The 41,744-nt window shown below is 67.6% G+C and carries 40 protein-coding genes and 3 tRNA genes; 15 read left to right on the forward strand and 28 right to left on the reverse strand.

Translation table 11 applies throughout. The features are described from left to right. Window positions 1-127 precede the first annotated feature (127 nt). Window positions 128-334: a hypothetical protein gene (locus tag D3A59_RS19355; RefSeq protein ID WP_119156972.1), complete on the reverse strand. Its 207-nt coding sequence runs from the start codon at window positions 332-334 to the stop codon at window positions 128-130. 418 nt (window positions 335-752) lie between these two features. On the opposite strand from D3A59_RS19355, the gene D3A59_RS19360 reads away from it, so the two are divergent. Both D3A59_RS19360 and D3A59_RS25860 read left to right on the forward strand, forming a co-directional pair. Further along, a complete protein-coding gene (locus D3A59_RS19360; RefSeq protein ID WP_170162367.1) occupies window positions 753-2,000 on the forward strand; it encodes a tyrosine-type recombinase/integrase in 1,248 nt (415 codons plus the stop codon). A 1,116-nt stretch (window positions 2,001-3,116) separates the two neighbouring features. Further along, window positions 3,117-3,674, forward strand: a complete 558-nt coding sequence (locus D3A59_RS25860) for a hypothetical protein (protein ID WP_119156976.1) — start codon at window positions 3,117-3,119, stop codon at window positions 3,672-3,674. A gap of 117 nt (window positions 3,675-3,791) precedes the next feature. On the opposite strand, the gene D3A59_RS19380 is transcribed toward D3A59_RS25860, so the two are convergent. Further along, window positions 3,792-4,376 carry a recombinase family protein gene (locus D3A59_RS19380; protein WP_119156977.1) on the reverse strand — a complete coding sequence of 195 codons (585 nt, stop codon included), beginning with the start codon at window positions 4,374-4,376 and terminating at the stop codon, window positions 3,792-3,794. A gap of 163 nt (window positions 4,377-4,539) precedes the next feature. Between D3A59_RS19380 and D3A59_RS19385 the strand changes: the two genes are divergently transcribed. Continuing rightward, window positions 4,540-5,547 carry a hypothetical protein gene (locus tag D3A59_RS19385; protein ID WP_119156978.1) on the forward strand — a complete coding sequence of 336 codons (1,008 nt, stop codon included), beginning with the start codon at window positions 4,540-4,542 and terminating at the stop codon, window positions 5,545-5,547. Window positions 5,548-5,693: 146 nt separating this feature from the next. On the opposite strand, the gene D3A59_RS19390 is transcribed toward D3A59_RS19385, so the two are convergent. The 6 genes from D3A59_RS19390 to D3A59_RS19415 form a co-directional block, all read right to left on the reverse strand. Further along, window positions 5,694-6,608, reverse strand: a complete 915-nt coding sequence (locus D3A59_RS19390; protein WP_119156979.1) for a hypothetical protein — start codon at window positions 6,606-6,608, stop codon at window positions 5,694-5,696. A 170-nt stretch (window positions 6,609-6,778) separates the two neighbouring features. Continuing rightward, a tRNA-Ser gene (locus tag D3A59_RS19395) sits at window positions 6,779-6,869 on the reverse strand. Window positions 6,870-6,993: 124 nt separating this feature from the next. Next, a complete protein-coding gene (locus D3A59_RS19400) occupies window positions 6,994-8,100 on the reverse strand; it encodes a branched-chain amino acid ABC transporter substrate-binding protein (RefSeq protein ID WP_419187266.1) in 1,107 nt (368 codons plus the stop codon). A gap of 144 nt (window positions 8,101-8,244) precedes the next feature. Then, on the reverse strand, window positions 8,245-8,565 hold the full coding sequence (locus D3A59_RS19405; RefSeq protein WP_119156981.1) for a hypothetical protein: 321 nt from the start codon (window positions 8,563-8,565) through the stop codon (window positions 8,245-8,247). Continuing rightward, window positions 8,562-8,987 carry a DNA polymerase III subunit chi gene (locus tag D3A59_RS19410; RefSeq protein ID WP_119156982.1) on the reverse strand — a complete coding sequence of 142 codons (426 nt, stop codon included), beginning with the start codon at window positions 8,985-8,987 and terminating at the stop codon, window positions 8,562-8,564. The genes D3A59_RS19405 and D3A59_RS19410 overlap by 4 nt, the downstream gene beginning before the upstream one ends. Before the next feature lie 43 nt (window positions 8,988-9,030). Beyond that, window positions 9,031-10,491: a leucyl aminopeptidase gene (locus D3A59_RS19415; protein WP_119157007.1), complete on the reverse strand. Its 1,461-nt coding sequence runs from the start codon at window positions 10,489-10,491 to the stop codon at window positions 9,031-9,033. Between the two features lie 26 nt (window positions 10,492-10,517). Here D3A59_RS19415 and lptF point away from each other — a divergent pair, with 26 nt between their 5' ends. The 5 genes from lptF (at window position 10,518) to D3A59_RS19440 (ending at window position 15,308) form a co-directional block, all read left to right on the forward strand. Continuing rightward, window positions 10,518-11,609, forward strand: a complete 1,092-nt coding sequence (gene lptF / locus D3A59_RS19420) for an LPS export ABC transporter permease LptF (protein ID WP_119156983.1) — start codon at window positions 10,518-10,520, stop codon at window positions 11,607-11,609. Beyond that, on the forward strand, window positions 11,606-12,709 hold the full coding sequence (gene lptG / locus D3A59_RS19425; RefSeq protein WP_119156984.1) for an LPS export ABC transporter permease LptG: 1,104 nt from the start codon (window positions 11,606-11,608) through the stop codon (window positions 12,707-12,709). Before lptF ends, lptG begins: the two co-directional genes overlap by 4 nt. A 15-nt stretch (window positions 12,710-12,724) precedes the next feature. Then, window positions 12,725-13,096 carry a sirohydrochlorin chelatase gene (locus D3A59_RS19430; protein WP_119156985.1) on the forward strand — a complete coding sequence of 124 codons (372 nt, stop codon included), beginning with the start codon at window positions 12,725-12,727 and terminating at the stop codon, window positions 13,094-13,096. Window positions 13,097-13,168: 72 nt separating this feature from the next. Then, the gene (locus D3A59_RS19435; RefSeq protein WP_119156986.1) at window positions 13,169-14,113 is read left to right on the forward strand and encodes a CysB family HTH-type transcriptional regulator; all 945 of its coding nucleotides are present in this window, start codon (window positions 13,169-13,171) and stop codon (window positions 14,111-14,113) included. After that, the gene (locus D3A59_RS19440) at window positions 14,103-15,308 is read left to right on the forward strand and encodes a pyridoxal phosphate-dependent aminotransferase (RefSeq protein WP_119156987.1); all 1,206 of its coding nucleotides are present in this window, start codon (window positions 14,103-14,105) and stop codon (window positions 15,306-15,308) included. Before D3A59_RS19435 ends, D3A59_RS19440 begins: the two co-directional genes overlap by 11 nt. Window positions 15,309-15,348: 40 nt before the next feature. Here the strand turns inward: D3A59_RS19440 and D3A59_RS19445 are convergent, their stop codons facing one another. Both D3A59_RS19445 and D3A59_RS19450 read right to left on the reverse strand, forming a co-directional pair. Beyond that, window positions 15,349-17,268 carry a hypothetical protein gene (locus D3A59_RS19445; RefSeq protein ID WP_119156988.1) on the reverse strand — a complete coding sequence of 640 codons (1,920 nt, stop codon included), beginning with the start codon at window positions 17,266-17,268 and terminating at the stop codon, window positions 15,349-15,351. 167 nt (window positions 17,269-17,435) lie between these two features. Continuing rightward, complete coding sequence (locus tag D3A59_RS19450) at window positions 17,436-18,194, reverse strand: hypothetical protein (protein WP_119156989.1); 759 nt, start codon at window positions 18,192-18,194, stop codon at window positions 17,436-17,438. Between the two features lie 53 nt (window positions 18,195-18,247). Between D3A59_RS19450 and D3A59_RS19455 the strand changes: the two genes are divergently transcribed. After that, the gene (locus D3A59_RS19455) at window positions 18,248-18,940 is read left to right on the forward strand and encodes a glutathione S-transferase N-terminal domain-containing protein (RefSeq protein WP_119156990.1); all 693 of its coding nucleotides are present in this window, start codon (window positions 18,248-18,250) and stop codon (window positions 18,938-18,940) included. A gap of 22 nt (window positions 18,941-18,962) precedes the next feature. On the opposite strand, the gene D3A59_RS19460 is transcribed toward D3A59_RS19455, so the two are convergent. After that, entirely contained in the window at window positions 18,963-19,775 is an 813-nt protein-coding gene (locus D3A59_RS19460; RefSeq protein WP_119156991.1) for a metallophosphoesterase family protein, read from the reverse strand. Next, window positions 19,772-20,761 carry a diacylglycerol/lipid kinase family protein gene (locus D3A59_RS19465; protein ID WP_119156992.1) on the reverse strand — a complete coding sequence of 330 codons (990 nt, stop codon included), beginning with the start codon at window positions 20,759-20,761 and terminating at the stop codon, window positions 19,772-19,774. Before D3A59_RS19465 ends, D3A59_RS19460 begins: the two co-directional genes overlap by 4 nt. Window positions 20,762-20,943: 182 nt before the next feature. Here D3A59_RS19465 and D3A59_RS19470 point away from each other — a divergent pair. After that, window positions 20,944-21,020, forward strand: a tRNA-Pro gene (locus tag D3A59_RS19470). A 211-nt stretch (window positions 21,021-21,231) separates the two neighbouring features. Here the strand turns inward: D3A59_RS19470 and D3A59_RS25510 are convergent. Next, on the reverse strand, window positions 21,232-21,510 hold the full coding sequence (locus tag D3A59_RS25510) for a hypothetical protein (protein WP_157991596.1): 279 nt from the start codon (window positions 21,508-21,510) through the stop codon (window positions 21,232-21,234). Window positions 21,511-21,642: 132 nt separating this feature from the next. Further along, complete coding sequence (locus D3A59_RS19475) at window positions 21,643-21,990, reverse strand: hypothetical protein (RefSeq protein WP_157991597.1); 348 nt, start codon at window positions 21,988-21,990, stop codon at window positions 21,643-21,645. Window positions 21,991-22,215: 225 nt separating this feature from the next. Here D3A59_RS19475 and D3A59_RS19480 point away from each other — a divergent pair, with 225 nt between their 5' ends. After that, the gene (locus D3A59_RS19480; protein ID WP_119156994.1) at window positions 22,216-22,500 is read left to right on the forward strand and encodes a hypothetical protein; all 285 of its coding nucleotides are present in this window, start codon (window positions 22,216-22,218) and stop codon (window positions 22,498-22,500) included. Between the two features lie 286 nt (window positions 22,501-22,786). Here the strand turns inward: D3A59_RS19480 and D3A59_RS19485 are convergent, their stop codons facing one another. The 14 genes from D3A59_RS19485 to surE all read right to left on the reverse strand — a co-directional run bounded on the left by D3A59_RS19485 (window position 22,787) and on the right by surE (window position 37,631). Then, window positions 22,787-24,523, reverse strand: coding sequence for a diguanylate cyclase (locus D3A59_RS19485; RefSeq protein WP_205665231.1), 1,737 nt, complete (start codon window positions 24,521-24,523; stop codon window positions 22,787-22,789). 273 nt (window positions 24,524-24,796) lie between these two features. Next, window positions 24,797-24,873: transfer RNA gene (locus tag D3A59_RS19490), tRNA-Pro, on the reverse strand. A 31-nt stretch (window positions 24,874-24,904) separates the two neighbouring features. Continuing rightward, entirely contained in the window at window positions 24,905-25,411 is a 507-nt protein-coding gene (locus D3A59_RS19495) for a MerR family transcriptional regulator (protein WP_119156995.1), read from the reverse strand. Window positions 25,412-25,444: 33 nt separating this feature from the next. Further along, window positions 25,445-25,786: an integration host factor subunit alpha gene (locus D3A59_RS19500; protein WP_119157009.1), complete on the reverse strand. Its 342-nt coding sequence runs from the start codon at window positions 25,784-25,786 to the stop codon at window positions 25,445-25,447. Window positions 25,787-25,812: 26 nt separating this feature from the next. Further along, window positions 25,813-28,233, reverse strand: coding sequence for a phenylalanine--tRNA ligase subunit beta (gene pheT / locus D3A59_RS19505; RefSeq protein ID WP_119156996.1), 2,421 nt, complete (start codon window positions 28,231-28,233; stop codon window positions 25,813-25,815). 25 nt (window positions 28,234-28,258) lie between these two features. Continuing rightward, on the reverse strand, window positions 28,259-29,296 hold the full coding sequence (gene pheS / locus D3A59_RS19510; RefSeq protein WP_119156997.1) for a phenylalanine--tRNA ligase subunit alpha: 1,038 nt from the start codon (window positions 29,294-29,296) through the stop codon (window positions 28,259-28,261). Between the two features lie 164 nt (window positions 29,297-29,460). Continuing rightward, window positions 29,461-29,817: a 50S ribosomal protein L20 gene (rplT, locus tag D3A59_RS19515; protein ID WP_119156998.1), complete on the reverse strand. Its 357-nt coding sequence runs from the start codon at window positions 29,815-29,817 to the stop codon at window positions 29,461-29,463. 25 nt (window positions 29,818-29,842) lie between these two features. Then, window positions 29,843-30,046, reverse strand: a complete 204-nt coding sequence (gene rpmI / locus D3A59_RS19520) for a 50S ribosomal protein L35 (RefSeq protein WP_119156999.1) — start codon at window positions 30,044-30,046, stop codon at window positions 29,843-29,845. Between the two features lie 149 nt (window positions 30,047-30,195). Beyond that, complete coding sequence (gene infC, locus D3A59_RS19525; RefSeq protein ID WP_240636134.1) at window positions 30,196-30,693, reverse strand: translation initiation factor IF-3; 498 nt, start codon at window positions 30,691-30,693, stop codon at window positions 30,196-30,198. 140 nt (window positions 30,694-30,833) lie between these two features. After that, window positions 30,834-32,753: a threonine--tRNA ligase gene (thrS, locus tag D3A59_RS19530; RefSeq protein ID WP_119157001.1), complete on the reverse strand. Its 1,920-nt coding sequence runs from the start codon at window positions 32,751-32,753 to the stop codon at window positions 30,834-30,836. Window positions 32,754-33,106: 353 nt separating this feature from the next. Next, a complete protein-coding gene (aceA, locus tag D3A59_RS19535) occupies window positions 33,107-34,396 on the reverse strand; it encodes an isocitrate lyase (protein ID WP_119157010.1) in 1,290 nt (429 codons plus the stop codon). Between the two features lie 635 nt (window positions 34,397-35,031). Then, on the reverse strand, window positions 35,032-35,940 hold the full coding sequence (locus tag D3A59_RS19540) for a peptidoglycan DD-metalloendopeptidase family protein (protein ID WP_119157002.1): 909 nt from the start codon (window positions 35,938-35,940) through the stop codon (window positions 35,032-35,034). 39 nt (window positions 35,941-35,979) lie between these two features. After that, the gene (locus D3A59_RS19545; RefSeq protein WP_240636133.1) at window positions 35,980-36,876 is read right to left on the reverse strand and encodes a protein-L-isoaspartate(D-aspartate) O-methyltransferase; all 897 of its coding nucleotides are present in this window, start codon (window positions 36,874-36,876) and stop codon (window positions 35,980-35,982) included. Next, window positions 36,873-37,631, reverse strand: a complete 759-nt coding sequence (gene surE, locus D3A59_RS19550) for a 5'/3'-nucleotidase SurE (protein WP_119157012.1) — start codon at window positions 37,629-37,631, stop codon at window positions 36,873-36,875. The genes D3A59_RS19545 and surE overlap by 4 nt, the downstream gene beginning before the upstream one ends. Window positions 37,632-37,795: 164 nt before the next feature. Between surE and D3A59_RS19555 the strand changes: the two genes are divergently transcribed. From D3A59_RS19555 to minE, 4 genes are all read left to right on the forward strand, one after another. Next, window positions 37,796-38,530: a LuxR C-terminal-related transcriptional regulator gene (locus tag D3A59_RS19555; protein WP_119157003.1), complete on the forward strand. Its 735-nt coding sequence runs from the start codon at window positions 37,796-37,798 to the stop codon at window positions 38,528-38,530. A 910-nt stretch (window positions 38,531-39,440) separates the two neighbouring features. Further along, window positions 39,441-40,205 (forward strand): septum site-determining protein MinC, encoded by a 765-nt coding sequence (minC, locus tag D3A59_RS19560; RefSeq protein WP_119157004.1) that lies wholly within the window; start codon window positions 39,441-39,443, stop codon window positions 40,203-40,205. A gap of 45 nt (window positions 40,206-40,250) precedes the next feature. After that, window positions 40,251-41,072, forward strand: coding sequence for a septum site-determining protein MinD (minD, locus tag D3A59_RS19565; protein ID WP_119157005.1), 822 nt, complete (start codon window positions 40,251-40,253; stop codon window positions 41,070-41,072). Next, window positions 41,072-41,356, forward strand: a complete 285-nt coding sequence (gene minE / locus D3A59_RS19570; RefSeq protein WP_119157006.1) for a cell division topological specificity factor MinE — start codon at window positions 41,072-41,074, stop codon at window positions 41,354-41,356. The genes minD and minE overlap by 1 nt, the downstream gene beginning before the upstream one ends. The last annotated feature ends 388 nt before the right edge of the window (window positions 41,357-41,744 follow it).

Below are 41,744 nucleotides of genomic sequence, written 5' to 3' on the forward strand. Positions count from 1 at the left end.
TAACTCCGTCCGGGGTCAGGGGAATCTCGCTCTCAATCTATTTGCGCAACAAAGCCAGGTTGAGCAGCCGATGCATGGCATCACGCCACACCAAGAGTTGCGCAAAAGCGCCTACCGCCCTTCGCACTCAGTCGGAACCCTGGTTGGCAGCGTCATCTGGATCTTGCAACTGCGGGATTCCCGCCATGCCCGACTCCATCTCGGCCTCTAGTTCATCGAGTTCCTCGAACAGCGCGTCAAGCACTTGAGCCACCTCCCCGAGGCGGGCAGCCTGCTCGTCAATCCGCTTGCGAAGTTGCGCCACCGCCTGATCGTATTCTTGCTTGCTCTTCATCCTGCCATCTTCCCCTGAATTGCCTTGGAGGAACTGACACAAGTGCAATTTTTGCCGCAGTAAGCCACAGGAACCCCATCGACGAGGGGGGACGGGCCGCCAACAGCTCCCGCGCGGCTCCCTCGAGCCTGCGGCGATAGCTCTGACTCATTGCTCCACCGACATGGCACGCAGCCTTCGCGCACCTGCCCGCTCGAAAGGCGCCGTTACTAACAGAACGAAGCCATCCCCCTGCCCTCCCCGCACGAAGGATGCCCAAAGAAAAAAGCCCAAGCAGATCAACTACTTGGGCTTTGTTCTGGCGGAGAGAGCGGGACACTCCGCCAAAGCATCATTTTTCCCCATGACGCTGGGGCAGAAGAGGGTCAACGTGGGGGAAAGGCGTGGGGTAAACTGCCTCGCTCAACCCGGAGCCCCCATGCCCCACATCGAGAAGTGCCGGAACCTCTGGTACGCCACACTGAAGGTCCCCGCGGCGCTACGCAACAAGGTCGGCAAGACGAAGTTCAAGCAGTCCCTCGGCACTGCGGACAAGCGCCGTGCGCAGGCTCTTGCCGCCCCGCTCGTGGCCCTCTGGAAGGCCAAGCTGCGGCAGGTAGCGGGCGAGGAGGATGCCGTACAGCGCGAGGCGCTGCGCTGGCGTGAGGCCATCGCAGAAGTGAAGGCCGCTGGCGATACTGAGGCCGTCCAGTTGATTCAGTCGCTGATGGCCGCCGAGGCAGAGAACATCGAGGAGCAGCGGGGCGCGCACGAGGCGGAGCGGTTCGCTGGCGTTGCCTCGGGCCACAAGACCCCCACCGGCCTGCACTTCCAGGAGTGGAAGGCGTCCATCACCCACTTGGAGCAGAAGACCCAGGACCAGTACGTCAAGGACGTACGGCACTTGGTAGACCAGTTCGCCGCCTTGGAGGACATCACGCCACAAGCAGGGCGGAGGTGGATGGAGCAGCTACAGCAGAGCGGGACCTCCCCCTCGTCACTGAAGCGCATGCTCTCCTGCTGGCGCAGCTACTGGCGCTACCTAGGAACCATTGATGCGGTCCCGCCCAATAGCTTCCCCTTCAGCAGAGACAACATCCGCGAGGCCCGCAGGGTCCCCAATGACTCCTGGAGCCCCTTTGCACCGGCGGATGTTCCGAGGCTGTGGCAGGCGGCCAAGGAGAAGAGAGACGGCCCGCTAGCTGATCTGATCATGCTGGGTGCGTACACGGGTGCGCGCATCGAAGAGTTGTGCAGCTTAGAACTGGCTAACGTAGGCCCCCAGTCCTTCCGCATCAAGGACGCGAAGACGTCAGCCGGCTGGCGCGAAGTCCCGATCCACAGCAAGCTGAGGCCACTGATGAAGCGGCTCAGGGAGGAGTCGAGGGACGGCTACCTGCTGACCGGGCTCACCTTTAACAAGTACGGCGACCGCTCCAATGCCATCAGCAAGCGGTTCGGGCGCCTGAAGAGTGGGCTGGGGTTCGGGGAGAACCACGTCTTCCACTCACTACGGAAGACGCTGATCACCCTGCTGGAGGACGCGGGGGTCTCAGAAAACCTTGCGGCGGACATCGTGGGGCACGAGAAGCCCCGCATTACCTACGGGCTGTACTCCGGCGGGGCGTCCCTTGCCACCAAGGCCGAAGCCATCGAGCGCGTCCGGTACGAGGGCCTCGGGCCCTAAGGCCCCCCGGATGTTCACCGCAAAAATCCGAACGGGTATCGGATAAGCACTCCGGCCCGCTTCCCCCCCGTGGGGGTACCCCTTCTGGAGCGGCCAGCAGGCGGCCGTAGCGTCCCGCTGAAGCAACCCTTGCGGGAGAGGGAAGACAGGAGGCAAGGCGAAGGCTCAAAGCGTAGCACGGCCTCCGCTATGGGAGCTTCCCGCGATGCATGCAGATGGGGGGACTGGGCACACTGGCAGCGCTGTAAGCAACACGCAACCAAGCGCAACCAGACCATGCAAACCATTGCCGCCCGTAGCTCCGCCGCCTTCGCTTCCCTGCTGACCCAGACCGCCGCCCTTGCGGTCTCCTGCCTGCGTCCTCTGGTGCGGCACAAGCTGACCGAGGAGGAGTGCGAGGCTGCCGGACTGCCCCTCGGCAGCACCGTCCCCGCCGTCCATGTGCTCCGCGTTGTGGGCTCACCGTGGTGGCGCCTGGGGGCCTGGGCAGACAGGACCGACCCGACCGGGGGCAGCCTACACCTCCGCCTCCTGGGCTGGGAGGGGGAGGTCTACTACTGGCGGCGGGCGGCCAACACCTAAACCCTTCCTCTCGCACAAGGCGGAGTACCGCCCCAAACCTCGGACGGCCGGCAAGGCCCCGGGGGACCTCCCCACCCCTCAACAAGGACCTCCCATGAGGATGATTGCGCGCACGCCCTGCCACCCCAAGCAGCTCCAGCACACCCCAACCGGGGAGCTGCGGGCCTCCATCATGCCGACGACGCTGCGAGACCTCCGGCTCCTCTGGGAGCACCACAACCAGACCGCAGCGGAGGCAGGGACTGGCCTGGAGGCGGCCACGTTCGATGACTTCATGCGCCTGCTGATAGGAGCCTTCCTACAAGCAAGCACCGACACGAGCCGCAGCGCACTTCCACGCGGTCAAATCGCTCCGTAAGCCATTGATTTATAAGGAACTCTCTCCTCGGCAGCCTCCATTCTGTGGTCTAAACCCTCCCCATAGCCCCCACCCTCCCTCCCCCTCCTTCACTCCTTAAGGTAAACCTCAAGGTGACCTCAAGGCAGCCTCATGGGGCCTCTTAGGGAGAGGACAGACCAAGACCACCACGGACCATGATTCCCAGTCCCACCCCCTCCCCCTTCGAGCTGTACGCCAACCTCCCCCAAGACCGAAGGGTCGCAAGGGCAGCAGGGCTCAAGCACTACTTCCCCGCCCTTCGCTGCCTGCAGGGGCACATGTGTCTACGCCGGGTGCATGACGCAAAGTGCCTCCGTTGCCTGGAGGTCGAGCAGCAGGCGAAGAAGGCAGCACAGCAGAAGGAGCTGGACCGCGCTACCGCCAAGGAGCGGGCCATGCAGGCCAAAGAGCGGGCCGCCAAGGAGCAGGCAGCCGAGGAGGCACGGGAGGCACGGGAGGCCAAGGAGGCCGCCAGGAGAGCCGCCAGGAGAGCCGCCAGGGAGGAGCGAGAGCGGGAGCGGAAGAAGGCGAAGGCCGCAGCCACCCGAGCAGCGAACAAGGTCGCCAGGGCGGCAGCCGCAGCCGGGGAGGTCTCCAGCGCCAGCAGCGCCGCTCCTCCTGCTGTCCTCGCCGAGCCGGCGGTCGAGCTGCTGCCCCTGCTGCCACCGCTCTGGGGCGGGGATGCCGGGGACGATGCCGCTCCGTGGGAGTGAGAGCGAGCGCATAAGACAGGCCGCAGCACACGCGAGAGACCGGCGCCAGCCTGGCCCCTCCCCGGCCTCCTGCGGGTCACCACGGGGCCGCCAAGGGCCTCTCAGGGCCCTCTTCCCTCAGGCAGGGACGCTGGCGCAGTACCGCTTGACAGTGGCCGGAGACAGCCGCCAGTGCTCGGCGGTCTCGACGATGGTTGCCCCCTTCTCCCGGCGCCACGCGGCGACCTCCGCCGGGTCTGCCTCCTTCGGCCTGCCCATGCTCGCCTTCCCCCGGTGGGTCCTCCCGGTCTCTGCTAACGAGGCCCGCGCCTTGTCCCGCCCGGCGGCAGTGCGCTCCACGATCCGGGCTCGCTCCATGTCCGCCACCTGGGCCAGGACCGCGAGGATGAGTTCCCCGACCCCCTGCGCGATACGCCCCAAGCCGTGAACTTCGACAGCCACGCCGCGCTGCAGCAGGGCCCGCACGGTCGCTTGCACGTCGAGCGCATCGCGCCCCAGGCGGTCCACCGCGTAGACGTGGAGGGTGTCCCCCTTGCGGATGAACTGGAGCAGGGAGGCGAAGCCGGGCCGCTGGGCCGCCGGGATGATGCCGCTGACCCCCTCGTCCTTGAACTCGTGATCGAAGCTGCCCCCCATGGCGTGGCGCTGGGACTCGATGGTCTGGTCGGTCGTGGAGCAGCGGTAGTAGGCGATGCGGGTCATGGTCTGCGTCCCGGGAGAGGCTCAAAAGGTATGGCTCATATCATGCCTTAGCTCACAACACCCCGCAAGTACCTTTTGCGCCATCACAGGCCCCGCTTCTGGCCATGGCTCATAACTTAGAAGTTCTGACCCCCACTTTTCACCCAACCCCAACGAGTACCCCATGACCATCCGCGTTCAACACATCCCTGAGAGCATCTCCTCCCAAGCGGAGCCGCAGCCGGCAGACCTCGGCCAAGGCAGCGCCCGAGTCCACGCCGGCCCCATCCGCTACGGCCAGGACGCCGGGCACGCCGAACCAGTACAGGCGGGCGTGGCACGTCATCAGGTCAGCTTCGATGGCACCTCCGGCGGCTCCATCCTCGCCACGCGGCAGAAGCATGGCCCGCATGAGACAGTCGAGCTGATCCCCGGCGACCCCAGCAGTCGCACCCTCCTTCGCGTGGCTGTCCGGGAAGGCCTCCTCAAGGAGACCGCGCCGGGAATCTACGCGGACGCCCTCACCTCCACTGGCCAGCAGCGCACTCTGGAGACCGTGCAGGCCGAGCAGCAGCAGGCCGCACACGAGCAGCGGCAGGCCCTGGAGGAGCAGCAGGTGGCCGACAGCGCTGGCATCTTCAACCCACAGGAGGACGCCGCATGGCAGGCCGACATGGAGAGCATCCCCGAGCACGCCTTCCGCTCGACCATGGCAGGCGTGGTCAATGCGGTCACCCTTGGCACCGACTTCAGCGGAGCAGTGGATGCGCTGGTCCGTGATGCGGCTATGGAGCCCGCGCAAGCCACCGAAGTGGTCGAGAACGCCTACTGGGCGCAGGAGCAGATCGTGGCCCGCGCCCTCGCCAAGGTCGGCATCAGCGAGGACATGAAGGAGGCCGCCTATACGGACTTCCAGCAGAACCCGGGCAAGCTGCAGAACGCCCTGCACTACCTGCTGCACGGCCGTGACGTTAGCCACCTCCAGCAGATGGGACGGGACTGGCTGGACCGCACGCAGCGGCAGGCCGCCAGCAAGGGCCCGGAACGCCCCACAGCGAGCCCAGCGAGTGGACTGGAGGGCACCCTACAGGCCGCCGGTTTCGAGACCTCCACGAGCCCGCAGGGCGTGCTGCTGATCAAGACGGGCCCTAGCGGGAAGTGGGTCCCGGCTGCCGATGTGCTGAGGGCGTGAGCCTGGAGGCCCCCGAGAGGATCAGGGGCCTCCAGGGGCTGCGTCTTCTCACAGGTGGCGTTTGCGCGCACCTGTTTTTTTGCGGGCAGACGAACCTAAGGCGGAGCCCCGCCCCGTTTCGCTCCGCCACCCCAGGGGGCCGACGATCAGTTCTTTGGCAGCGCGTTCAGGTACACGCGGAACTGCTCTACCTCGTCAGTATTGAGCCCCACCGCCTCAATGAACGGGGTCAGGTTCGCCTGGGTTAGCAGCAGTCGCCCCCTATTGATAGACGCCCCCGCCCGCTCCAAGACGGAGTCCACCTCCCCTACCCACTTCGACCACCTGCGGAGGTCTTCGTAGCTCAGAGCATCAATGCTCAACTGATCCAACTCCTTCAGTTGCTCCTCCAGTGTGATCACCAGAAGTTGAAGGAGGTTGTTCTCCGGGTAGAGGGCCTCTAGGCCCACCACCTCTGCCACCGGCACCTCGATGACATGGGGGCGCGGGAGACGGCGGCCCTGCGCCTGCTCGATCTGCTCCACCTCATGAGGTGTTGCTTCACGTACTGCATGAAGGACAGTCTGCCGCGTCTTTACCATTTCCATGATGCGGCGGACCACCTTGGCCGGCACGCCCTTGCCTCCCTCTATTAGAGGTAGGCTTGTCTTGTAGACCCAATTACCTCCCCGGTCCTGTACACGCATCTCCGTGACTTGGTCTGCGACCTCCTCCAGCCGCATGTAGAACCCCCACAGCTTCTCGCGGTTCTGCTTCTCGGTGAGGTCCCGGTCGAACTTGTTGGACAGCGTCTCGAAGTCCACGCCGAAGTACGTCTTCCCGCAGTCCTTGCCAATGTTGGTTTCCCGGCCGTCCTTGGTGACCACGATATAGCCACGGCCGTGCGGCTTTTGGCAGTTAGACAGCCCGCAGGGAACCCAGTCGCGGAAGGCATACCGGCCAATGATGGTCTGGAGTTCATGCGCTTGAGGGTCCAAGCTGCTTGTGAAGCCGGCGCGGCTGGTGATGTCCTCCCAGCTCTCCACGGTGATGATCTCTTTGGTGTTCGACAGGACGATCAAGCGGGGGCCTCCTCAAGGTCAGGCAGGTAGTTGCGAAGCGGCAACGAAAAAGGGCCCGGAGGGGTTAACCTCAGGGCCCTTTTGCGTGGGGGAAACACGTGGGGGAAACTTGCTTCCCCCCTGATCGCTAAGTCCTTGTTTTGCAAGGCTTTTTTTAGTTCTCAGTGTAGTGGCGGAGAGAGCGGGATTCGAACCCGCGGTGGGCTGTTAACCCACACACGCTTTCCAGGCGTGCGACTTAAACCACTCATCCATCTCTCCAGGATTCGGGTCTCGCGCTAGCGAAGTTCGCCATTGTAGCAAGTTTTTGGAAGAAAAAAGCCCGCCTTGCGGCGGGCTCGTGCGGCGATGCTTCGCGGAGCGTCGCTCGTGATGTCGGAGTCGCTCAGCGGACCACGGCGATCTGCTCGCGCTTGCCACCCTTGAAGGTGAACAGCGTCAGCGCGCCGTTCTTGATGTCGCCCTTCTCGTCGAAGCCGATCGCGCCGGTCACGCCCTTGTAGCCGTCGGTCTTCGCCAGCACCGGAAGGTACTTGGCAGGCTCCGTCGAGCCGGCCTTCTGCATCGCGGCGACCATCACGTTGACGGCGTCGTAGACGTAGGGCGCGTAGAGCTGCACGTCGGTGTTGAACTTCTTCTTGAAGGCGACACGGAAGTCCTCCATCGCCTTCTTCTCGGCCCCCTCGACCCCGCCGGCCTCGGCGCAGACGACCTGGCCGTCGGCCAGCGTGCCGGAGGCGAGCTTGGGCAGCTCGCCCGTGCAGATGCCGTCGCCGCCCATGAACTTGACGTTGAGGCCGAGCTGCTTCATCTGGCGCAGCATCGGGCCGGCCACCGCGTCCATGCCGCCATAGAAGACCACGTCCGGCTTCTTGGCCTTGATGGAGGTCAGGATGGCGGTGAAGTCCGTCGCCTTGTCGTTGGTGAACTCGCGTGCGACGATCTTGCCGCCGGAGGCCTTCACGCCCTTCTCGAATTCGTCGGCCACGCCCTGCCCGTAGGCGGTGCGGTCGTCGATCACCGCGATGCTCTTGCCCTTGAGCTCGTTGACGGCGTAGCGGCCGAGCGTGCCGCCGAGATGCACGTCGTCAGCCACGACGCGGAAGGCGGTCTTGAAGCCCTGGCGGGTGTACTTGGGGTTGGTCGCCGACGGCGAGATCTGCGGGACGCCCGCGTCGCTGTAGATCTTGGAGGCCGGGATCGTGGTGCCGGAGTTCAGGTGCCCGACCACGCCCACGACCTTGGAGTCGATCAGCTTCTGCGCCGCCGCGGTGCCCTGCTTCGGATCGCCCGCGTCATCCTCGGCCAGCAGTTCGAACCGGACCTTCTTGCCGCCGATCGTCACGCCCTTGGCATTGAGTTCGTCGATCGCCATGCGGGCGCCCATCTCGTTGTCCTTGCCGAGGTGCGCGATCGCACCGCTGGTCGGACCCACGTGCCCGATGCGCACCACCTCCTGTGCCATGACCGCACCGCCCATCGACAGCGCCATGGCTCCCACGATCAGATTCACTTTGTAGTTCATGAACTTACTCCAGTTTGGGAAACGTTGAGGGGACCTTTATTGCTCAACCCCCGAACGATACTGCAAAGATCCGCTCCCGGGCTTCATGGTCAGCCCGGGGCTGCGCGCCGGTCAGCGCGCGCGGGAGCGCGACAACTCCTGCACCACGGCGCGCGACAGGATCTCGCCGAGCATCGAGGCCAGGTCGTCTCGGGCCTCACGGATCATCTGGTCGGTGGCGCGCGCGATCGCGGGCGCGAGGATCTCCCGCAGCCGCGTCTCGAGCATCAGGTCGACCTGGAGTTCGAGTTCGCGCATCACGCGGCTGATCAGCTCGCCCTCCGTGATCGCGAGACCGCCCGGGCCTGCGTCCGGCGTCGGTTCGGCCGGGGACTCGACGATCTCGGTCAGGACCGGCAGCGGGTGGGGGGGCAGCGCGCGCGGCAGGCTCATGGAGCGACCTCGTGTTTCTTGATGGTGTAGCCGCGCTCGGCGTAGTGCTTCCATCGCTGGCGGCCCGCCTGGCGTTCCTGCGGGTCGCGCGAGACGAGCTCGATCAGGCGCTCGAAACGCTCGAAGCCCGCCGGGACCTCGGCACCGAGGTTGACCAGCACGTTCGTCGGCGGCAGCCCCTCGGTGGAGGGTGCCAGCCAGATCGCGGTGTGCGCGGCGAGCGGGCCGCTCGCCTGCCGCACGTGCGCATGCGGCACGAACTCGCGCGGCTCGAAAGTCCACAGCGCACGGTCGAGTTCGCGCAGCAGCGGCTCGGGCCCGAGCGCCGCCACGCGCGCGCCGGCACGCCAGGCCTTGCGCAGCAGCCGGCAGGCGTAGTCGAGCCGGTCGGGCATGTTGAAGTGGAAGGTGATCTCGGTCATGCCGCCGCCCTGGGGGCCACTCGACGAGGCTGGCCCGCCACTCTCAACGCGCCCGGCCGAGCACGAAATGCGTCAGCAGCGGCACCGGGCGGCCGGTCGCGCCCTTGGCCGCGCCGGATTTCCAGGCGGTGCCGGCGATGTCGAGGTGCGCCCAGCGGTACTTGCCGGTGAACTTGCGCAGGAACATCGCCGCGGTGACCGCGCCGCCGGCGCGCCCGCCGACGTTGCCCATGTCGGCGAAGTTGCTCTTGAGCGCCTCGTCGTACTCCTCGTCGAGCGGCATGCGCCAGCAGGGGTCGAGCGCCGCCTGCCCGGACAGCTCCAGCGCCTGCGCGAGCTCGTCATCGGCGGTGAAGAGGCCGCTGCGGTGGTGGCCGAGCGCGATCACGCAGGCGCCGGTGAGCGTGGCGATGTCGATCACGACCGCCGGCTTGAAGCGCTCGACGTAGGTCAGCGCGTCGCACAGGATCAGCCGCCCTTCCGCATCGGTGTTGAGGATCTCGATGGTCTGGCCGGACATGCTCGTGACCACGTCGCCGGGCTTGACCGCGCGGCCGTCGGGCATGTTCTCGCAGGCCGGGATCACGCCGACGACGTTGACCTTCGGCTTGAGGCGGCCGATCGCGGCGAAGGTGCCGAGCACGCTCGCCGCGCCGCCCATGTCGAACTTCATCTCGTCCATCTCGGCGGCGGGCTTGATCGAGATGCCGCCGGTGTCGAAGGTGATGCCCTTGCCGACCAGCACCACCGGCGCCTCGCCGCGGCCCGCGCCCTCGTGCTTCATCACGATGAAGCGCAGCGGCTCCTCGCTGCCCTGCGCGACGGCGAGGAAGGCGCCCATGCCGAGCTTCTCGACCGCGCGGCGATCGAGCACCTCGACCTTGAAGCCGTGCTGCTGGCCGAGCTCGCGCGCCTGCTCCGCGAGGAAGCTCGGCGTGCAGTGGTTGCCGGGACGGTTGGCGCATTCGCGCGCGACGCGCACGCCTTCGGCGATCGCGCTGCCGCGCGCGAGTGCGGCGTCGAGCGCGCGCGCCTCGGTCTTCGCGCACAGCAGGCTCACGCGCTGCGGCTCCCAGGCCGGCTGGGCGCTCGGCTTGGTGTGACGGTAGACGTAGGCGGCATCCGAGAAGGCGGCGACCAGCGCCTCGGCGTGCTCGGCGGTCAGCCCGGTGTCGCCGGCCAGCAGCACGCCGAGCTGCTTCGCGGGGCCGTTCTTCAGCAGGCCGATGGCGGACGCGAGCGCGTTGCGCAGCGCCTTCGCGCCGGCGTCGGCGGCGGTCGCGAGCACGACGCGGCGCACCTTCAGGCCGGGCGGCCGGTGGATGTAGAGCGTGCGCCCGGGCTTGAGCTGGAGGTCGCCGGCCGCGAGGGCGTCGGCGACCAGCTCGTTCAGCGGCGACTCGAGCGACTGCGCGTCGGCATCGACCGGCAGCACGACGACGAGCGTGTCGCCGGAAAGCTTGGCAAGTCCGCCGGCTCCGGCGGTCTGGGAACGGAAGTCCATAATGTCGGGGCCCTTGTGATCCATTGATGTTATTCGATTCCTCCCTCCGACGAGAGCTGGCCCGCAGCTTCGGCGCGACCCTCGCGATCCTGCTGACCATCGTGATGACGATGATGCTGATCCGCATGCTCGGGCAGGCGGCGAGCGGCGCGGTCGCGCCCCAGCATGTCGTGCTGCTGATGGGCTTCACAGTGCTCGGGCACCTGCCGACGCTGCTGAGCCTGTCGCTGTTCGTCGCCGTCGTCAGCACGCTGTCGCGCATGTACCGCGACAGCGAGATGACGATCTGGTTCGCCAGCGGCCTGGCGCTGCGGCGCTTCGTGCGCCCGGTGGCGCGACTGGCATGGCCGGTGGTGCTGGGCGTGGGGCTGCTGTCGCTGTTCGCCTGGCCGTGGAGCCACCGCTACATCGCCGAGCTGCGGCAGCTCTACGAGCAGCGCTCCGATCTGTCGCGCGTCGCGCCGGGCCAGTTCCAGAGCTCGCGCGACGGCCGGCGCGTCTTCTTTATCGAGCGCAACACCGATGACGGCAGCACCGGCCGCAACGTCTTCATCCTCACGAGCGAGGGCGAGCGCGAGTCGGTGACCTCGGCGCGCTCGGGCCGGCTGGAGACGGTGGGAGACGACCGGGTGCTGGTGCTCGACAAGGGCCAGCGCGTGGACCTCGACCTCGCCAGCGGCGAGCGCCGCATCGCGCGCTTCGAGACCTACCGCATCGTGGTCGGCGAGCACACGCAGGCCGGCGCGGACAACCGGCCGCCGCGCGCGCGCAGCACGCCGGAGCTGCTGCGCGAGCCGACGCCGCGCCATCTCGGCGAGCTGGTGTGGCGGCTCGGCGCGCCGCTGACGGCGATCAACCTGATGGTGCTCGGGCTCGGCCTCGCGGCGACGAATCCGCGGCGCGGCAGCAGCTGGAACCTGATCCTCGCGCTGCTGACCTTCGTCGTCTACTTCAACCTGCTCAACCTGAGCCAGGCCTGGGTGGCGAGCGAGCGGCTCGGCCCGCTCACCGCGCTCGCGCTCGTGCACGGCGGCATGGCCCTGCTGGCCTGGGGACTGCTGTGGTGGCGCGACGGCGACCTGCGGCTGCGGCGCGGCGCACGGGGAGCGGCGGCATGAGGACGGTGCGGCGCCTGCTCTACGGCGACATCCTGTCGGCGGTGGCCTTCACGGCCGTTGCCTTCCTCGCGCTGTTCTTCTTCATCGACTTCGTCGAGGAGCTCGAGGACCTGGGCCGCAACGGCTACGAGCTGCACGAGGCGCTGCTGCACAGCCTGCTGCAGATGCCGGGGCACCTGTACGAGCTCGCGCCGATCGCGGTGCTGATCGGCACGATCTTCTCGATGGCGCGCCTGGCGCAATCCTCCGAGTTCACGATCCTGCGCACCAGCGGCCTCGGGCCGCTGCGCGCGCTCGGGTTGCTCACGGTGCTCGGCGTGATGTTCGGCCTGCTCACCTTCGCCGTCGGCGACTACGTCGCGCCGCTGGCCGAGCAGCAGGCGGTGCTGCTGAAGTCGCAGCAGGGCCAGGGCGGGGGCGCTGGCGCATGGCTCAAGGACCGGCGCGTCACCGCGGAAGGCGAGCGCAGCTACTCGATCCACGTCGGCAGTGCCTCGGTGGACGGCGACCTGCGCCAGGTGCGCATCTTCGAGTTCGACACCGACGGCCGCCTGGTGCGCCGCATCGGCGCCGAGCGTGGGCAGGTCATCGACGGCGAGGGCTGGCGGCTGGAGAACGTGCGCATCAGCCGCTGGCACGGCGACGATGGCCGCGACGCGCCACGGCTCGCCGACCTGAGGCAGCCCGAACTCGAGTGGCCGAACGCGATCGGGCGCGGGGTGCTGGCTGCCGCGGTGCTGCGGCCGAAGGACATGTCGACCGTCGAGCTGTGGCGCTACACCGGCCATCTTGCCGACAACGAGCAGGCTGGCCAGCGCTACGAGATCCAGTTCTGGCGCAAGGCGCTCTACCCGCTCGCCTGCCTCGTGATGATGGCGCTCGCCCTGCCCTTCGCCTACCTGCGCGCGCGCTCCGGCGGCGTGAGCCTGAAGGTATTCGGCGGCATCATGCTCGGCATCAGCTTCGTGCTGCTCAACAACGTCGCCGCGCACATCGGCCTGCTGCAGAACTGGACCCCGTGGCTGGTCGCCGCGGCACCGAGCCTGCTCTACCTGGCCCTGTCGCTGGCCGCCTTCCACTGGCTGGTACGCCACCGCTGAACCCCCACCCCTGCCATGACCCGAGGCCTCCTTCTCTTCGCCCACGGTGCCCGCGACCCCAACTGGGCGACGCCTTTCGACGAGGTGGCGCGCCGCGTGCGCGAAGCCGCCCCCGACCTCGCCGTCGAGCTCGCCTTCCTCGAGTTCATGACGCCGGACATCGCGACCGCCGGCGCGCGGCTGGCCGGGCGCGGCTGCGACACGGTGAGCGTGGTGCCGCTGTTCCTCGGTGCGGGGGGGCATGTGCGCAAGGACCTGCCTGCGCTGCTGGAAGAACTGTCCCGCGCCCACCCGCAGGTGCGCTGGCAGCTGCAGCCGGCGGTCGGCGAGCTGGCACCGGTGATCGAGGCGATGGCGCGCATGGCGCTCTCGCTGGCCGGCGACTGAGGCCGCGGGCGACGCGGGCAGCCGGCGCCGCCCGCGGGGATAATCGAGCCCGCCTGCACCACCCTCCTCGCCATGAACCTGCACCAGTTCCGCTTCGTCCAGGAGGCGGTGCGCCGCAACCTGAATCTCACCGAGACCGCCAAGGCGCTCTACACCTCCCAGCCCGGCATCTCGAAGGCCATCCTCGAGCTCGAGGAGGAGCTCGGCGTCGACATCTTCGCGCGCCACGGCAAGCGGCTGCGCCGCGTCACCGAGCCGGGACGGCAGGTGCTCAAGTCGATCGAGATCATCCTGCGCGAGGTCGGCAACCTCAAGCGCATCGGCGAGGAGTTCTCGAAGCAGGACGCGGGCACGCTGTCGATCGCGGCGACGCACACGCAGGCGCGCTACGTGCTGCCTGCGCCGGTGGCGCAGCTGCGCAAGCGCTTCCCGAAGGTGCACGTGAGCCTGCACCAGGGCACGCCCGAGCAGGTGGCGCAGATGCTGATCGAGGAGCAGGCCGAGATCGGCATGGCGACCGAGACGCTGGCGCACCGGGAGGAGCTGGTCACGCTGCCCTGCTACGAGTGGCAGCACGTGGTGGTGATGCCGGCCGAGCATCCGCTCGCCCGGGTCGAGCACCTGACGCTCGAGCAGCTCGCGGCCGAGCCGCTGATCTCCTACCACCCCTCCTTCACCGGCCGCACGAAGATCGACCACGCCTTCGCGCTGAAGCAGCTCAAGCCCACCGTGGTGCTGGAAGCGATCGACGCCGACGTGATCAAGACCTACGTGCGGCTCGGCCTCGGCATCGGCGTGGTGGCCGAGATGGCGGTGCGCGACGACCCGCCCAGCAGCGAGCTCGTGTGGCGGCCGGTCGGCCACCTGTTCGGCACCAACGTGGCGCGCGTGGCCTTCAAGCGCGGCGCCTACCTGCGCAATTTCGTCTACGCCTTCGCCGAGCTGACCTCGGAGCGGCTGACGCGCTCGCTGATCGAACGCGCGATGGGCGCGGAAGGACAACTCTATGAACTCTGAACCTGAACGGACGAACGTCCAGACTTCGTCGCCGCGCACGCCGGCGCTGCAGAGCAAGCTGCCGCGGGTCGGCACCACCGTGTTCACCGTGATGTCGGCGCTCGCGCAGCAGCACGGCGCGGTCAACCTCGGCCAGGGATTCCCGGACTTCCCCTGCGATCCCGCACTGGTGGACTGCGTCACCGACGCGATGCGCGCCGGCCACAACCAGTACCCGCCGATGACCGGGGTCCCGGCGCTGCGCGAGGCGATCGCCGCGAAGATCGCGACGCTCTACGGGCACCGCTACGACGCGAACAGCGAGATCACCGTGACCGCGGGCGCGACGCAGGCGATCCTGACCGCGATCCTCGCCGTCGTGCGCCCCGGCGACGAGGTGATCGTGCTCGAGCCCTGCTACGACAGCTACGAGCCGAACATCGCGCTGGCCGGGGGCAAGGCGGTGTTCGTGCCGCTCGGCCGCGATGGCGAGGCCGGCAGCTTCCGGCCCGACTTCGAGCGCATCGCCGCCGCGATCACGCCGCGCACGCGGGCGATCCTCGTCAACACGCCGCACAACCCGAGCGCGACGGTCTGGAGCGCCGAGGACATGCAACGGCTCGACGAGCTGCTGCGCCCGACCGACATCCTGGTGATCTCCGACGAGGTCTACGAGCACATGGTGTTCGACGGCCGCGCGCACGAGAGCGTCGCACGCCACCCGCATCTGGCAGCGCGCAGCTTCATCGTCTCGAGCTTCGGCAAGACCTATCACGTCACCGGCTGGAAGGTCGGCTACGTCGCCGCGCCCGCGCCTCTGATGGCCGAGTTCCGCAAGGTCCACCAGTTCAACGTCTTCACCGTCAACACGCCGGTGCAGCACGGCCTGGCGCGCTACATGGCCGAGCCGCGCCCCTACCTCGAGCTGCCGGCCTTCTATCAGCGCAAGCGCGACCTGTTTCGCGACGGGCTGGCGCGCACCCGCTTCCGGCTGCTGCCGAGCGAGGGCAGCTATTTCCAGTGCGTCGACTACTCGGCGATCAGCGAGCTCGGGGAGAGCGACTTCTGCCGCTGGCTCACTGCCGAGATCGGCGTGGCGGCAATCCCGCTGTCGGCCTTCTACGAGGGCGGACGCGAGCAGGGCATCGTGCGCTTCTGCTTCGCCAAGCGCGACGAGACGCTGCACGCGGCGTTGGAGCGGCTCGCCCGCCTGTGACGCCGGGCTCGCGGGCCGTGGCGACCGCCGGCACCCGCGCTCAGCGGTTGTCGATGACGATCTCGGCGGGGTTGGGTGCCTGGAACTCCATCGGCTCGAACTCGAGTTCGGGCAGTTCCAGATGCGCCGCGACCTTCGTGACGTCCTGCGCCTCCGCCACCGGGTCCGCCTTTGCCCCTCGAGAATCCAGCCGCTCGGTCCACGGATCCCCGTGCAGGAGCGACAGGGACGGCATCGCGAGGGCCCGGGACGGAGTCGCCTCGCTGTACAGGAGACCTTCGTTGACAGCAGTCCTGGCAGCCGGCGTCCCGGCCTCGCTGCCCCCCCTGTAGCGCACCACCGCGTACAGCAGCAGCAGGTCCCGGCAGGCGGGCAGATCCGGCATGGCACCACCCCGGGCATCGCCCCCCAGGAGCAGGCTCTCCAGCAACGCCACCGTGTCTTCGGTGCTGTGCCACAGCCGCTCCAGGCGCTCGATCAGGGCCGGGTCATCCTCCAGCGAGCCGCCCCGGTCCAGGTCGGCCTCCCAGGCGGGCGCGATGCAGGCGAAGCGCCCGGCGAAACGGGAAGCCTCTCGCTCGAACGCCGGGCGGTTGCCGCGGCGCTGGTGCAGCGCGAGCAGTTCCAGCCAGGGCAGCAGGCTGCCGGCGGGGTCCTGCCCGACATGAGACTGCAGCAACTCGATCGCCGCCTCCTCCTGCCCGAGTGCGACGAGAAACGCCGACTGCTGGTCCAGGTCGAGCAGGTCCTCGAGCGTGCTTGCATTCTTGCCGGAAGCGGATGCGGCCGGCGTCGAGTCCGGGCCGGATCCGGGCTCGACGGTCGGGAATGGCGAGGACGGGACGAGCTGCGGCACCACCGCCGGCGCGGTCCCCGCCATCCAGAAGACGGGTTCGGACTCGGTGCGCGCGGAGCCCGGCAAGGCGGACGAAGGCTGCGCGGCGGTCTCCATCGGCGCCCGCGAACGCGGCTCAAGAGGCTCGTTCCACACCGCCGCCATCGCACGGTCGCGCCGCCGCTCCACCAGCAGCCAGCCCACCGCCGCGGCGAGCGCGAGACTGAAGCCGCCGAGCGCATAGAGCAGCGGGTGGGCCTCGCGCACCTGCGCCGCTTCGCGGTCGCGCGACTCCAGCGCCTGCAGGCTCTGGCGTGTCAGCGCCAGTTCGCTGCGCAGATCCGCAAGCGTGAGCTCCAGCGCCTGCACGCGTGCCGCCTCGGGGGCGGGCCGCTCGCCCGGCTCGCCGCCCGGGGTGCTCGCGGCCCCCTCGCGGTCCGCCACCGGGGCGGGCGTCGCCTGCAACGGCAGGACCGGCTCGAGCCGCAGGCGCGGCGCGGCGGCCTTCGGTTCAGTGCTCGCTGCCGCGACCACGGCCAGCCCCGCGGCAGGTGCAGGCATCGACTCGACGGAAGGCGCTTTCGTCCGAGGCCGCGACGGGGGTGCTTGTTCCTGAAGGCTGGGGGGCTGCGCACGCCCGTCCGAGGCCGAGCCACGGGAAGCCGTGGCACGGCCGGAGGGCGCAGCGGCGACTGCGGCCGCTGCCGGCACGGCAGCCACTGCGGGCATCTGCACGGGCTGCACGCCCGACGGCGGATCGGCGAAGGCGACGAACTCGCGTGCCACCGCCACGCTGCATCCGGTGGTGACCACGATCGAGACCACCGGTTCGTCGACCCCCGGGATCGTGGAGATGCGCAACAGGCGCTCGCCCGCTGCGCTGCCGTCCAGCCGTGTCCGCACCTGCCCCGCGGGAAGCCGCTGGTCGCCGAAGAACACCTTCGCCTCCACGCACTCGGGAGCGAGTTGCTCGCCGTCCTCGAGACGAACCGGTACCGTGACCTCGAGCGACTGCCCCAGCACCGCGTGCAGGCGGGCCGGCCCGAGCCCGATCGCCCAGCCTCCCGTCGATGTGCCGAGCAGGGCGGCTGCAATCGCCGCCTTGGTGCTTGTTTTTCTCTTCATGCCGGAGCCTCAACCTGCTACAGGCGGCGACTCTAGCATCGGGCTGAACACAAAAATTTGCAACTGTAGCCTGCGATCCACATTCCTCCACATTCGGAAGGAGCGCAGCAGGCGCCGAAGCGTCCCGGACCCTTCGGAACCGGAAACCGGCGGAATGCAGCCCTGCGTCAGTTCTTGGGAGGGGGCAGGTCGAGCGGCAGTTCGACGTGGAGTTCGCCGCCCTGCCAGGCGATCGAGGTCGTGCTCAGCCAGGTGCCGTCGTTGTCGTCGGCCCAGTCGAGCAGCACTTCCTGGGCCTGCTCGGCCGCGACGAGGAACAGGGCGAGCGCCTCCTGCAGGGCCGGCAGGGCCGGTTCCTGCAGCCCGATGCGCAGATGGAGGCAGCCGCGCACCACCATCAACGCGAGCGGCAAGCCTGCCAGCGCCGTGCCTTGCAGGGCCTCCAGACGCTCACCCAGGGCACCGTGCAGCCAGTGGTGCGCTGCTTCGGGGGAGCTGCCTACCATTCCGAAGTGGCGCCGCAGGTCCGAGACGGCGTGCAACGCCACCTTGGGGTAGAGCGCCAGCCAGCGCATCTCCTCGGTGGCCGCCAGCTCGAGCCGGCCGTTGTGCCCGCGCGAGAAGCGCTCCAGCGCGGTCGACTCCAGCTGCTCCAGCAGCGGGCGCGACAGCAGCATCAGGTTCAGCGTCGGCGGCAGCCCCAGGTCGAGACGCAGCCGAAGTTCCGCATGCTCGATATAGTTGCGCTGAGGGCGGCCGTACTCCATGCGCCACGGCCGCGAGCCCCGCCGGCCCTCGACGCTGAAGCCCCAGGACTCGTCGCCGTCCCTGTACTGGTAGCCACGACCCTGAGCCCAGGCCTTGACCGACTGCAATCCCTCGGAGGGAGCGCTGCCCGTGAGCCAGCGCTTGATTCGGTTCAGCATGGATGAAAGGGATCGGTTGGATTCCCGCGACAACCCCCGACCCGGAGACTTGGATGATCGAAGTGTATTCCTGGCCCACCCCAAATGGGCACAAAGTCCACATCATGCTGGAAGAATGTGAGCTGTCTTACCGCGCGATACCGGTGAACATCGGCAGCGGCGAGCAGTTCCGGCCCGACTTCCTGGCCATCAGCCCGAACAACAAGATCCCGGCCCTCGTCGACCCGGACGGCCCCGACGGGCAAGCGATCTCGCTGTTCGAGTCCGGCGCGATCCTGCTCTACCTCGCGGAGAAGACGGGCAGGCTGCTGCCCCAGGCGCCGCGGCGCCGCTACGAGGTGCTGCAGTGGCTGATGTTCCAGATGGGGGGCGTGGGTCCGATGCTGGGGCAGGCCCACCATTTCCGCATCTACGCGCCGGAGAAGCTGCCCTACGCGATCGAACGCTACACCAACGAGGCCAAGCGGCTCTACAACGTGATGGACCGCCGGCTCGCCACCGCGCCCTACATCGGCGGCGAGGACTACTCGATCGCCGACATCGCGATCTACCCCTGGCTGCGCTCCTGGCAGAACCAGGGCATCGACTGGGCCGAGCATCCGCGGCTCAAGGAATGGTTTGACCGCATCGGCCAGCGGCCTGCGGTGCAGCGCGGCGTCGAGGTGCTGGCGCAGGCGCGCCAGCCGCTGACCGACGAGCGCGCGCGCGCCGTGCTGTTCGGCTCGCAGCAGTACGAGAAGCGCTGAGGCAGGGGCACGCATCGGAACCTCAGCGGTGCAGCGGGATGCGGGTGTGCTCGAGCGGCTCGAAGGCCTCCGACGCCGCCACGTAGTCCCAGCGCTCCACCACGCAATGCCCGGGATCCCGCCCGGGCTCGTGACGGATCAGGTTCAGCGAGTTCGGCACCGTGCCGCGCACGCGGTGCGAGGTGGCGGTGCCTGCCTGCACCGCCCACAGCGGCCTCGACAGTCCCTTCACATGGTCCGAGAGCGGCTTGACGTAGGCCAGGTGGATGTGCCCGCCAAGCACCAGATCGGCGCCCGCGGCGGCCCAGGCGCGCGCCGCGCCCTCGTGGCCGCGCAGCAGGTTCTCGATGTCCTTCTCGCGCGTCACGTGCAGCGGATGGTGCGCGACGACGATGCGCAACTGCTCGGCACGGGCGGCCCGCAGACGGCGCGCCACGCGGTCGATCTGCTGCGGCGACACCTCGCCGTTCTTGTGCCGGTAGGGTCGCGTCGTGTTCAGCCCGATCACGAGCAGCTCCGCCGACTCGTGCAGCGGCTCCAGCACGGAACCGAAGACCCGCTTGTAGCCTCCGTACGGCGAGGCAAGCCGCGCCGGCAGGTTGTAGAGCGGGATGTCGTGGTTGCCCGGCACGGCCAGATGCGCGGTGCCCTCGGGCAGGCGCTGCAGGAAGGCCGCGGCAGCGGCGAACTGGGAGCGCCGCGCCCGTTGCGTCACGTCGCCCGACAGCACCACCAGCTCGGGCGCCACCTGCCGCGCCAGGCGCAGCACCGCCTCGACCACCGGTTCTCGCTGGGTGCCGAAATGGGGATCGGAGATGTGCATCACGCACGTCATGAAGTCTCCTGCGACAGCGGCTCGCGCGGCGCCATCACCCACAAGGGACGCGGCACGACCTCGAAGCGCAGCGGCGGCTCGAGCCGCAATGTCTCCCCGTCGAGCGCCACGCGCACGCCGCGCCGCCGCCGCTTCACCAACCATGGGCGCACCGTCAGCTCGCGGAACGCGAAGGTTTCCACCGGCGCCGCGTCGCCGAGCCGACCCAGCACGCTGCGCAGCAGCAGGCCGGCCATCTCCAGCCGTCCGACCGGCCGCAGGCTGATGCCGACGAGCCGCCCCAGAGACAGCAGTGCCGCCTCGTCGATGCCGATGCGCTCGAGCTGGATACGGTTGTTGCCGACGAACAGCGAGGTCGTGCGCAGCAGCGCGGGCTCGCCGTCGCAATGGATCTCGACATGCATGTCGCGGTGGCGCCGCAGCAAGGTCACCAGTGCCGCGCACAGGGCCACCACGCGGTTGCGACCGAAGCGCCGCGTGAAGGCCTCGCGCTCCTCCAGCAGCTGCGGATGCAGGCCGAGACTGGCGTTGACGAGGAACATGTGGCCGTTGACCTGGCCCACCTGCACCGGCCGCGGCACCGCATCGAGCAGAAGTCGCGCCGCCTCGTCCACGTCGGCGGGAATGCCCAGTGCGCGACCGAAATAGTTGAAGGTGCCGGTGGGCAGCACGCCCATCGGCATGCCGGTCGGCAGCACCGCCCGGGCTACCGCATTGAGCGTGCCGTCGCCCCCCGCGGCCACGACGATGCCGCCGTTGCGCTGCGCCTGCCTCACGGCCTGCTCGATCAGCGAAGGCAAGGGCCGGGAGCGGCTCGCCACCTCGACCTCGCCACGTCGCCCGGCCTGCGCGAACAGCGTCATCAGGGACTCGCGCACGTCACCGGCCCTGCGCTGGCCGGAGCCCGCGTTGAGCACGACGAAAAGCGGCGCGTCCGCCTCGACATGCGAGGCGCTGCGGTCGTCGAGCGGTGCAGCACTGGACATGGTTTCAAGGAAGCGTCGCGAACCGCGAAAGCCGGCCGCCGTTCGCCCCTCGCTAGGGTACCCTCCCCGGGGCCGGCGCGGTCGCCACGGCCCGAGACCGGCATGGGCACATCGTGCGCGGAAAGAGTCGCTTTCGCTGCATGGAGACGCAAGCAGGCGGGTGCGGCTACAATCGCGGCCTTCGGGGTGTAGCGCAGCCTGGTAGCGCAACTGCTTTGGGAGCAGTGGGTCGGACGTTCGAATCGTCTCACCCCGACCAAAAACATGAAGGCCGACAAGCACTTGCTTGTCGGCCTTTTTCCTTTGCAGCCTCGAGCGCCACCGCCCAGCAATCCGGAGTTGGTCCGAGAACCGAGGGCCGGCTTGCCCCCTGCAAAGGCCTCAGCCCCGGGAAGCGGAACTCGCAGGCAATGCCGGTTCGCTCATCGGCTTCCCCGGAGAAGCACCACAGGGCACGGCGAAGGCTGAGCTCATGGGCTTTCGGGACCGCCCGGCAGTCCCCGCTCACCGCTCCTTTGCATCGTGATCTGCTCCGGCGTCACTGCCGGCCCCCAGGTGCAGGCGCGGCAACCGCCCGCCGGCAGCGTCTCTGGCGCATCGAGACAGTAGGCGCCATCGATGTAGGCGGCCGTCGTCAAGTGCCGAGGCGCACAGGGATCACGCTCGATGAGTGCGGCGAAGAGCTGCATCGACGGGCCATCCGGATCAAAGACCGGCCCGGCAGTACGACGGTAGATGCGGCTGTTCATGCTTCCTCATCGACCGGGTTCCGCGAAACTTGAGAGTGCCGCCGGATTTCGTCTTTCCCGCCGGCCCGGGCAGATTTTTTTGCGCCCCGCGTCAGCCCGCACCCGAGCGGCAACACGAGCTGACCGGGCTCATCAATGGCGGTCGGCCCTCGGAGTGCGCGCGCGCTGATCGGTCTCGACGGTGGTCGTGGTGCTCGTCGTGACCGAAGTGTCGGCACGGGCCGCATCGCTGGTGCGATCGGCGGCATTGCCCGCAGCCTCGCGGTCGCTCTCGCTGCCCTGATTCACCGGCGGGGACTCGCCGGTACTCGTCACGGTCGCCGTGTCTTCGCGCGGCACGGCCTGCTTCATGGCCTCGTTCGCAGTGCGCGGCGAGACGCCCACATCCGGCGGAACACTTGCGGCAGGCGCCTGTGCGAAGGAGAGGGTCGAGAGTGTCGCCGCAGCAACGGCGAGGATCAGGTTTCGGGTGGAAGACATGGAGTGGCCCCCGGTTGGTTCGGACGCCCCTTCCCGGCAATGGCCGTACCTCAGCCTACCGCCGTTTGCCGCCCACCCTCACCTCGCGGTGCTCCACAAGCGGGACTGCGTACAAATCCCGAGAGGCCCCTCCAGACATATGCCGAGGTGACGAGGGGCGCAAAAACGGCCCGACTTGGAGACAATGCGCAACACAAATACCAACACATTCCCACGAGCAGAAACATGTCCAACAACAACTGGAGAGTCGATCTCATCCCCTGGCCGTTCGGCAACTCCTGGTGCATCTGGGGCCCGCACGGCTGCCGCTTCGAGCGCTTCGACCGGCACGACGGCAAGCCCAGCGAGTACTGGGAGGCGCCCGGCGCGGTGGTGCAGGACCGGGAGTTGCGGCGAAAGATCGACGAACTCATCCAGCGCACGGGACAGCATCGCCCCGGCTCCCTGCCTCGTCCCCAGGAAAAGCCCCCCTCGCCGCAAGCCACGTCAGCCGCCCCCGTCCCGGGATGACCGGGATGAGGGCCTACGCCGGGTCCGGGTGTGGAAGATTTGCTGCTGCCCTTGCTGCGCGGACTGCAAGGATGGGTTCCTCTTTCCGGGGGCCGGCACCTTCGCCTCAGTAACCGTCCAGATCCCGGTCCATGGTCTTCACGCCCCAGAGGGCCAGTCCGACAGCGAGGACGAGCAGCGCAATCAGCAGGCACAACAAGAGGATCATGTCCTCACCACATGCACACTTCGCGCCAACTTCAACCCTCTCGCGCGTCCCGCCCCTGAAAGAGGGGGCCGCAGGCGGCTACCCTTCGACGGCCGAGGAAGGAGCAGCCTGCATTGCGAACTCCCCTGCGGCGACCACCCGGTCTCGTCCCGCCCGCTTGGCCCGGTAAACCGCGCGATCCGCGGCTTCGATCAGCACGCCTGGTTCGTCGCCATCCTCCGGCGCGCAAGCGACACCGAAGGACGCCGTCACGGGGATCGCACGAGCTTCCCCCTTGACTGCCAAGGCGCGCAAGGCATCGCAAATCTGCTGTGCCTTCTCGATCGCGGCCTCCTTGCTGCAATCGCCGAGGATCAGCACGAACTCCTCGCCGCCGTAGCGGCAGGCGACATCGCTGGCCCGGATCAGGGACGCCACTTGCCGGGCGGCGCTGCGTAGCACCGCATCGCCGGCGGGGTGCCCGTGGACATCGTTGATCCGCTTGAAATGGTCGAGATCGGCCACGACGACACTGAGCGGCGTGCCGTTTCGCTGCGCCCGCACCAGCTCACGCGCCAGCGTCTCCTCCATGTAACGGCGGTTGTACAAGCCGGTCAGCGGATCCTTGATCGACTGGTCGCGCAGGACCTGGCGGAGCTTGGCGTTCGACAGGGCGAGCGCAATCTGCTCGGAGATCGTCTGAGCCATCGCGGCCGCCTCGTCGACGGAAACCTCCCCTGCGGCAGGCACGACAGGGCCCTGCAAGTTCAGGAGTCCCAGCACCTCCCCGTAGGCGATCAACGGAAGGCACACCTCATAGCCGCGCGCCGCGACGTCGTTTCCGCGGGAGTGGCGGCATCTCAGGTCAGTAGCACTGCCGTGACGATGCAGCTGTCCCCGGCGCAGACCCCAGCATGCCGCCGGCTCCATGGTCTTTTCCCCCCGAGGCAAAGGCCCCCAAGTTGCAGCCAGTTCCAGCAGGTCCGCCGAGTTGCGGAAAAGGTAGATTCCCCCCGACGTGCCGGGCAGAAGACGGCCGCAGAACAGGCTCGTGACCTCGAGCGCCTCGACCAGGGTCATCTCGGTGTGCAGCACGCGAGACATCTCGCCCAGCATCGATATCTCGTCGTTGCGACGCTGCAGGACAGCCACGCCCGACTGCAGCTGCTCGCTGGTTCGGCTCGCCTCGGCGGCGGCCTGTTCGCCCGCACGAACCGCCCGGACCATGCTCATCGCGAGATAGCCCAGCAGACCCAGAGTCAGGACGGTGCTCGCCAGAGCGATCCCGGTGGCCCGCCAGATCTTGGACTCCATCTCGTCGTCCCGGTCCGAGAGCTCCTGGGACTCGAGGGCCTCCAGGTCGGCGACGATCCGCCTCACCTCGTCCATGTGGCCCTTGCCCTGCGCAGACGTGACGAAGGGCTCGGCTGCCGCAAACCCTCCGCCCTGCCGCAGCTGCACCCCCTGCGCCAGACTGGCAAGCCGCTGCTCGGCATTGCGCAGCAGTTCTGCCACCAGCTGCTGCTCATGCTCGGCGTCGCTCGCATAGCGGCGGCTGAGCGTGTGAAGCTCGACGGGGATCACTGCAAGCGCAGCGTGGTAGGGCTGCAGAAAAGTATCCTTGCCCGTGATCACATAGCCGCGCTGCCCCGTTTCCGCCTCGAGCAGCAACTCATGCACTCGGCGCAGGGTAGCCAGCCGCTCCTCCACCTGCTGATGGTCCAGGCGAGCGTCGTTGACCCAGGTGAGGCTGAGCGGCAGCACCATGGCGGTAAGGGCCATGATGACGACCGCGACAAGGCCGCCGATCTTCAGGCGCGAGGGATTGAACTTCATGGTGACGGGTCAAGGACCCCTAGAGAACACGAACTCTTTCGTGTCAGGAGCTTAGGGCAGCCGGTCTGCCGAGATCGCGAGAAAAACCGGCTGATTGCCGGAGTCCCGCAACTGGTGTCCGCGCTCGCGCCCCTGGCAATGAAGGCAACAAGGCAGCGATCCCTCGAGAACCGCTGCGCTGGAATTCCGGTGCCGGCCTGCCGCGCAGCCACCAAAGGAAAAACGGGCTGGAAGCTTGTGGCTTCCAGCCCGTTGATTTCACTGGTCTATCTATGGTCGGGGTGGCGGGATTCGAACTCGCGACCCCTTGCACCCCATGCAAGTGCGCTACCAGGCTGCGCTACACCCCGACTGAGACTGAAAGTATACAGCGAAATTCGTTCACGGCGCAAGCAGAATCCGGATCGACAGCAGTTCCTGGCGAATTTCGCGCAATGACTTCGGGTCACTCGCCAGGACCGGCCTGCGCTCGAGCACCGAAACGACGGAGGCCGGGACCGGCGCCAACGCTATGCCCGGCGCCGAGCTCTGGCCTTCCGCTTCGTGCCGCCCGGCTTGCGGAGCCATCGAAACGGCCTCCGCCTCGTCGCCCTCGTCGATCTCCGGGTGGTGGGCGACTTGCCTGGCACCCGAGCCCGCTTCCGCCAGACGATTGCGGGCACCGCTGATCGTGAAGCCCTGCTCGTACAGCAACTCGCGGATGCGGCGGATCAGCAGGACCTCGTGATGCTGGTAGTAGCGGCGGTTGCCCCGCCGCTTCATCGGCTTGAGCTGGGTGAACTCCTGCTCCCAGTAGCGCAGCACGTAGGGCTTCACGCCGCACAACTCGCTGACCTCACCGATCGTGAAGTAGCGCTTGACGGGGATGGCGGGGAGCGATTTCTCCATTGAAATCAAGGAGTTCGGGGCAGGAGGGCCACTTTACTCGAAGTCGTCCCCGACCGCGCTGTCGCCCTGCACCACCCCCTTGAGCTTGTGACTGGCATGGAAGGTCACGACATTGCGGGCCTTGATCGGGATCGTCTCCCCGGTGCGCGGATTGCGACCCGGACGCGGCGCCTTGCGGCGGATCTGGAAGTTGCCGAAGCCCGACAGCTTGACGTCCTCGCCCGCGACCAGGCTCGAGTGGATGATCTCGAACAAGGCGTCGACCATCTCCTTGGACTCCCGCTTGTTGAGCCCGAGCCGCTCGAACAGCAGTTCGGCAAGCTCGGCCTTGGTCAGCGTGGGCGTCTCCAATGTGGGAAGAATGCCTCGGTCCATGGTCTTGTGCTGCTCCATTTGCTCAGTCAGGCGCGCAGGCGGGCGCCCAGCCGCTGGCCGAGCGAGGCGAGCACCGCCTGCACGGCCGCCTCGGTGCGCTCGTCGGTGAGGGTGGCCTCCTCGTCGAGCAGCTCCAGCCGCAGCGCGACGCTGCGCTCGTTCGCCGCGATGTCCGCCACCGCGCCCTTGGGCTTGTAGATGTCGAACAGGTTCGCCGAGCGCACCAGCCCTCCGGTGTCGGCGGCAGCGATCGCCTGCATCAGCGCCTCGTGCGTGACCGCGTCGTTGACGACCACGGCGAGGTCGCGCGTGACGGCCTGCTGGCGGCTGATCGGCTGGAACACCGGCACCGGGCGCTGCAGCAGTGCGTCGGCCTCGAGCTCGAACACGACCGGCGCCTGGGGCAGCTGGTACTGCTGGCGCCACTTCGGATGCAGCTCCCCGACATGGCCGACGACGCGGCCGTCGAGCTCGATCTGCGCGCAGCGACCCGGATGCATCGCCGGGTGCTCGGCGGGTGCGAAGCGGGGCTTGAGCGGTGCGAGCAGCGACTCGAGGTCGCCCTTGACGTCGAAGAAGTCCACCGGTCGCTCGGGCTTGCCCCACTGCAGCGCCTCGAGCGGCCCGGCAGCGAGGCCCGCGACGCGCAGCGGCTGATCGATGCCGGCGACGCTGCGGTCGCTGTCGGGCACGGTCGCGTCGCGGCGGAACACACGGCCGATCTCGAACACGCGCACGCGGCCCGCCTTGCGCGCGAGGTTGAAGCGCAGCACGTTCACGAGGCTGCCGAGCAGCGTCGAGCGCATCACGCTCAGGGGGCTCGCGATCGGGTTCAGCAGCGCGATCGGCCGTTCGTTGCCGGCGAAGTCGCGCTCCCACTGCGCCTCGACGAAGCTGAAGTTGATCGTCTCCTGGTAGTCGAGCGCCGCGAGCGCGTGGCGCACCGCGTGGCTGCTGCGTCGCGCCTCGGGCCGCACGCGCGCCTGCACCGGGGCGAGCGGCGGCGTGGCCGGCAGCGTCTGATAGCCGAGCACGCGGATCACTTCCTCGATCAGGTCCTCCTCGATCTGCAGGTCGAAGCGCCAGCTCGGCGGCGTGACGGTCAGGCGCCCCGGCTCCTCGGCGAACTCGAGGCCGAGCCGGCGCAGCACCTCGGCGCACTGCGCCTGCGTGAGCGGCATGCCGATCACCTTGGCGGCGCGCTCGACGCGCAGCGTCACCGGCGCGCGCTCGGGCAGCACGAGCTGCTGGTCGTCCATCGGGCCGGGCTCGCCGCCGCAGATCGCAAGCACGAGCTCGGTGATGCGCTCGATGTGCTCGACGGTCTGGGACGGGTCCACGCCGCGTTCGAAGCGGTGGCCGGCGTCGGTCGAGAAGTTGAAGCGGCGCGAGCGGCCGGCAACGGCCTGCGGCCACCAGAAGGCGGCCTCGACGTAGATGTTCCTCGTCGCGTCGGACACCGCGGTCGCGTCGCCGCCCATGATGCCGGCGAGCGACTCGACCGCCTCGTCGTCGACGATCACGCCGACCTTGTCGTCGAGCTCGATCGTGTTGCCGTTGAGCAGCTTGAGCTTCTCGCCGGCGCGGCCCCAGCGCACCGTCAGGCCGCCGTGGATCTTGTCGAGGTCGAAGATGTGCGAGGGCCGGCCGAGCTCGAACATCACGTAGTTCGAGATGTCGACGAGCGGGCTGACCGGGCGCTGGCCGCAGCGCTCGAGGCGCTCGACCATCCAGGCAGGCGTCTGCACCGCGGTGTTCACGTTGCGGATGATGCGCCCGGAGAAGCGGCCGCACAGGTCGCTCGCCTCGATGCGCACCGGAAGGCGTGCATCGTGCTTCACTGCCGCGGGCGTGAACCGGGGCGTCTTCAACGGCGTGCCGGTCAGCGCCGAGACCTCGCGCGCGATGCCGTAGACGCTCAGGCAGTGCGCCAGGTTCGGCGTGAGCTTGAGCGTGAACAGCATGTCGTCGAGCGCCAGGTGCTCGCGGATGTTGGCGCCCACTGGCGCGTCGTCGCCGAGGATCAGCAGGCCGCCGTGGTCCTCGGAGAGTTTCAGCTCGCGCGCCGAGCACAGCATGCCCTGGCTCTCGACGCCGCGCAGCTTGCCGAGCTTGATGCGGAAGGGCTCGCCGCCCTCCTCCGCCGGCGGCAGCGCCGCGCCGACCAGCGCACAGGGCACCTTGATGCCCGGGCGCACGTTCGGCGCGCCGCAGACGATGGTGAGCGTTTGGCCGGTGCCGGCGTCGACCTGGCAGACGTTGAGGCGGTCGGCGTTCGGGTGGCGCGCGACCTCGAGCACCTGCGCGACGACGACGCCGGAGAACGGGGGCGCGACCGCCTCGAGTTCCTCGACCTCGAGGCCGGCCATCGTCAGCAGATCGGCCAGTTCTTGGGTGGAAAGCGGCGGGTTGCAGAACTCGCGCAGCCAGGATTCGGGAAATTTCATCGTGTTTGCTCCTGCCCTCTCGTGATCACTTGAACTGCGACAGGAAGCGCAGGTCGCCGTCGAAGAACAGGCGCAGGTCGTTGACGCCGTAGCGCAGCATCGTGAGGCGGTCCGGCCCCATGCCGAAGGCGAAGCCGATGTAGCGCTCGGGGTCCAGGCCGAAATTGCGCACCACGTTCGGGTGCACCTGGCCGGAGCCCGCCACCTCGAGCCAGCGGCCCTTGAGCGGCCCGGAGGAGAAAGCGATGTCGACCTCGGCCGACGGCTCGGTGAAGGGGAAGAAGGACGGCCGGAAGCGGATCTGCAGGTCGTCGGACTCGAAGAAGTTGCGGAAGAAGTCGGCGAACACCGACTTCAGGTCCTTGAAGCTGACGTTCTCGCCGATCCACAGGCCCTCGCACTGATGGAACATCGGCGAGTGCGTCGCGTCGCTGTCGACACGGTAGGTGCGGCCCGGGGCGATGACGCGGATCTCGGGGATGGCCTCGCCCATCTCGAGCGCGGCGCGGTGCTGCTTGACATGCTGCACGGCATAGCGCACCTGCATCGGGCTCGTGTGCGTGCGCAGTAGGTGGCCGCCCTCGACGTAGAAGGTGTCGTGCATCGAGCGCGCCGGGTGGTCGGCGGGCGTGTTCAGCGCGGTGAAATTGAACCAGTCGGTCTCGATCTCGGGACCGTCGGCGACGTCGAAGCCCATCGAGCCGAAGATCGCCTCGATGCGCTCCATCGTGCGCGAGACCGGATGCAGCCCGCCGGTGCCGCGCCGCCGCCCCGGCAGCGTCACGTCGAGCGCCTCGGCCTTCAGCTGCGCTTGCAGCTCGGCGTCGGCAAGAGCCTGACGCCGCGCGTTCAACGCCGCCTCGACGCGCTGCTTGGCCTCGTTGATCGCGGCGCCACGGGCCTTCTTCTCCTCGGGCGACAGCGCCGCCATGCCCTTGAGCAACTCCGTCACGCGGCCGGACTTGCCGAGGTAGCGCGCTTTCGCGTTCTCCAGGTCCGCGGGCGCGGCGGCCTGTTCGAAGTCGGCCTGCGCGGCCTGCACCAATTGATCGAGCTCGTTCATTTCATCGGACGACAAGCGACGAGGCCGGAACCCGCGATTGTCGAATTGGACCGGACATAAAAAAAGGCCGCACCAGGTGACGGCCTTTGAGGCTGGTGGCGGACGGGCCGGCACCGTGCAAGACCGGGGGGCTGCTGGAGCCCCGCCGGCGGATCACACCGCGTTCAAGCGAGCTGAGCCTTCACCTTCGCGACGATGCTGCCGAAAGCGGCCGGATCGTTGACGGCCATGTCGGCGAGAACCTTGCGGTCGATCTCGATCGACGCCTTCTTCAGGCCGTTCATGAACTTGCTGTAGGTCAGGCCGAGCTCACGGGACGCCGCGTTGATACGGGCGATCCACAGGCGGCGGAATTCGCGCTTCTTGGCACGGCGGTCACGGTAGGCGTACTGGCCCGCCTTCATCACCGCCTGCTTGGCGATGCGGAAGACGTTCTTGCGGCGACCGCGGAAGCCCTTGGCCAGGGCGAGGATCTTCTTGTGACGAGCGCGGGCGGTTACACCACGTTTGACGCGAGGCATTGTTTATCTCCTTGGACGAAGCGGATCAGAGACCGGCGAAGGGCAGCATCGCGGCGATGTGGCCCATGTTGGTCTCGTGCACGGTGGCGACGCCACGCAGCTGGCGCTTGGTCTTCGTGGACTTCTTCGTCAGGATGTGGCGCTTGAACGCGTGGCCGCGCTTGACGGTGCCGCCGGGACGAACGCGGAAACGCTTCTTCGCGCTGCTCTTGGTCTTCATTTTGGGCATGACTGCTCCTTTTAAGTTGTGCCCGTGAGGCGCTGCGAACCTCTCGCAGACTTCGGATGTGCCCCGGGCCACTTGCTCGCGACGGCGGTGACCAGACCGCTGCCGGAGTGTCGATGCGCAGCCCCTTCAGCAGGGACTGCGCAATCTCTTCACTTCTTCTTCTTGGGCGCCAGCACCATGATCATCTGGCGACCCTCGAGCTTGGGCATGTTCTCGACGACGCTGACATCGACGAGATCGTCGCGCACACGCTCTAGCAGGCGCATGCCGAGTTCCTGGTGGGTGATCTCGCGGCCGCGGAAGCGCAGCGTGACCTTGCCCTTGTCGCCCTCTTCCAGGAAGCGGCGCAGGTTGCGCAGCTTGATCTGGTAGTCGCCCTCGTCGGTGCCGGGACGGAACTTGACTTCCTTGATGTCGATGACGTGCTGCTTGGCCTTGGCCTCCGACGCGCGCTTCTGCTCGAGGTACTTGAACTTGCCGTAGTCCATCAGCCGGCACACCGGCGGCTGAGCGGTCGGCGAGATCTCGACGAGGTCGACGTCGTGTTCCATCGACAGCCGCAGCGCCTCCTGCAAGCTCACGATGCCCAGCGGCTCGTTTTCCGGCCCGTTCAAGCGCACTTCCGGCGCGGTGATTTCCCGGTTCAGACGGTGCTTGCGCTCCACATTGGGCGCGCGGCGGTCAGCAAAAGTAGCGATGGCTCAGTTCCTCTGGGCACCAGGCCCGACACAAAAAGATGTACACGCCCGGGCGTGGTCTCCCGCGGGGGAGACCGACGCCTCGACCCTCAGGCCTTCTGGGCGATGTCGCTCGTCAACTTCTCGGAGAAAGACGACAGGGACATCACGCCGAGATCCTGATTGCCTCGAGCGCGTACCGCGACGGCTCCGGCGGCCTTCTCCTTGTCACCGACAACGAGGATGTACGGAACCTTCTGCATGGAATGCTCGCGGATTTTATACGTGATCTTCTCGTTCCGCAAATCAAGGCTCACTCTAAGTCCTTGTTTTTGCAGTGTTTTGGCAACATCCGCAGCGTAATCGGCCTGCGCGTCGGTGATGTTGAGCACCGCCACCTGCACTGGCGCGAGCCACGCCGGCATCGCGCCGGCATGCTGCTCGATCAGGATGCCGATGAAGCGCTCCATGCTGCCGACGATCGCGCGGTGCAGCATCACCGGCACCTGCCGCTCGCCGGACTCGGCCACGTACTCGGCGCCGAGCCGCTCGGGCATCGAGAAGTCGACCTGGATCGTGCCGCACTGCCACTGGCGGCCGAGCGCGTCCTTGAGCGTGTACTCGATCTTCGGGCCGTAGAAGGCGCCGTCGCCGGGCGAGACGACGTAGTCGCAGCCGGAGGCGCGCAGGCTCTCGATCAGCGCGTTCTCGGCCTTGTCCCAGATCTCGTCGGAGCCGATGCGCTTTTCGGGACGCGTCGCGACCTTGTAGAGGATCTCGGTGAAGCCGAAGTCGCGGTAGACCTTCTGCAGCAGCGCCGTGAAGGCGAGGCACTCCGGCAGGATCTGGTCCTCGGTGCAGAAGATGTGGCCGTCGTCCTGCGTGAAGCCGCGCACGCGCATGATGCCGTGCAGCCCGCCCGTGGGCTCGTTGCGGTGGCATTGGCCGAACTCGCCGTAGCGCAGCGGAAGGTCCCGGTAGCTCTTGATGCCGTGCTTGTAGATCAGGATGTGGCCCGGGCAGTTCATCGGCTTGAGCGCGTAGTCGCGCTTCTCGCTCTCGGTCGTGAACATGTTCTCCCGGTACTTGTCCCAGTGCCCGGTCTTCTCCCACAGCGTGCGGTCGAGCAACTGCGGGCCCTTGACCTCCTGGTAGCCGTTGTCGCGGTAGACGGCGCGCATGTACTGCTCGACCTGCTGCCACAGCGTCCAGCCCTTGGGGTGCCAGAACACGACGCCGGGCGCATGGTCGTCGACATGGAACAGGTCGAGCTCGCGGCCGAGCTTGCGGTGGTCGCGCTTCTCGGCCTCCTCCAGCATGTGCAGGTACTTCTGCAGATCGTCCTTGCTCGTCCAGGCGGTGCCGTAGATGCGTTGCAGTTGTTCGTTGCGGTGGTCGCCGCGCCAGTAGGCTCCGGCCACCTTCATCAGCTTGAAGTGCTTGAGCTTGCCGGTGCTCGGCACGTGGGGGCCGCGGCACAGATCCGTGAAGCCGCCCTCGCTGTACAGCGACACGTCCTCGCCTTGCGGGATGCTGCCGATGATCTCGGCCTTGTAGTGCTCGCCGATGCTCTTGAAGTAGGCCACCGCCTCGTCGCGCGGCATCACGCGGCGCTCGACGCGCTCGTCCTTCTTCGCGAGCTCGGCCATCTTCTTCTCGATCGCCACAAGGTCCTCGGGCGTGAACGGACGCTTGTACGAGAAGTCGTAGTAGAAGCCGTTCTCGATCGTCGGGCCGATCGTGACCTGCGCGTCGGGGAACAACTCCTTGACCGCGTAGGCCAGCAGGTGCGCGGTGGAGTGGCGGATCACGTCCAGGCCGTCGGCGTCCTTCTCGGTGACGATCGCGAGCGGCGTGTCCTGCTCGATGCGGTGGCTGAGATCCACCAATCGGGCTTCCTCGCCCTGCCCGACGCGGCCGGCGAGCGCCGCCTTTGCAAGGCCGGTGCCGATGGATGCCGCCACCTCGGCCACCGTGACCGGCTGCGGGAACTCGCGACGCGAACCATCAGGGAGCTGTACCGAAATCATGCGAACCTCGAAGGATGAAAACAAAAAAGCGCGGTGGAGGACCGCGCTTTGTTCGTGGGGGAAGCGAAACGAAGGGACGAACGAACGTGCGGCCTAGATGACCCGGCGAGGGGTGCCGAAGCAAGTTCGCGGTGTCATAACCCGTCGTGCCTTTCTCGCTCTTGATGAATGGATCAAAGAATCATTGTAGGCGAACGCCGCGCACGGCCCTCCCGGACGCGAAAAAGCCCGGGAGCTTGTGGCCCCCGGGCCGTGGCTGCGGCACCCACGGTGGCGGGCGCCCCTCGAAACGCATCCCGCATTCCCGTGCAGCCCGCCCCCCAGCGGTCTGCACGAGGCGCGGCCGAGATCGATCAGCCGTGCTTGGCGTCGAAGAACTGCTCGTCTTCGGTGGAGCCCTTGAGCGCCGCGGTCGAGGCTTCCTTCTCGATCGTGGTGGTCACGGCGTCGAAGTAGCCGGTGCCCACCTCGCGCTGGTGCTTCACCGCGGTGAAGCCCTTCTCGGCGGCGGCGAACTCGGCTTCCTGCAGCTCGACGAAGGCGCTCATGTTGTTGCGCGCATAGCCGTAGGCCAGGTTGAACATCGAGTAGTTCAGGCTGTGGAAGCCGGCCAGCGTGATGAACTGGAACTTGTAGCCCATGGCGCCCAGCTCGCGCTGGAACTTGGCGATGGTCGCGTCGTCCAGGTTCTTCTTCCAGTTGAACGAGGGCGAGCAGTTGTAGGACAGCAGCTTGCCCGGGAACTGCTTGTGGATCGCTTCGGCGAAGGCCTTGGCGTAGGCCAGGTCCGGCTTGCCGGTCTCGCACCACACCAGGTCGGCATAGGGCGCGTAGGCGAGGCCACGGCTGATCGCCTGCTCCAGGCCCGGCTTGGTACGGAAGAAGCCCTCGACGGTGCGCTCACCGGTCAGGAACGGCTTGTCGTTGTCGTCCACGTCGCTCGTGACCAGATCGGCGGCCTCGGCGTCGGTGCGGGCGATCAGCACGGTCGGCGTGCCCATCACGTCGGCAGCCAGACGCGCGGCGACGAGCTTGGCGACGGCTTCGCGGCTGGGCACCAGCACCTTGCCACCCATGTGGCCGCACTTCTTGACCGAGGCGAGCTGGTCCTCGAAGTGCACGCCCGAGGCGCCGGCCTCGATCATCGACTTCATCAGCTCGAAGGCGTTGAGCACGCCGCCGAAGCCGGCTTCGGCGTCAGCGACGATCGGCGCGAAGAAGTCGATGTCGTCCTTGCCCTCGGACCACTGGATCTGGTCCGCGCGCTGGAAGGTGTTGTTGATGCGGCGCACCACGGCCGGCACCGAGTTGGCCGGGTACAGCGACTGGTCGGGGTACATCTCGCCGGCCAGGTTGGCGTCGCCTGCGACCTGCCAGCCCGACAGGTAGATCGCCTTCAGACCCGCCTTGACCTGCTGCATCGCCTGGTTGCCGGTCAGCGCGCCGAGCGCGTTGATGAAGGGCTCGGTGTTGACCAGGTTCCACAGCTTCTCGGAGCCGCGCTTGGCCAGCGTGTGCTCGATCTGCACCGAGCCGCGCAGGCGCACCACGTCGGCAGCGGTGTAGCCGCGCTTGATGCCTTGCCAACGGGGATTCTCGGCCCAGTCCTTCTCGAGGGCGGCGATCTGCTGTTCGCGGGTCAGTTTGGTCATGACAGGCTCCTGTGCTTGAGAGATGAGGAAGTGAACTTGTATGGCCTCAAGCATAGAGCCAACCCCGACGCGACGACAGACTTATGTCTTATATAAGACATTGATCAAACTCTTTTTGAATCAATAACTTACGAAGCAATTATCTCAATATGAAATTCATTTTTCCGCGATGAAAAATTTTGCTGCCCCGCACAAGACGGTAATTTTGCATTGCGAAAACGCTCCGTTCTCTGTGAAAAGAGATCCGGGAAGCTTGGAAAGTTGGAAGACAAGGCGCCGGAAATCAGAACCAGCGGAGCCCGCACCTTCCAGGGGAAGCGCTGATCAGGAGACGCCGGCAGGAAGCTGGGCGGGGAATGCGGGGTCAGTTCGCCCGAGCTGCGGGGGGAGCGCAGCCTATGAGAAAGCCGGGAGGGGTCGCACAGCAGGGGCGGGACGACCACGAAGGAGCGCCCTTGTGCGGAACATGAAATCAGCCTCTCGCCGCCGAGGCTGGGCTGGAAAGGGGGGCAGTGCAGGAAAGTGCCCTCGGCCCACCAGATCAGAGTGAACCGGGGACGGAAAGCCTATCTGGAGGGTGACAGGCGCCACCCGGGCACCTGTCCATGCAGTCGGGAAAACAGAACTCAGCGCGGCGGCAGGAACTTGGCCGGGTCGACAGGCTTGCCCTGCCGGCGGATCTCGAAGTGCAGCTTGACGCGATCGGCATCGGTCGCCCCCATCTCCGCGATCTTCTGTCCTCGCCGCACCGTCTGGTCCTCCTTGACGAGCAGCGTCTGGTTGTGCGCGTAGGCCGTCAGATAGGTGTTGTTGTGCTTGACGATCACGAGGTTGCCATAGCCCCGCAGCCCCGAGCCCGCGTAGACGACTCGCCCGTCCGCGGCCGCCAGCACGGCATCCCCCGCCTTGCCGGCGATGCCCAGGCCCTTGTTGCGCGCCTCGTCGAAGCCGGAAATCACGGAACCCGCCGCGGGCCAAGCCCAGGCAATGTCATCGTCGCCCTTGACGACGCCGACCGGCGCAGGAGCGGAGGGAGCGCTGCCGGCAATCGCCGGAGCGGAGGCGGCGACAGGCACCGGGGCGGAAGCTGCCACCGGTACGCCCGCGGCACCCGGAACCGCCCCCGGGCGCGTGTCGAGCGGCCGACTCTCGACGCGCGTCGGCGACACGGGCCGAACACTGGCCACCATGGGATCGACGTTGGGCGGCACCACCCGCAGCACCTGCCCCACTTCGATGACGTTCGGATTCTCCAGGCCGTTCCAGCGCACGATGTCGCGCCAGTTCTGTCCCGAGTCGAGCCCGATGCGGATCAGCGTATCCCCGGGCTTCACCGTGTAGTAGCCCGGCTTTCCGGCGTTCTCGGCCCCCGGCAGGGGAACCGCAGGATCGGTCGGGCGGGCGGCAGCCACGCCGGTGCCCGGAGCGCGGCGCACTGCGGTGGCCCGATCCTCCACCGGTGCACGATGACTGGGCGAAGCACAACCGGCCAGTACACACGCGGCAAGGACGCAAACACCCAGCTTCCAACGCATCAGATCTCCTGAAAGTGAACAAGCGCGCCCGAGCGCACCTCAACTCACGCCAGATTTTAATGGGACAAAATGTACCGCTTCGTGCCTCGTGTGAAGAAAACGTCCATCTGCGAGGTGATCGACCACCAGCAATACCTGCCCTGCCCCAGCGCCGGTTTCCACCGGCGCGACAAGGCGCCCTCCCGGGGCCAGTTGTGCCAGCCATGCTGCCGGGATTTCGCCGCCTCCCGCGGCAGCGATGATGCCGTCGTACGGAGCCTGGGGCGAGAATCCGAGGCAGCCATCGCCGTAGACCAGCCTCACGTTGGAATGGCGCAAGGGCTGCAGCAGCGCAAGCGCTTTCTCGTGCAACGGGCGCAAGCGCTCGATCGACACGACTTGACGCGCCAGCAGCCCCAGAAGGGCGGCTTGGTAACCGCAGCCCGTGCCGATCTCCAGCACGCGGCCCATCCCCTGAAGCCCACGGCCGGCGCAGAGCAACTCCAGCATGCGGGCGACGACGGAGGGCTTGGAAATGGTCTGCCCGAAGCCGATCGGCAGGCTGGTGTCCTCGTAGGCCTGGAGCAGCAAGGCAGGATCGACGAAATGGTGTCGCGGCACGCTCAGCAGCGCTTCGCGGACCCGCGGGTCACGCAGCCCCAGTTCCGCCAGGCGCTGCACCATGAGACGACGCAAGCGGTCCAGGTCGGGCCCGGGCCGTCCAGGCACCTCCGGCAGGCGTGCGCGATCCTGCGCCGCCTGCTGCAAGGGACGCTGCGGCCGGTGCACGGCGGGGGCCTGCAGGTGGGCCGCGCGCGGCGCGGTGGCCGGCGGCACGGCCGGCACCGTCGTGCGCGGGGCGACCGGGGAGCTGACGAGGGTCTTGGCGACCGGAGCGACGCGATCGAGTGCGAGCGGGAAGTGGCGGGACGCCCCGGGCTTGGGCGGCAGGCTCACTTCTCGCCCTCGGCTTGCAGCCACCGCTGCCAAGCCGGCATCGCGGCGTGGTGCGTCAGATCGATCTGGAGCGGCGTGACGGACACGTACCCCTGGGCCGTGGCATGGAAGTCCGTGCCCTCCCCCGCCTCCTTCACGTCACCCGCAGGACCGATCCAGTAGATCGGCTCGCCGCGCGGATTCATCTGGCTGACCACCCCGGCACTCGCATGACGCCGCCCCAGGCGGCAGAGGCGTCGCCCGCGCAGCTCCTGGTAGGGCAGATTGGGGATGTTCACGTTCAGCAGGAAGGGGACTGCCGCGGGCGGCCGCTCGATCACCTCGCGAACCACCTCCCGGGCCACCCGGGCAGCGGTCTCGAGGTGATTCCACCCCTTGTCGACCAGGGAGAACGCAATGGCCGGGACCCCGAACAGGAAACCCTCCATCGCGGCCGCCACCGTCCCGGAATAGAGGGTGTCCTCCCCCAGGTTGGCGCCGTTGTTGATGCCGGACACCACCAGGTCCGGACGCTGCTCGAGCACCCCGGTCAACGCCACGTGCACGCAGTCCGACGGCGTGCCGTTGACAAAATGGAATCCGTTCGCAGCCCGGAACAGGCTGAGCGGCCGGTGCAGCGTCAACGCGTTGGAGGTCCCGCTCGCGTTCTGCTCGGGGGCCACGACGTGCAACTCGCCGAGTCCTTCGCAAGCCCGGTAGAGCGCCTGCAGGCCGGGGGCGAGGTACCCGTCATCGTTGGCAATGAGGATGCGCATGAGGGCATTGTAGAGACGAGACTGCATGCGGGGCCCGGCCGGCCCGGCTCCAAGGCGAGCGGTAGATGCAGGGCGTCTGTACACAACCCCCCGACTCGGGTTCTGACCACGGCGCCGTCCTGCACTAGGATGATCGGGTTTAACGTAACGCTGACACGGATGTCATGGTCGTCAATGTCCTGATCGTGGAAGACAACCCCGTGGCACGCGCCTTCCTCGGCCGTGTCGTGCGAGACAGTTTCAGCGACACGATCGTGATCGACGAAGCGGGCAACCTGGAGGCGGCGCGGCGCCTCATCGGCCTCACTCCGCACCACCAGGAGGAGTTGCGCCCGGACCCCTACAGGCTGATGCTGCTCGATCTCGAGTTGCCTGACGGCAACGGCATGGAAATGCTGGCGGAACTGCGGCACTACCCTGCCACGAAGATCGTGACCACCCTTTACTCGGACGACGAGCACCTCTTTCCCGCACTCCAGTGCGGTGCCGACGGTTACCTGCTGAAGGAAGATCGATTCGAGGTGCTCGTCGAAGAATTGCAGAAGATCGTTCGCGGCCACCCCCCGCTGTCCCCGGCCATCGCCAGGCGCCTGGTCATGCACTTCCGGCAGGGGGCTGGCATGGAAGTGCGGGCGGCCGACCTCACCCCGCGCGAGTCCGCCGCAGCGAAGCCCATTCCGATGGACCCGGCCGACCGGCTCGAATGCAGTCGCCTGACACCGCGCGAGAACGAAGTGCTGACCTATCTCAGCAAGGGGTTCACGATCAAGGAAATCGCCAGCTTGCTGAACATCAAGTGGTTCACCGTCAACGACCACATCAAGTCCATCTACAAGAAGCTCAACGTCTCGAGCCGGGCCGAAGCGGCCGTGCTGGCGAGCAAGCACGGGCTCGTTTGACTTCGACGCGGAGGAGCAGGACCGGCGCGAGGGACGCGGCTGCGCATCATGGCGATCCTGCACCTTCGTCCATCGGGGGTTCGTTGCAGGCTCTTCCGATAGCCGCTGTCGCTCAGGGCGCCGGAGCGGGCGCTGCGCCCCCCTTTCCTGCGAGGCGGAAAGACCCTGTCCGTCGACTCACGTCCAGATGGAATGAAATCACCCGCGACACGCACCCCCATGTTCCCGCTTTGCTGCGCGCGGCACCGACAAGCGACAGGCAGGCGTTGCAGCCAAGGAAAATGACTTGCCGCAGTACGGCGCCACCCCGCATGCTGCTCCCCGCCCCTGCAGAGGACAAAGGGCACGCATCGGAATATCGGAACTCGACGACAGGGAAGCAGACGACAACAAGTGCTGTCTGCTGCTTACACTTCAGGGCACTTCTCTACCGGCGGAAACTATCGCCAAGCTCTGCCTCGCTGCTGCGCCTTGATGATTCCCCTCCTCCTCCACGATCTGCCCGCCAGGAGGCCCGGGCGGCAGGACGAGGCCGCCCGAGGGCGGTTCGCATCCGATCGGACGGCGGGTACGGACCTCCAAACCCGGTCGCAAGACGCTTCCGAGTCCCGGGGCGGTGCCTCGCCGCCGCCCCGGTCCGGCGGCTGCAAGCCGGCGACCAGCGAGCGCCGCCGAAGGGGCGAGCGGGTGCTGGAAGGCGCCGCAACCGTGCTTGCGCCGGCCGAGCACCGGTCCCCGCAGCATCCTCGCGTTGCCGGCGTCTGTCTGCTGCCGGCACGACTGGAATTTCGCCCAGTTGCACTGAGTACAATGGTTTTCTTCCGTCCGCCTCCTTGCTGGAGCGCGATTGTTTCCACCGCGGACGTGGGTCTGTAATGTGCACGCCCGCATTGCGCGAACGACAAGCACCTTGAAAGCAGCCAACCAGGTTGCCGCCACCTTGCGGTTGCGCGGCACGACCATCCCGGTGATCGCGCTCGCTGTGCGAACGGCCGACCCTGAACAACTGGAGGACGAGCTGGCCCGCAAGGTGCTCGAGGCCGATGGCAGCCTTGCCGGTGGGCTCGGCGTCATCGACCTCTCCGCCCTGACCGAGCCACCTCCGTCGCTGGCCCCGCTTGCAGAGATGGTGCGCCGCTTCGGCATGCGCCCCGTCGCAGTGCTGGGCGCGGACGAGGCTTTCGGGTCGGAAGCCGACGCGCTGGGCCTCGCGCTGCTTCCCGCCGCGGGACGCGGCATGGCCGCGCGAAACGAGCCAGACGCGGCACCGGCGCCCATCGCGGCGCCCGAACCTGTCCCCCCGCCCGTCGTGCCGGAACCGCTGCTTGCGACTGCAATGCTGCTCGACCGACCCTTGCGATCGGGCCAGCGGGTCTATGCCCGCGGCCGCGACCTTGTTCTGCTCGCCGGCGCCAGCCCCGGTTCCGAGTTGATCGCCGACGGCAACATCCACTGCTACGGACCATTGCGGGGCAGGGCGATGGCCGGTGCCAGCGGGGACACGAGCGCCCATGTCTTCGCACTGGACTTCCAGGCCGAACTGGTCTCGATCGCCGGCATCTACAAGTCCTTCGAGCAGTTGTCCGACGAATTCCGCGGCCGCCCGGTGCGCGCCAGCCTGCAACTCGAAGGCGAACAGCGCCGCATCGTGCTGAGTCCGCTCGGCGACCGCTGAGCCGAATCGGCCCTACAAAAGAACAGCCAGACTGGATTGAACAGAATGAGCAATGCCAAGATCATCGTCGTGACCTCCGGCAAAGGGGGCGTCGGCAAGACCACCACCAGCGCAAGCTTCGCCACCGGACTCGCGATGCGTGGCCACAAGACGGCCGTGATCGACTTCGACGTCGGCCTGCGCAACCTCGATCTCATCCTGGGCTGCGAGCGGCGCGTGGTCTACGATTTCGTGAATGTCATCCAGGGCGAGGCGACCCTGAATCAGGCATTGATTCGGGACAAGCGCTGCGAGAACCTCCACATCCTTCCCGCCTCGCAGACGCGGGACAAGGACGCACTGACGGAGGAAGGGGTCGAGCGCGTGATCGACGAGCTCCGCGCGATGGGTTTCGAGTACATCGTCTGCGACTCGCCGGCCGGTATCGAGCATGGAGCGCTGATGGCCCTCACCTTCGCCGACGATGCTGTCATCGTCACGAACCCGGAGGTCAGCTCGGTGCGCGACTCCGATCGCATCCTCGGCATCCTCCAGGCCCGATCCCGCCGTGCGAGGGAGGGTCGCGAACCGGTCAAGGAACACCTGCTGATCACGCGGTACTCGCCCCGGCGCGTGGACGAAGGCGAGATGCTGTCGCACGGCGACGTGCACGACCTGCTGCGCGTGCCGCTCATCGGCATCATTCCCGAGTCCGAAGTCGTGCTGCAGGCCTCGAACCAAGGCACGCCGGCCATCCACATGAAGGGCGAGCCAGTGGCGGAAGCCTACGCCGACGTCGTCGCTCGCTTCCTCGGCGAGGAACGTCCCTTGCGCTTTGCCACGGTCGAGAAGCGCGGCCTGCTGCAACGCTTGTTCGGAGGCAAGTGATGTCGCTGCTCAAGACGCTGTTCGGCTCACGCCCCAGCACGGCCTCGGTGGCAAAGGATCGGCTTCAACTCATCATTGCGCGCGAGCGCTCGGATCATGCCGCCATCGACTGGCTGCCCCGACTGCAGAAGGACCTGCTGGAGGTCATTGCACGCTACGTTCCGGTGGAGCCGGACGCCGTGAAGGTGGAGATGGAACGCAGCGACAACCTCGAATTGCTGGAAATCAACATTGCCCTGCCTGATCCGGGAACGAGTCGCACGCCATCCTCTGCAGGGCGCTGAACGGATAGACACCGTGTTCCAGTTGGGAGCCGGTGACATCGGGCCATATGCATTCCACCGCAGCCTGAGGGACGCCGTCTTCGGAAGGCCCCGACAGGAACTGTTCGGAACGCTTCTCGCCGCTTGCCCGCCGGCAGGCGGCGTCGCTTTCGACGGGGGGCGGAGCACCGAGGACTGCTGAGCCAGGGATTCGGACTCGGCGGAGCCAGGGACCGGGACTTGAAGCGGGCCAGGGAACTCGAAGGAGTAGCCAGAGCGCGAGGGAAACACCAGCCGGGACCCGGAATGGTTCAGCAAGGCATCGTGCCTCGCCCGATTCCGCCGCCCCGAAAGCAAAACCCCCGACCGCTGCATAGCGACCGGGGGTTTGGGTGTAATAGCCTGACGA

Source organism: Caldimonas tepidiphila, assembly GCF_003569765.1.
Lineage (GTDB): Bacteria > Pseudomonadota > Gammaproteobacteria > Burkholderiales > Burkholderiaceae_C > Caldimonas > Caldimonas tepidiphila.

Excerpts from the sequence above, each read along its gene's own strand:
- D3A59_RS19355 (WP_119156972.1), bottom strand. The coding sequence starts at position 334 with ATGAAGAGCAAGCAAGAATACGATCAGGCGGTGGCGCAACTTCGCAAG.
- D3A59_RS19360 (WP_170162367.1), top strand. The coding sequence starts at position 753 with ATGCCCCACATCGAGAAGTGCCGGAACCTCTGGTACGCCACACTGAAG.
- D3A59_RS25860 (WP_119156976.1), top strand. The coding sequence starts at position 3,117 with ATGATTCCCAGTCCCACCCCCTCCCCCTTCGAGCTGTACGCCAACCTC.
- D3A59_RS19380 (WP_119156977.1), bottom strand. The coding sequence starts at position 4,376 with ATGACCCGCATCGCCTACTACCGCTGCTCCACGACCGACCAGACCATC.
- D3A59_RS19385 (WP_119156978.1), top strand. The coding sequence starts at position 4,540 with ATGACCATCCGCGTTCAACACATCCCTGAGAGCATCTCCTCCCAAGCG.
- D3A59_RS19400 (WP_419187266.1), bottom strand. The coding sequence starts at position 8,100 with ATGGCGCTGTCGATGGGCGGTGCGGTCATGGCACAGGAGGTGGTGCGC.
- D3A59_RS19405 (WP_119156981.1), bottom strand. The coding sequence starts at position 8,565 with ATGAGCCTGCCGCGCGCGCTGCCCCCCCACCCGCTGCCGGTCCTGACC.
- D3A59_RS19410 (WP_119156982.1), bottom strand. The coding sequence starts at position 8,987 with ATGACCGAGATCACCTTCCACTTCAACATGCCCGACCGGCTCGACTAC.
- D3A59_RS19415 (WP_119157007.1), bottom strand. The coding sequence starts at position 10,491 with ATGGACTTCCGTTCCCAGACCGCCGGAGCCGGCGGACTTGCCAAGCTT.
- lptF (WP_119156983.1), top strand. The coding sequence starts at position 10,518 with ATGTTATTCGATTCCTCCCTCCGACGAGAGCTGGCCCGCAGCTTCGGC.
- lptG (WP_119156984.1), top strand. The coding sequence starts at position 11,606 with ATGAGGACGGTGCGGCGCCTGCTCTACGGCGACATCCTGTCGGCGGTG.
- D3A59_RS19430 (WP_119156985.1), top strand. The coding sequence starts at position 12,725 with ATGACCCGAGGCCTCCTTCTCTTCGCCCACGGTGCCCGCGACCCCAAC.
- D3A59_RS19435 (WP_119156986.1), top strand. The coding sequence starts at position 13,169 with ATGAACCTGCACCAGTTCCGCTTCGTCCAGGAGGCGGTGCGCCGCAAC.
- D3A59_RS19440 (WP_119156987.1), top strand. The coding sequence starts at position 14,103 with ATGAACTCTGAACCTGAACGGACGAACGTCCAGACTTCGTCGCCGCGC.
- D3A59_RS19445 (WP_119156988.1), bottom strand. The coding sequence starts at position 17,268 with ATGAAGAGAAAAACAAGCACCAAGGCGGCGATTGCAGCCGCCCTGCTC.
- D3A59_RS19450 (WP_119156989.1), bottom strand. The coding sequence starts at position 18,194 with ATGCTGAACCGAATCAAGCGCTGGCTCACGGGCAGCGCTCCCTCCGAG.
- D3A59_RS19455 (WP_119156990.1), top strand. The coding sequence starts at position 18,248 with ATGATCGAAGTGTATTCCTGGCCCACCCCAAATGGGCACAAAGTCCAC.
- D3A59_RS19460 (WP_119156991.1), bottom strand. The coding sequence starts at position 19,775 with ATGACGTGCGTGATGCACATCTCCGATCCCCATTTCGGCACCCAGCGA.
- D3A59_RS19465 (WP_119156992.1), bottom strand. The coding sequence starts at position 20,761 with ATGTCCAGTGCTGCACCGCTCGACGACCGCAGCGCCTCGCATGTCGAG.
- D3A59_RS25510 (WP_157991596.1), bottom strand. The coding sequence starts at position 21,510 with ATGAACAGCCGCATCTACCGTCGTACTGCCGGGCCGGTCTTTGATCCG.
- D3A59_RS19475 (WP_157991597.1), bottom strand. The coding sequence starts at position 21,990 with ATGTCTTCCACCCGAAACCTGATCCTCGCCGTTGCTGCGGCGACACTC.
- D3A59_RS19480 (WP_119156994.1), top strand. The coding sequence starts at position 22,216 with ATGTCCAACAACAACTGGAGAGTCGATCTCATCCCCTGGCCGTTCGGC.
- D3A59_RS19485 (WP_205665231.1), bottom strand. The coding sequence starts at position 24,523 with ATGAAGTTCAATCCCTCGCGCCTGAAGATCGGCGGCCTTGTCGCGGTC.
- D3A59_RS19495 (WP_119156995.1), bottom strand. The coding sequence starts at position 25,411 with ATGGAGAAATCGCTCCCCGCCATCCCCGTCAAGCGCTACTTCACGATC.
- D3A59_RS19500 (WP_119157009.1), bottom strand. The coding sequence starts at position 25,786 with ATGGACCGAGGCATTCTTCCCACATTGGAGACGCCCACGCTGACCAAG.
- pheT (WP_119156996.1), bottom strand. The coding sequence starts at position 28,233 with ATGAAATTTCCCGAATCCTGGCTGCGCGAGTTCTGCAACCCGCCGCTT.
- pheS (WP_119156997.1), bottom strand. The coding sequence starts at position 29,296 with ATGAACGAGCTCGATCAATTGGTGCAGGCCGCGCAGGCCGACTTCGAA.
- rplT (WP_119156998.1), bottom strand. The coding sequence starts at position 29,817 with ATGCCTCGCGTCAAACGTGGTGTAACCGCCCGCGCTCGTCACAAGAAG.
- rpmI (WP_119156999.1), bottom strand. The coding sequence starts at position 30,046 with ATGCCCAAAATGAAGACCAAGAGCAGCGCGAAGAAGCGTTTCCGCGTT.
- thrS (WP_119157001.1), bottom strand. The coding sequence starts at position 32,753 with ATGATTTCGGTACAGCTCCCTGATGGTTCGCGTCGCGAGTTCCCGCAG.
- D3A59_RS19540 (WP_119157002.1), bottom strand. The coding sequence starts at position 35,940 with ATGCGTTGGAAGCTGGGTGTTTGCGTCCTTGCCGCGTGTGTACTGGCC.
- surE (WP_119157012.1), bottom strand. The coding sequence starts at position 37,631 with ATGCGCATCCTCATTGCCAACGATGACGGGTACCTCGCCCCCGGCCTG.
- D3A59_RS19555 (WP_119157003.1), top strand. The coding sequence starts at position 37,796 with ATGGTCGTCAATGTCCTGATCGTGGAAGACAACCCCGTGGCACGCGCC.
- minD (WP_119157005.1), top strand. The coding sequence starts at position 40,251 with ATGAGCAATGCCAAGATCATCGTCGTGACCTCCGGCAAAGGGGGCGTC.
- minE (WP_119157006.1), top strand. The coding sequence starts at position 41,072 with ATGTCGCTGCTCAAGACGCTGTTCGGCTCACGCCCCAGCACGGCCTCG.